Origin of the sequence: Pseudomonas sp. NFIX28, assembly GCF_900107395.1 — a bacterium.
Classification (GTDB): Bacteria; Pseudomonadota; Gammaproteobacteria; order Pseudomonadales; family Pseudomonadaceae; genus Aquipseudomonas.
On the sequence record NZ_FNPW01000018.1, the window covers coordinates 34,141 to 82,751 of the forward strand.

The 48,611-nt window shown below is 66.1% G+C and carries 39 protein-coding genes; 29 read left to right on the plus strand and 10 right to left on the minus strand.

Annotated features, from left to right (window positions below):
• The coding region (locus BLV20_RS26620; protein WP_139192750.1) for a retention module-containing protein at positions 1-1,124 on the minus strand (1,124 nt) is incomplete at its 3' end.
• 355 nt (positions 1,125-1,479) lie between these two features.
• Between BLV20_RS26620 and BLV20_RS26625 the strand changes: the two genes are divergently transcribed.
• The 11 genes from BLV20_RS26625 (at position 1,480) to BLV20_RS26675 (ending at position 16,439) form a co-directional block, all read left to right on the plus strand.
• Positions 1,480-2,829 carry a TolC family outer membrane protein gene (locus BLV20_RS26625; protein ID WP_092305392.1) on the plus strand — a complete coding sequence of 450 codons (1,350 nt, stop codon included), beginning with the start codon at positions 1,480-1,482 and terminating at the stop codon, positions 2,827-2,829.
• A 37-nt stretch (positions 2,830-2,866) separates the two neighbouring features.
• Positions 2,867-5,023: a type I secretion system permease/ATPase gene (locus BLV20_RS26630; RefSeq protein ID WP_092305393.1), complete on the plus strand. Its 2,157-nt coding sequence runs from the start codon at positions 2,867-2,869 to the stop codon at positions 5,021-5,023.
• Positions 5,013-6,380 carry an HlyD family type I secretion periplasmic adaptor subunit gene (locus tag BLV20_RS26635; RefSeq protein ID WP_092305394.1) on the plus strand — a complete coding sequence of 456 codons (1,368 nt, stop codon included), beginning with the start codon at positions 5,013-5,015 and terminating at the stop codon, positions 6,378-6,380. The genes BLV20_RS26630 and BLV20_RS26635 overlap by 11 nt, the downstream gene beginning before the upstream one ends.
• Positions 6,381-6,742: 362 nt before the next feature.
• Entirely contained in the window at positions 6,743-7,633 is an 891-nt protein-coding gene (locus BLV20_RS26640) for a TauD/TfdA dioxygenase family protein (RefSeq protein WP_092305395.1), read from the plus strand.
• Positions 7,634-7,660: 27 nt separating this feature from the next.
• The gene (locus tag BLV20_RS26645; protein ID WP_092305396.1) at positions 7,661-8,698 is read left to right on the plus strand and encodes an ABC transporter substrate-binding protein; all 1,038 of its coding nucleotides are present in this window, start codon (positions 7,661-7,663) and stop codon (positions 8,696-8,698) included.
• Between the two features lie 5 nt (positions 8,699-8,703).
• Positions 8,704-9,564 (plus strand): ABC transporter ATP-binding protein, encoded by an 861-nt coding sequence (locus BLV20_RS26650; RefSeq protein ID WP_092305397.1) that lies wholly within the window; start codon positions 8,704-8,706, stop codon positions 9,562-9,564.
• Positions 9,565-9,596: 32 nt separating this feature from the next.
• The gene (locus BLV20_RS26655; RefSeq protein WP_092305398.1) at positions 9,597-10,463 is read left to right on the plus strand and encodes an ABC transporter permease; all 867 of its coding nucleotides are present in this window, start codon (positions 9,597-9,599) and stop codon (positions 10,461-10,463) included.
• A gap of 746 nt (positions 10,464-11,209) precedes the next feature.
• The gene (locus BLV20_RS26660) at positions 11,210-12,127 is read left to right on the plus strand and encodes a LysR family transcriptional regulator (RefSeq protein ID WP_092305399.1); all 918 of its coding nucleotides are present in this window, start codon (positions 11,210-11,212) and stop codon (positions 12,125-12,127) included.
• 238 nt (positions 12,128-12,365) lie between these two features.
• Positions 12,366-13,910: an MFS transporter gene (locus BLV20_RS26665; protein WP_092305400.1), complete on the plus strand. Its 1,545-nt coding sequence runs from the start codon at positions 12,366-12,368 to the stop codon at positions 13,908-13,910.
• 25 nt (positions 13,911-13,935) lie between these two features.
• The gene (locus BLV20_RS26670) at positions 13,936-14,994 is read left to right on the plus strand and encodes an HlyD family secretion protein (protein WP_092305401.1); all 1,059 of its coding nucleotides are present in this window, start codon (positions 13,936-13,938) and stop codon (positions 14,992-14,994) included.
• On the plus strand, positions 14,991-16,439 hold the full coding sequence (locus tag BLV20_RS26675) for an efflux transporter outer membrane subunit (RefSeq protein ID WP_092305402.1): 1,449 nt from the start codon (positions 14,991-14,993) through the stop codon (positions 16,437-16,439). The genes BLV20_RS26670 and BLV20_RS26675 overlap by 4 nt, the downstream gene beginning before the upstream one ends.
• A gap of 6 nt (positions 16,440-16,445) precedes the next feature.
• Here the strand turns inward: BLV20_RS26675 and BLV20_RS26680 are convergent, their stop codons facing one another.
• The 3 genes from BLV20_RS26680 to BLV20_RS26690 all read right to left on the minus strand — a co-directional run bounded on the left by BLV20_RS26680 (position 16,446) and on the right by BLV20_RS26690 (position 19,881).
• A complete protein-coding gene (locus BLV20_RS26680) occupies positions 16,446-16,724 on the minus strand; it encodes a PIN domain-containing protein (RefSeq protein ID WP_092305403.1) in 279 nt (92 codons plus the stop codon).
• Positions 16,725-16,960: 236 nt separating this feature from the next.
• The gene (locus tag BLV20_RS26685; RefSeq protein WP_092305404.1) at positions 16,961-17,707 is read right to left on the minus strand and encodes a DUF3142 domain-containing protein; all 747 of its coding nucleotides are present in this window, start codon (positions 17,705-17,707) and stop codon (positions 16,961-16,963) included.
• Positions 17,708-17,709: 2 nt separating this feature from the next.
• Complete coding sequence (locus BLV20_RS26690) at positions 17,710-19,881, minus strand: PA5441 family protein (RefSeq protein WP_092305405.1); 2,172 nt, start codon at positions 19,879-19,881, stop codon at positions 17,710-17,712.
• A gap of 245 nt (positions 19,882-20,126) precedes the next feature.
• On the opposite strand from BLV20_RS26690, the gene BLV20_RS26695 reads away from it, so the two are divergent.
• Genes BLV20_RS26695 through BLV20_RS26710 form a run of 4 tightly spaced genes read left to right on the plus strand, consistent with a single transcriptional unit; the run spans position 20,127 to position 24,852 of the window.
• On the plus strand, positions 20,127-20,909 hold the full coding sequence (locus tag BLV20_RS26695) for an efflux RND transporter periplasmic adaptor subunit (protein WP_092305406.1): 783 nt from the start codon (positions 20,127-20,129) through the stop codon (positions 20,907-20,909).
• Entirely contained in the window at positions 20,906-22,225 is a 1,320-nt protein-coding gene (locus BLV20_RS26700) for an efflux RND transporter periplasmic adaptor subunit (protein ID WP_092305407.1), read from the plus strand. Before BLV20_RS26695 ends, BLV20_RS26700 begins: the two co-directional genes overlap by 4 nt.
• A complete protein-coding gene (locus BLV20_RS26705) occupies positions 22,225-24,321 on the plus strand; it encodes a site-2 protease family protein (RefSeq protein ID WP_092305408.1) in 2,097 nt (698 codons plus the stop codon). Before BLV20_RS26700 ends, BLV20_RS26705 begins: the two co-directional genes overlap by 1 nt.
• 27 nt (positions 24,322-24,348) lie before the next feature.
• Positions 24,349-24,852: a GNAT family N-acetyltransferase gene (locus BLV20_RS26710; RefSeq protein ID WP_092305409.1), complete on the plus strand. Its 504-nt coding sequence runs from the start codon at positions 24,349-24,351 to the stop codon at positions 24,850-24,852.
• 60 nt (positions 24,853-24,912) lie between these two features.
• Here BLV20_RS26710 and BLV20_RS26715 read toward each other — a convergent pair whose 3' ends face one another.
• Positions 24,913-25,224, minus strand: coding sequence for a DUF6916 family protein (locus BLV20_RS26715; protein WP_092305410.1), 312 nt, complete (start codon positions 25,222-25,224; stop codon positions 24,913-24,915).
• 54 nt (positions 25,225-25,278) lie between these two features.
• Positions 25,279-25,866, minus strand: coding sequence for a phage tail protein (locus BLV20_RS26720; RefSeq protein ID WP_092305411.1), 588 nt, complete (start codon positions 25,864-25,866; stop codon positions 25,279-25,281).
• A 479-nt stretch (positions 25,867-26,345) separates the two neighbouring features.
• On the opposite strand from BLV20_RS26720, the gene BLV20_RS26725 reads away from it, so the two are divergent.
• The 6 genes from BLV20_RS26725 to BLV20_RS26750 are packed head-to-tail and all read left to right on the plus strand — an operon-like array spanning position 26,346 to position 38,745.
• Positions 26,346-27,191 carry a sulfotransferase family protein gene (locus BLV20_RS26725; protein WP_092305412.1) on the plus strand — a complete coding sequence of 282 codons (846 nt, stop codon included), beginning with the start codon at positions 26,346-26,348 and terminating at the stop codon, positions 27,189-27,191.
• Between the two features lie 52 nt (positions 27,192-27,243).
• The gene (locus BLV20_RS26730) at positions 27,244-34,836 is read left to right on the plus strand and encodes an Ig-like domain-containing protein (RefSeq protein ID WP_092305474.1); all 7,593 of its coding nucleotides are present in this window, start codon (positions 27,244-27,246) and stop codon (positions 34,834-34,836) included.
• Positions 34,837-34,876: 40 nt separating this feature from the next.
• Positions 34,877-36,391: a TolC family protein gene (locus BLV20_RS26735; protein ID WP_092305413.1), complete on the plus strand. Its 1,515-nt coding sequence runs from the start codon at positions 34,877-34,879 to the stop codon at positions 36,389-36,391.
• The gene (cysC, locus tag BLV20_RS26740; protein ID WP_092305414.1) at positions 36,375-36,977 is read left to right on the plus strand and encodes an adenylyl-sulfate kinase; all 603 of its coding nucleotides are present in this window, start codon (positions 36,375-36,377) and stop codon (positions 36,975-36,977) included. Before BLV20_RS26735 ends, cysC begins: the two co-directional genes overlap by 17 nt.
• Positions 36,974-37,765, plus strand: a complete 792-nt coding sequence (locus BLV20_RS26745) for an aspartyl/asparaginyl beta-hydroxylase domain-containing protein (protein ID WP_092305415.1) — start codon at positions 36,974-36,976, stop codon at positions 37,763-37,765. Before cysC ends, BLV20_RS26745 begins: the two co-directional genes overlap by 4 nt.
• Positions 37,753-38,745 carry a sulfotransferase family protein gene (locus tag BLV20_RS26750; protein ID WP_092305416.1) on the plus strand — a complete coding sequence of 331 codons (993 nt, stop codon included), beginning with the start codon at positions 37,753-37,755 and terminating at the stop codon, positions 38,743-38,745. The genes BLV20_RS26745 and BLV20_RS26750 overlap by 13 nt, the downstream gene beginning before the upstream one ends.
• On the opposite strand, the gene BLV20_RS26755 is transcribed toward BLV20_RS26750, so the two are convergent.
• Positions 38,711-39,469, minus strand: a complete 759-nt coding sequence (locus tag BLV20_RS26755; RefSeq protein ID WP_092305417.1) for a slipin family protein — start codon at positions 39,467-39,469, stop codon at positions 38,711-38,713. The genes BLV20_RS26750 and BLV20_RS26755 overlap by 35 nt on opposite strands.
• 1 nt (position 39,470) lies before the next feature.
• Complete coding sequence (locus tag BLV20_RS26760) at positions 39,471-40,853, minus strand: NfeD family protein (RefSeq protein ID WP_092305418.1); 1,383 nt, start codon at positions 40,851-40,853, stop codon at positions 39,471-39,473.
• A gap of 221 nt (positions 40,854-41,074) precedes the next feature.
• Between BLV20_RS26760 and BLV20_RS26765 the strand changes: the two genes are divergently transcribed.
• Both BLV20_RS26765 and BLV20_RS26770 read left to right on the plus strand, forming a co-directional pair.
• On the plus strand, positions 41,075-41,536 hold the full coding sequence (locus BLV20_RS26765) for an aminoacyl-tRNA deacylase (protein ID WP_092305419.1): 462 nt from the start codon (positions 41,075-41,077) through the stop codon (positions 41,534-41,536).
• Between the two features lie 121 nt (positions 41,537-41,657).
• Positions 41,658-41,903: a DUF2789 domain-containing protein gene (locus BLV20_RS26770; RefSeq protein WP_092305420.1), complete on the plus strand. Its 246-nt coding sequence runs from the start codon at positions 41,658-41,660 to the stop codon at positions 41,901-41,903.
• Between the two features lie 4 nt (positions 41,904-41,907).
• On the opposite strand, the gene BLV20_RS26775 is transcribed toward BLV20_RS26770, so the two are convergent.
• Positions 41,908-42,192, minus strand: a complete 285-nt coding sequence (locus tag BLV20_RS26775; protein WP_092305421.1) for a type II toxin-antitoxin system RelE/ParE family toxin — start codon at positions 42,190-42,192, stop codon at positions 41,908-41,910.
• Entirely contained in the window at positions 42,189-42,467 is a 279-nt protein-coding gene (locus BLV20_RS26780; protein ID WP_092305422.1) for an antitoxin of toxin-antitoxin stability system, read from the minus strand. The genes BLV20_RS26775 and BLV20_RS26780 overlap by 4 nt, the downstream gene beginning before the upstream one ends.
• A gap of 196 nt (positions 42,468-42,663) precedes the next feature.
• Between BLV20_RS26780 and BLV20_RS26785 the strand changes: the two genes are divergently transcribed.
• From BLV20_RS26785 to BLV20_RS26810, 6 genes are all read left to right on the plus strand, one after another.
• A complete protein-coding gene (locus tag BLV20_RS26785; RefSeq protein WP_092305423.1) occupies positions 42,664-43,092 on the plus strand; it encodes a MarR family winged helix-turn-helix transcriptional regulator in 429 nt (142 codons plus the stop codon).
• Positions 43,089-45,173, plus strand: a complete 2,085-nt coding sequence (locus BLV20_RS26790; RefSeq protein ID WP_092305424.1) for an FUSC family protein — start codon at positions 43,089-43,091, stop codon at positions 45,171-45,173. Before BLV20_RS26785 ends, BLV20_RS26790 begins: the two co-directional genes overlap by 4 nt.
• Positions 45,170-45,379, plus strand: a complete 210-nt coding sequence (locus BLV20_RS26795; RefSeq protein WP_007932080.1) for a DUF1656 domain-containing protein — start codon at positions 45,170-45,172, stop codon at positions 45,377-45,379. The genes BLV20_RS26790 and BLV20_RS26795 overlap by 4 nt, the downstream gene beginning before the upstream one ends.
• Positions 45,376-46,272: an efflux RND transporter periplasmic adaptor subunit gene (locus BLV20_RS26800; RefSeq protein ID WP_092305425.1), complete on the plus strand. Its 897-nt coding sequence runs from the start codon at positions 45,376-45,378 to the stop codon at positions 46,270-46,272. Before BLV20_RS26795 ends, BLV20_RS26800 begins: the two co-directional genes overlap by 4 nt.
• The gene (locus BLV20_RS26805; RefSeq protein ID WP_092305426.1) at positions 46,269-47,717 is read left to right on the plus strand and encodes an efflux transporter outer membrane subunit; all 1,449 of its coding nucleotides are present in this window, start codon (positions 46,269-46,271) and stop codon (positions 47,715-47,717) included. The genes BLV20_RS26800 and BLV20_RS26805 overlap by 4 nt, the downstream gene beginning before the upstream one ends.
• A gap of 92 nt (positions 47,718-47,809) precedes the next feature.
• Positions 47,810-48,454, plus strand: a complete 645-nt coding sequence (locus BLV20_RS26810) for an NADH:ubiquinone oxidoreductase subunit N (protein WP_092305427.1) — start codon at positions 47,810-47,812, stop codon at positions 48,452-48,454.
• Positions 48,455-48,611: the final 157 nt, after the last annotated feature.

Below are 48,611 nucleotides of genomic sequence, written 5' to 3' on the forward strand. Positions count from 1 at the left end.
GGCGAGTCGGTAATGGTGGTCACCGCCGGCGTGGTGCTCGGCACCAGGTTCTCGAAATTGCCGCCCGTGGTGCTGGTAATGCTGGTGCTGACGGTGCTGCCGTTGTTGTAGACGTCATTGGCCGGGGTATCGACGATCACCGTGCCGGTGGTCTTGCCGGCCTCGATGACGATGGTCGAGCCGTTGGACAGGGTCACGGTAACCGGGGTCTGCGCCGGGTTGGTCAAGGTCGCCGTGTAGGTGATCTGGCCGCCCTCGGTCACGCTGGAGCCGGCGGTCAGGGTCACGGTGGTGGTGTCCACGGTGTCGGTGACCTGGGTAACGGCTGGCGTCGGGTCGACGGTCAGCACCAGGCCACCGCCGCCGGTGGTGCCGGTGACGCTCACGCTGACTTGGCCCGGGTCGTTGTAGACGGTGTCGTTCGGGGCCAGCGGCACGTTGACGGTGCCCGTCAATTGCCCGGCCGGAATCACGATCACCGAGCCGTTGGACAAGGTGATATTGAGGTCGGTGAGCGGCGCCTGGGTCAGCGTGGCGGTGTACACCAGCACGCCACCGGCCTCGGTGATGGTCGGGGTGGCGCCCAGGGTCAGGGTCGAACCGCGCAGCACCTCGGTGGTGGTGTTCGTGTTCCCGTCATTCGCCAGCGCGCCGAGGGTGTTTTGCGCGGCGTTGCCGGTCGTTCCGATGCCGGCTGTGGGGAAACCGATAGTCGGGTCCACCCGGCCCGCCGTGGCGTCGAGCATCACGAAGCTGTGGCCGCCGCCAGCGGCGCCGGTACCCGCAGCGCTCGGGCCGGCCGCGGTGGCTTCCAGGTCGGTGGTCGGGTCCGCGCCGGCGACGATTGCCTGCTGCAGTTCAGCGACCGACGGCGCGGCTTGCGCGGCGGCTTCGGCCAGGTCGGTGCTGGAGTCCGGGGCAGTGCCACTCCATTGCGTTTCGCGGCCCAAGTCCAGGGTCCGGCCATCGGCCAGCTCCAGGCTGACGGCACCCGCCAGGCCGGTATCGACCTGGTCGCCTAAATACAGGCGGTCACCCTCAACGAGTACGCGGCGAACCCCCTCGGGGGATACGACGAAAACTTGGCCAACAATGCTTTTGACGGTAGCAACAACACTGCTCATTGAGGATTCTCCGGGGGTACCGTTCAGTAGACTTCCATGTGCCTGACGGGCATAGCCGACGCAGTCTGGACGTTCTTCAGAGTGTATTAACACGTGATTTTGACGCGAGTAATTGTCAATATATTGGCTATATTTTTTTGCTATTAACCATATGCCAAACTATTGACCTTCTGAGTGCCATCCTAAACAATCGTCAAGGTAATGTCACATTGATATTCATGCGGCGACCTGTCTAAAAGTGTGTGACCCAGTTCATGGTTTGAACTTTCCGATATACGGTCATTCCGGTTGCCATCATCCGATGCAGCACCTCGTTTTGCTGTGATTTGGGACAAGAAGTCCTGGGAACCCCTCTATGCGTCCGCAGTTGTTCAAAGCCTTACCCTTCGCCCTCGTCGCCAGTTTTGCCCAAGCACAAACCTTGCCCGAAGCCATGCAGAAAGCCCTGGATGTGCATCCGGAAATCCAGGCCGCGGTAAACAGCCGCCTGGCGGCCGACTACCAGCTGAAAGCGGCCAAGGGCGGCTATTTGCCGCGGGTCGATTTGCTGGGCGGCTACGGCCGCGAAGGCACCGACAGCCCGACCTCCCGTGCAGGATCGAGCAATCACTGGGAAACCTTGAGCCGCAGTGAGTCAAGTTTACGTCTCCAGCAAATGGTTTTTGACGGTTTTGCCACCTCCAGCGAGGTGGGGCGTCAACAAGCCACCGTCAATTCGCGGGCGTACTCGCTGCTGGGCGCCTCCGAGCGCACTGCGCTGACCGTCGCCCAGGTGTACCTGGATGTGCTGACCCGCCGCGAGTTCGTGCGCCTGGCCGAAGACAACATGCGCAACCACGAGCGCATCTACGACCAGATCCAGCTGCGCACCCAGCGCGGCGTCGGCAGCCGCGCCGACCTTGACCAGGCCGAAGCGCGCATGGCCCAGGCGCGCAACAACCTGATCACCGAACAGACCAACCTGGCCGATGCCCAGACCAACTACCTCAGCGCCGTCGGCCAGATGCCGGACCAGCTGGAGCGTCCGGCCGGCTTCATGGCCCTGCTGCCGGCCAGCCTCGACGAAGCCCAGCGCCAGATGCTGGAAAACAGCCCGATCCTGCGTTCGGCCGAGTCCGACATCGTCGCCGCCGAAAAGCAGTACGAAGCCGCCAAGTCGACCTTCTACCCGCGTTTCGATGCCGAGCTGGGGCGTACCGCCGACAACAACCTGGACGGCATCAACGGCCATAACAATGAATGGCAGGCCATGCTGCGCATGCGTTTCAACCTGTTCGCCGGTGGCAGCAACAAAGCCGACCTGGAATCCAAGGCCTATCAGTCCAACCAGGCACTGGATATTCGTAACAACGCCCTGCGTGTTCTGAATGAAGAGCTAGGCTTGGCGTGGAACGCCTTGAATAACGCCAACGCGCAAGTGCCGATCGCCCAGCAATACGTCGATCGCAGCGCCAGCGTTCGAGAGGCGTATCAGAAGCAATTCAGTTTGGGCGAGCGCACCTTGCTCGACTTGCTCGATAGCGAGAATGAACTGTTCACCGCCTCGCGTCGGTTGGCGGAAATCAAGAACATTCAGTTATTTACTCAATATCGAATCAAGGCGACCATGGGCGAATTGCTCAAGAGCCAGGGAGTGGTCGCCCCCATGGCTTCCGTCGTACAGAACGATGTGAAGCCCAAGGTCCAACTGCCTGGGATGAATTGAGTACTTTTCATCCAACAGACAGTAAAGAGTGCCGAGCGTGGAATCAGAAGTCAGTCGAGTGCAACTCAGCCATGATCCACGCGGCATGCATGACGACCCGCTGCTGGACGCCCTGCTGACCCTTTGTTCCCTGCATCAGAAGCCGGCCAGCGCGGCGATGCTGACCACTGGCCTGCCGTTGCCGTCCCAGCGCCTGAACGCCGAGCTGCTGCCGCGCGCCGCCGCTCGCGCGGGCCTGCAGGGGCGTTTGCTGCGGCGCAAGCTGGAGCAGATTCCCGCCATCGCCATGCCGGCCATGCTGTTGCTCAAGGACGGCCGCAGCGCCGTTCTGCTCGGCTGGCAGGACGATGACCGGGCCCGCCTGCTGCTCAGTGAGAGCGACGGTGGCGAAGTCAGCGTCAGTCGCCAGTTGCTGGCCGACGATTACAGCGGGCAAGTGTTCTTCGCCCAGCCGCAACACAAATTCGACGTCAACCATGGCTCGCTGATTCCCCGCGCCCGCTCCTGGTTCCGCGACACCTTGAAGCGTTCGCGCTGGCTGTACGCCGACGCCATCGCCGCCAGCCTGCTGATCAACGTCATCGCCATGGCCGCGCCGTTGTTCGTGATGAACGTCTACGACCGCGTGGTGCCGAACCAGGCCGCCGCCACCCTGTGGGTGCTGGCCATCGGTATTACCGGCGCCTACCTGTTCGACCTGATCCTCAAGAGCCTGCGCAGCCTGTGCCTGGACCTGGCCGGCAAGAAGACCGACCTGATCATCTCGGCCACGTTGTTCGAGCGCATCGTCGGCATGGCCATGAAGTACCGGCCGGCGCGGGTCGGCAGCTTTGCCCAGAACATCCACGAGTTCCAGAGCCTGCGCGACTTCCTCGCCTCGCTGACCCTGACCAGCCTGATCGACCTGCCGTTCACCCTGCTGATTTTCCTGGTGATCGCCATTCTCGGCGGGCACCTGGTGTGGATTCCGGTCTTGGCCTTCCCGATTGCCCTGGGCATCGGCTACGTCCTGCAGAAGCCGCTGATCGCCACCATGGAAAAAACCATGGCCCTGGGCGCCGAGCGCCAGTCGAGCCTGATCGAGACCCTGGCCGGGCTGGACGCGGTGAAGGTCAACAACGCCGAAAGCGAACGCCAGTATCAGTGGGAGCAGACCATCGGCACCCTGGGCCGTCTCGAGCTGCGGGTGAAGATGCTTTCCAGCCTGGCGATGAACATCACCCTGCTGATCCAGCAGCTGGCCGGGGTGATCATGATCGTCTTCGGCGTGTACCAGATCATCGACGGCAACCTCAGCATGGGCGGGCTGATCGCCTGCTACATGCTCAGCGGCCGCGCCCTCAGCCCGCTGGCGTCGTTGTCCGGCCTGCTGACCCGCTACCAGCAGGCGCGGGTGACCATGACCTCGGTCGACCAGATGATGGAGCTGCCCCAGGAGCGCAATTTCGACGAGCGCCCCCTGAGCCGCAACGTGCTGCAGGGCGCCATCGAATGCCGGCAGCTGAACTTCACCTACCCGGGCCAGCAGAACCCGGCACTGAAGAACATCAACCTGGTGATCAAGCCGGGCGAGAAGATCGGCATCATCGGCCGCAGCGGTTCGGGCAAAAGCTCCCTGGCCAAGCTGCTGGTGGGCCTGTACACCCCGGATTCCGGCGCCTTGCTGGTGGATGGCGTGGACATCCGGCAGATCGACGTCAGCGAATTGCGCCACAACATCGGTTACGTCGCCCAGGACATCCAGCTGTTGGCCGGCACCCTGCGCGACAACCTGACTTCCGGCGCCCGTTATGTCGAAGACGAACTGGTGCTGCAGGCCTCGGAACTGGCCGGCGTTCACGAATTCGCCCGCTTGCACCCGCAGGGCTATGAACTGCAGGTCGGCGAGCGCGGGCAAAACCTCTCCGGCGGCCAGCGGCAGAACGTCGCCCTGGCCCGGGCGCTGCTGCTCAACCCGCCGATCCTGCTGCTCGACGAACCGACCAGCGCCATGGACAACACGGGTGAAGAACGCTTGAAACAACGCCTGCAAGCCGTGGTGGAATCCAAGACCGTGGTGCTCGTCACCCACCGTGCCTCGCTGCTGTCGCTGGTGGATCGCCTGTTGGTGATCGACCGCGGGCAGATCCTCGCCGACGGACCAAAAGCAGTCGTGATGGAAGCGTTGAAGAAGGGGCAGATCAGTGTTGCTTAAATCCGCTTTCAAAGACTCGATCCTGAGCTACTTCAAAGGCACCGAATCACTGCACGACCAACCCCTGCCCGAGGTCAACAAGGCGCTGATCGAGGATGCGCCGCGGGTTATCCGCCTGACCATCTGGGGCATCATCGGCTTCTTCCTGTTCCTGCTGCTGTGGGCCAACTTCGCGGTGATCGACGAAGTGACCAAGGGCGAGGGCAAGGCGATCCCGTCGTCCAAGGTGCAGAAGATCCAGAACCTGGAAGGCGGCATCGTCTCCGAACTGTTCGTCAAGGAAGGGCAGATCGTCGAGGCCGGCGCCCCGCTGATCCGCCTGGACGACACGCGCTTCAAGTCCAACGTCGGTGAGACCGAGGCCGACCGCCTGTCGATGCTGCTGCGGGTGGAGCGCCTGAGCGCGGAGATCGACAACCGCGAACTGAATTTCCCGGCCGATGCCATGGCCGCCGTGCCTGGCCAGGCCGCCAGCGAGAAGTCGCTGTATGAAAGCCGTCGCCAGCAGCTGCACGACGAAGTCGGCGGCCTGCAGGAACAATTGATCCAGAAGCAGCAGGAACTGCGCGAGTTCACCTCCAAGCAGGCGCAGTACCGCCAGCAACTGAGCCTGCAGCGCCAGGAAATCGCCATGTCCGAGCCGCTGGTGGCCCAGGGCGCGGTCTCGCCGGTGGAAGTGCTGCGGCTCAAGCGCGCCGAAGTCGAGACTCGCGGGCAACTGGACGCCACCACCCTGGCGATTCCCCGTGCGGAGTCGGCGATCAAGGAAGTCCAGCGCAAGGTCGACGAAACCCGCGGCAAGTTCCGCAGCGAAGCCCTGACCCAGCTCAACGAGGCGCGCACCGAGCTGAACAAGGCCAGCGCCACCGGCAAGGCCCTGGAAGACCGGGTCAGCCGGACCCTGGTCACCTCGCCGGTACGCGGTATCGTCAAGCAACTGATGGTCAACACCATCGGCGGGGTGATCCAGCCAGGCAACGACATGGTGGAAATCGTGCCGCTGGACGACACCTTGCTGGTGGAAGCCAAGATTCGTCCGCAGGACATCGCCTTCCTGCACCCGGGGCAGGAAGCGGTGGTCAAGTTCACCGCTTATGACTACACCATCTACGGCGGCCTGAAGGCCACGCTGGAACAGATCGGCGCCGACACCATCACCGATGAAGACAAGAAGACCACCTATTACGTGATCAAGCTGCGCACCGAGCGCAGCCACCTGGGCACCGATGAGAAGCCGTTGCTGATCATCCCCGGCATGGTCGCCTCGGTGGACATCATCACCGGCAAGAAAAGCGTCCTCAGCTACCTGCTCAAGCCGATCATCCGCGCCCGCGCCGAGGCGCTGCACGAGCGTTGAGGCGGTAGCTGCCGCCGCCTGCGTCTGATTATCCCGGGGATGGGCAGGAGATGCGCGGCGGCGATCTTCGAATCCATTCGCGAGCAAGCTTCGCTCCTACAGAAGCCACCGCGCGGCTTCTGTAGGAGCGAAGCTTGCTCGCGATGGCGCCTGTGGATTCACCATTGAATTCCCCCGCCTGAATCGCCATATCGTTATTCGCTAACGGTATTTAAAATTCAATTCTTATATCTATAAAGTCGACTCCCTGCGTACCTGCCGACCAATCGGCGCGCCGCACGAAATGAACCAGCACGGGGACCCTCCGTGAGTTTCTGATCGACGCGCGCGCCACCCGGGCGTGCTCTGCGTGGGAGTGATTTATGTCCGTAGCGTCTCCAAGTGCCGCGCCCATCGCCGCACAAGCCTTTGATATCCGCCCGTTCAGCGGCGCCGTCGGTGCCGAGATCGTCGGCCTGGACCTGGCCCTGCCGGTCAACGACCAGGACTTCGCGCGCATTCACCGCGCGCACCTGGATCATCACGTCGTGGTGTTTCGCGACCAGCGCATCAGCCCCGAACAACAGATCGCCTTCAGCCGCCGTTTCGGCGTGCTGCAAATCCATGTGCTCAAGCAATTCCTGCTGGCCGGGCACCCGGAAATCCTCATCGTTTCCAACATCATCGAGAACGGCCAATCCATCGGCCTGGGGGACGCCGGCAAGTTCTGGCATTCCGACCTCTCCTACAAGGAACTGCCGAGCCTGGGCTCGATGCTGCATGCCCAGGAGCTGCCGGCCGAGGGCGGCGACACCTTGTTCGCCGACATGCACAAAGCCTGGGACAGCCTGCCCGTGGCGTTGCGCAAGGCGGTCGATGGCCGTAGCGCCGCGCATTCCTACACCGCGCGCTACAGCGAGGCCAAGTTCGAAGGCAACTGGCGCCCGACCCTGACCCCGGAGCAACTGGCTCAGGTCCGCGAAGTGGTGCACCCGGTGGTCCGCACCCACCCGGAAAACGGCCGCAAGGCGCTGTTCGTCAGCGAAGGCTTCACCACCCGCATCGTCGGCCTGCCGGAAGACGAGAGCCGCCAGCTGCTCGCCGAGCTGTACGCCCACAGCGTGCTGCCGGAAAACATCTACCGCCACCAATGGCAGGCCCATGACCTGGTGTTCTGGGACAACCGCTCGCTGATCCACCTGGCCGCCGGTTGCCCCAGCCATCTGCGCCGCAAGCTGTACCGCACCACCATCCAGGGCGACGCCCCTTACTGATCGGCCATCCACGGCAGGAGAATCACCATGTCCCAACCCACTCAACGCTTTCCGCGCCTGGGCAAGCTGGCCGCCGCCATCGGCCTGGGCTTCAGCCTGCTGACCGCTGGCCTGGTGGCGCCGACCGCGGCCCACGCCGAAGGCGAAATCCGCATCGCCGAACAGTTCGGCATTGTCTACCTGCTGCTCAACGTGGTGCGCGACCAGAACCTGATCGAGAAACACGGCAAGCAAGAAGGCATCGACATCAAGGTCGACTGGACCCAGCTGTCCGGCGGCGCGGCGGTCAACGACGCCTTGCTCTCCGGTTCCATCGACATCGCCGGGGCCGGCGTCGGCCCGCTGCTGACCATCTGGGACCGCACCCACGGCAAGCAGAACGTCAAGGCCGTGGCGTCGCTGGGCAACTTCCCTTACTACCTGGTGAGCAATAATCCCAAGGTCAAGACCATCGCCGACTTCACCGAGAACGACCGCATCGCGGTGCCGGCGGTGGGGGTTTCCGTGCAGTCGCGGTTCCTGCAATACGCCGCGGCCAAGCAGTGGGGCGACAAGGAATTCAATCGCCTGGACAAGTACACCCTCGCTGTTCCGCACCCGGACGCCACGGCCGCGCTGATCGCCGGCGGCACCGAGCTGACCGGGCACTTCTCCAACCCGCCGTTCCAGGACCAGGCGCTGACCAACCCGAATGTGCACGTGGTGCTCAACACCTACGACCTGCTGGGCCCGAACTCGCCGACCGTGCTGTTCGCCACCGAGAAATTCCGCAGCGAGAACCCGAAAACCTACAAGGCTTTCGTCGAGGCGCTGGCCGAGGCCGCCGAGTTCGCCCAGAAGGACAAGGGCGCGGCGGCGGATACCTACATCCGCGTGACCAAGGCCAAGATCGACCGCGAGGCCTTGCTGAAAATCATCGACAACCCGCAGTTCGAATTCACCGTCACCCCGAAAAACACCTACCCGCTGGCGGAATTCCTCTACCGCGTGGGCGCGATCAAGAACAAGCCGCAATCGTGGAAGGACTACTTCTTCCAGGACGCCACGCCGCTGCAAGGGAGCTGATCGCCATGAACGCCCCCTGGCAAGGCCCTACGGCCAGCGACTCGACCACGGCGGCGCAGGCGCTGCTGGCGGTCGACCAGGTCAGCCTGGAATACCGCACCCCGCAGCGCGTGGTGCGGGCCACTCACCAGGTCAGTTTCGAAGTCGATCCCGCCGACCGTTTCGTCCTGCTCGGGCCTTCGGGCTGCGGCAAGTCGACCCTGCTCAAGGCGGTGGCCGGTTTTATCCCGCCCTGCGAGGGCGAGATCCGCCTGCAAGGGCGGCGGGTCAGCCAGCCGGGGCCGGACCGGATCGTGGTGTTCCAGGAGTTCGACCAGCTGCCGCCGTGGAAAACCGTGAAGCAGAACGTGATGTTCCCGCTGCTGGCGTCCAGGACCCTCAGCCGCCGCGAGGCCGAGGAACGCGCGCTGCATTACCTGGACAAGGTCGGCCTGGCGGCGTTCGCCGACGCCTATCCGCACACCCTGTCCGGCGGCATGAAGGCCCGCGTGGCGATCGCGCGGGCCCTGGCCATGCAGCCGAAGATCCTGCTGATGGACGAACCCTTCGCCGCCCTCGACGCCCTGACCCGGCGCAAGATGCAGGAGGAGTTGCTGCTGCTCTGGGAGGAGGTGCGCTTCACCCTGCTATTCGTCACCCACTCCATCGAAGAGGCGCTGGTGGTGGGCAATCGCATCCTGCTGCTGTCGCCGCACCCGGGGCGCGTGCGGGCGGAAATCCACAGCCATCAGTACGACCTGCAAAGCCTTGGCGGCGTGGCCTTCCAGCAGACGGCGCGGCGTATCCACCGGCTGTTGTTCGACGAAGGCCAGTCGCCGGAAACCGAGCGCGAGCTGGATTTCACCGATATCCGAATCGCTTATTGAGCCTCTAGGCCGACTTGTACGAGGAACACCCGATGAGCCATTCATCACCGGTTCGCCAGGAATACGAAATCACCCTCGAGCCGCTGCTGGCGGTGCCGCTGGAGCGTGAGCTGCCGCTGGGCCAGCGTCTTTGGCAGCAAGGCTGGTTGCGCAAGGGCCTGATCCTGATCGTGCTGGCGTTGCTCTGGGAGGCCGTGGCCCGCTACCAGGACAACGACCTGCTGCTGCCCAGCTTCCTGCAAACCGCCAGCGCGCTGTACGACGGCCTGCTCAGCGGCGAGCTGCTGGGCAAGGTCGGTATTTCCCTGATCGTGCTGCTCAAGGGCTACCTGATCGGCATCGTCCTGGCCTTTGCCCTGACCACCCTGGCGGTGTCGACCCAGGTGGGCCGCGACCTGCTCGGCACCCTGACCGCGATGTTCAACCCGCTGCCGGCGATTGCCCTGCTGCCGCTGGCCCTGCTGTGGTTCGGCCTGGGGGAGAACAGCCTGATCTTCGTGCTGGTGCATTCGGTGCTCTGGGCCCTGGCCCTGAACACCTACGCTGGCTTTCTCGGGGTTTCCGAAACCCTGCGCATGGCCGGGCGTAACTACGGCCTCAAGGGCATGCGCTTTGTGCTGTTTATCCTCATTCCGGCGGCGCTGCCGTCGATCCTCGCCGGCCTGAAAATCGGCTGGGCCTTCGCCTGGCGCACGCTGATCGCCGCCGAGCTGGTGTTCGGCGCCACCAGCGGCAAGGGCGGCCTGGGTTGGTACATCTTCCAGAACCGCAACGAGCTGTACACCGACAAAGTCTTCGCCGGCCTGGCGGTGGTGATCCTGATCGGCCTGCTGGTGGAAAACCTGGTGTTCGACACCCTGGAACGCCTCACCGTAAAACGCTGGGGCATGCAACGCTGAACCTCACCCGTAGCCGCTGCCGAGCCCGCGAGGCTGCGATCGACGGCGCAGCCGGCGCAAAACCTGACAGCGCGTTCTGTCTGGCACACCGCGTGCGCAGATCTGGCGAGGACTTCGCCCTCGATCGCAGCCTGCGGCAGCGGCTACACGGAGCGGTGTCCACGGTTGAACGGCCCTCCACGATCCCGTAGCCGCTGCCGAGCCCGCGAGGCTGCGATCGGCCGCGCAGCGGCCGCAAAACCTGACAGCACATTCTGTCTGGCACACCGCGTGCACAGGTCTGGCGAGGACTTCGTCCTCGATCGCAGCCTGCGGCAGCGGCTACACAGAGTGGTGTCCATGGTTGAACGGCCCTCCACGATCTCGTAGCCGCTGCCGAGCCCGCGAGGCTGCGATCGGCCGCGCAGCGGCCGCAAACTGACAGCGCGTTCTGCCTGGCACACCGCGTGCGCAGGTCTGGCGAGGACTTCGTCCTCGATCGCAGCCTGTGGCAGCGGCTACACGGAGCGGTGTCCATGGTTGAACGGCCCCTCACGATCCCGTAGCCGCTGCCGAGCCCGCGAGGCTGCGATCGGCCGAAGCGGCCGCAAAACCTGACAGCGCGTTCTGCCTGGCACACCGCGTGCGCAGGTCTGGCGAGGACTTCGTCCTCGATCGCAGCCTGCGGCAGCGGCTACAGGTGGCGGGTTGTTTGAACCTGCTAGCATTGCGCCTGACTCATTCCCGATCAGCCACGAGTGCTCAGCATGCAACTCCCGGACATGAACCTTCTGGTCGCCCTCGACGCCCTGCTCGACGAGGGCAGCGTGGTCGGCGCGGCACGCCGCATGAACCTCAGCCCGGCGGCCATGAGCCGGACCCTCACGCGTATCCGCGAGGCGCTGGGCGACCCGATCCTGGTGCGCGCCGGCCGGGGCCTGGTGCCCACGCCCAAGGCCCTGGAGCTGCGCAGCCAGGTGCGCGAACTGGTGGAACAGGCGGCGCTGGTGTTCCGCTCCGGCGATCAAGTCGACCTCGGCAACCTGCGCCGGCGCTTCAACGTGCGCGCCAACGACTTCTTCGTCGGCGTCTACGGCGGCCGCCTGATGGACACCCTGGAACGCCAGGCGCCTTATTGCGAGCTGCGTTTCGTGCCGGAAGGCGATGGCGACGACGAGGCCCTGCGCGAAGGGCGGATTGACCTGCGCATCAGCAACACCCGGCCGCTGACCCCGGAAGTGAAGGTGCAGAACCTGTTCTCCACCACCTTTGTCGGCCTGGTCCGCGAGCACCATCCGCTGCTCGACGAGGAAATCACCGCCGAGCGCTTTGCCGCCTTTCCGCACATCAGCATGTCGCGGCGCGGCATCGCCCGCGGGCCCATCGATACCGCGCTCGGCGACCTGGGCCTGGAGCGCCGGATACCGCTGATCGCGCCGAGCTTCCATGCCGCGATGTTCATGCTGCCGGATTCGGACCTGATCCTGCCGGTGCCCAAGGAAACCCTGCTCAGCGTGTCGCGCCTGGGCTTGCACCTGCGTTCGTTCGCCTTGCCGATTCCCTTGCCGACCCTGGTGCTGACCCAGGCCTGGCACCCGCGCTACGACAAGGACCCGGCGCACAAATGGTTCCGCGAAACCCTGCGCGCCTCCTGCAACGAAACCTGGCACGCCGCCCAGCCCTGAAAACCATGTCTGCGTAGGAGCGAGGCTTGCCCGCGATCCGCGAAGCGGCCATTTATCGCGGTGCTGGGCCTGGCCCTGGCCCTAGCCCTAGCCCTATCGCGAGCAAGCTTCGCTCCTACGGGTTTGGGGTGGGGCGATTGTTGCGTGTAGCGCACTTATAAGCTGTCGATAAGTCAGTTTTCGTCAGCTTTTCGGCTTTTTACACTGCTTCGGTATTTCTATCGGAGTCGTTCCCTTCATGAGTTCCCTCGCCGTGGCTACGCCGGTGCCCGCAGAAGTGGCCAGTAAACCGGCAGCCGCCAGCCCCGCGGTCTTTGGCCCACGAATCATCATCGGCCTGCTCGGCGTATTGCTGGCGGTGCTGGTGTCGGGCCTCAACGAGATGGTGACCAAGATCGCCCTGGCCGACATCCGTGGCGCCCTGGCCATCGGCTACGACGAAGGCACCTGGCTGGTCGCCAGCTACACCGCCACGTCGGTGGCGGCCATGGCCTTCGCGCCCTGGTGCTCGGTGACCTTCTCGTTGCGCCGCTTCACCCTTTGCGCCATTGCCCTGTTCATCCTGCTGGGCGTGCTCTGCCCGTTCGCCCCGAACTACCAAAGCCTGTTGCTGCTGCGCACCCTGCAAGGCCTGGCCGGCGGCGCGCTGCCGCCGATGCTGATGACCGTGGCCCTGCGGTTCCTGCCGGCCAACGTCAAGGTCTACGGCCTGGCCGGCTATGCCCTGACCGCCACCTTCGGCCCCAGCCTGGGCACGCCGCTGGCTGCCCTGTGGACCGAATACGTCGGCTGGCAATGGGCGTTCTGGCAGGTGGTGGCGCCCTGCTTGCTGGCGATGTTCGCGGTGGCCTACGGCCTGCCCCAGGACCCGCTGCGCCTGGAACGCCTCAAGGCGTTCAACTGGCGCGGCCTGCTGCTGGGGTTTCCGGCGATCTGCATGCTGGTGATCGGCATCCTCCAGGGCAACCGCCTGGACTGGTTCGGCTCGCCGCTGATCTGCCTGCTGCTGGGCGGCGGCGCCTTGTTGCTGGTGCTGTTCCTGATCAACGAATGGTCGCAGCCGATTCCGTTCTTCAAGTTGCAGATGCTCGGCATCCGCAACCTGTCGTTCGCCCTGCTGACCCTGGCCGGGGTGCTCGTGGTGCTGACCGCGGTGATCATCATTCCGTCCAGTTTCCTGGCCCAGGTCCAGGGTTACCGGCCGTTGCAGACCGCCCCGGTGATGCTGGTGATGGCCCTGCCGCAGCTACTCGCGTTGCCCCTGGTGGCGGCCCTGTGCAACCTGCGCCGGGTCGATTGCCGCTGGGTGCTGGGCATCGGCCTGGCGATGCTGGTGCTGTCGTGCCTGGGCGGCACGCGACTGACCGCGGCGTGGATCCGCGACGACTTCTACGTGCTGCAACTGCTGCAGATCTTCGGCCAGCCGATGGCGGTGCTGCCGCTGCTGATGCTCGCCACCGGCAGTATCCAGCCGATTGAGGGGCCGTTCGCCTCCGCCTGGTTCAACACCGTGAAGGGCCTGGCGGCGGTGATTGCCACCGGCGTGCTGGATGCCCTGACCACCCACCGCCTGCACTTTCACTCGACCATGCTGGTGGACAGCCTCGGCAACGCGCCGCTGAGCGCCCTCGACGCCGGCAACCTCGCCCAGCGCCTGCACCGGCAGGCCGTGGTGCTGACTTCCGCCGACCTCTACTACGTCATGGCCGGCGTGGCGGCGGCCCTGATCCTGCTGATTTTCTGGCTGCCGACGCGGATCTATCCGCCACGCGCGCCGACTTGAACGTTCACTGAGACAGAAGGTTTTTATGACGATCCCAAGCAAACACACAATCGCCGTCAGCGTGGCGGCAGTCGCGGTCCTCGGCGTGCTGGCGTACCTGGTCACCGGCAAGGCCACCGAGCAGACCACCAACGATGCCTTCGTCAGCGCCGACTACACCCTGGTGGCCCCGCGCGTGGCGGGTTTCATCAAGGAAGTGCTGGTGGAAGACAACCAACGGGTCAAGGCCGGCCAGCTGCTGGCGCTGATCGACGATCGCGACCTGCGCGCCGCGGCCCAGGCGGCGGACGCCGAAACCCTGGTGGCCAAGGCGCAGCTGCAGAACGCCCGCGCCACCCTCGACCGGCAAAGTTCGGTGATCGCCCAGGCCCAGGCCTCGGTGGTGGCCGCGCGGGCGGAAATGGCCTTCGCCGAACATGAGCTGAACCGCTACAACCACCTGGCCGGGGTCGGCGCCGGCACGGTGCAGAATGCCCAGCAGGCCCGGACCCGCATCGACCAGGCCAGCGCGCGGCTGGCCACGGCCACGGCGGCGCTGGCGGCGGAACGCAAGCAGGTGGAGATTCTCACCGCCCAGCGCGACGCCGCCGAGGGTGGGCTGAAACGCGCCCAGGCAGCCCTGGAAATGGCCAGCTACGAGCTGTCCTACACGCGCATCGTCGCGCCGGTGGACGGCATGGTCGGCGAACGCGCGGTGCGGGTCGGCGCCTATGTCACGCCGGGCAGCAAGATCCTCGCCGTGGTGCCGCTGGAGCAGGCCTACGTGGTGGCCAACTTCCAGGAAACCCAGCTGGCCCACATGCGTGCCGGGCAGCCGGTGCAGGTGCGGGTCGACAGCCTCGACGGCGAAACCCTGCGCGGCCGGGTCGAAAGCCTGGCGCCGGCCACCGGGGTGACCTTCGCCGCGGTCAGGCCGGACAACGCCACCGGCAACTTCACCAAGGTGGTGCAGCGCATTCCGGTGAAGATCCTGCTGGAGCCCGGCCAGCCCCTGGCCGAACGCCTGCGGGTCGGCATGTCGGTGGAGGCGAGCGTCGATACCCTGGGCAAGGCCAGCTCCGTGCGCGAGGTGGCGAAGCGATGAGTCGTCTGCGCCAGCCGGTATTCGCCCTGAGCCTGTTGTCCCTGGCCGCCTGCACTGTCGGCCCGGATTTCCAGCGCCCCGAAGGGCCGCGGGTCGAGGCCTGGGCCAGCCCGCAACAGGCCGCACCGAGCCAGGTGGTGAACAGCCCCCTGGACGAGCGCTGGTGGGAAGTCTTCAACGACCCGCAGTTGTCGGCCCTGAGCCGGCGCGTGCTGACCGACAACCTTGACCTGCAACTGGCCACCAGCCGCCTGCAACAGAGCCGCGCGGCGCGCCAGGTGGTCACCGCCGAGCGTTATCCGACCAGCAGCGCCAGCGGCGGTTACGCACGCAAACGCAACAGCGGCGAAGGCCTGAACGACCCGTCGGGGCATGCGGGCCAGTCCGCCTTCAACCTGTGGGACGCCGGCTTCTCGGCGTCCTGGGAGCTGGATTTCTGGGGCCGCGTGCGGCGCGAAACCGAGGCCGCCGACGCGACCCTGGAAGTCGCGGAAAACGACCGGCGCGGGGTGCTGCTGGCGGTGCTGGCCGAAACCGCCCAGGACTACATCCAGCTGCGCGGCGTGCAGAGCACCCGGGCGGTGACCGAGCAGAACCTCGACGTCGCCCGCCACAGCCTCAAGCTCTCGCAACTGCGCCTGGCCGACGGCGTGGCCACCGACCTGGACGTGGCCGAAGCCGCCGCGCAGGTGGCGACCATCGAGTCGCAACTGCCGGCCTTGCGGCAGCGCCAGGCGCAACTGATCAATGCCCTGAGCCTGCTGATGGGCGAGCCGCCCCAGGCCCTGCACGCCGAACTTGCGGCGGATGCGCCGGTGCCGCAAACCCCGCGCCAGGTCGCCATCGGCCTGCCGTCGCAACTGGCCGAACGCCGCCCGGACATCCGCCAGGCCGAAGCCCGCCTGCATGCCGCCACCGCCAGCATCGGCGTGGCCAAGGGCGATTTCTATCCGCGCATCACCCTGTCGGGCAACTTCGGCTCCCAGGCTATGCAGCTGTCGGACTTCGGCTCCTGGGGCTCGCGGCAGTTCGGCATTGGCCCGCAGTTCAGCCTGCCGCTGTTCGACGGCGGCCGCCTGCGCGGCATGTTGCACCTGCGCGAGGCCCAGCAGCAGGAAGCGGCCGTCGCCTACCAGCAGACCGTGCTGCGCGCCTGGCACGAAATCGACGACCAGCTGACGCGCTACAACAGCAGCCAGCTGCGCCGCGACAGCCTCGCCGAAGCCGTGCGGCAGAACCAGATCGCCCTGCGCACCGCGCAGCAGCAATACGTCGAGGGCGTGGTGGACTTCGTCAACGTCCTCACCGTGCAAGGCGCCCTGCTGACCACCCAGGAACAACTGGTGGAAAGCTCGACCGGCGTTTCACTGGCCATGGTTGGCCTGTACAAGGCGCTGGGTGGAGGCTGGGAGTCGGTGTATCCGTTGGCGGCTGCACAGCCGTGAGCCGCCTCACCAGTACCCCGGCTTGATGGCCGGCGCCTTGTGCGTTGGTACGCGCTCCGGGAACTGGTGCCGCTGTAATTCATCGACCGTGACGACCCGCCGCATCCAGTGGGCACAGGCTTTCAACGAGCCCGGCGCGGGACGTTTGGAAACCAGCTCGCTGGCCGGGTTCTCGACGTGGGCTATATGCGCGAGCAACTGCGGCAGATCCAGCCATTTGTACGGCGTACCGGCCAACAACCCGTAGAACAGGTTGTAGCCGTCAACGAAGAAGGCGGTGCGCACAATTCCAATCCCTGGAAACGAAAAAACCGGCCTGGGCCGGTTTTTTCACCCCAACGGCCAGCGAACTTAATCGCTGCGTACGGGGTTGAGTTGTGGGGCCGATCCTAAGTTCCAGTGGTCGACTTCGTCAACCGTGCTCCGACTTAAGGTATCGACCTGCAATAGGTTCCGAACCTGTGCCAGCTGTTTTGCCTGGGCGGACCCAGAGCGTCAAGGGTGCGGCGGGTACGGATCTGTTAGGGCGTGTTGCGCTTGCTGCTGTCCTGCAATGGATTCTGCAAGAACACCACATATCCCCTGAACCACGGGCTGTCTCGCAGATAATCCGGCTCCTGCCATTCGCCGCCCTGGATCAGGCCCACCTTGAACGGCAGGCCCATGCGGTCGAGGCGGGGCAGGTAGGCGGCGTAGTTGGGGATGCTGTGGCGGCCCTGGTAGGTCTGCACCACCACTTCGTCGACGACGCCCTTGAGGCCGGCGATGGCCTCGGGGTTGGCGTTGCTGCTCCAGTCCATCAGCCCGGTGATGCTCAGGCGGTATTGGGTGGGCAGGCGCTGGCGCAGGTCGCGCAGGAAGCTGGCGTACTCGTCGAGGTAGCGGGTGCGGGCGTCGAAATCGATCTGGATGCCGACCACCGGATTGCCGGCCTGCTGCCAGCGCTGTACCTGGCCGAGCAGTTGGCGGTACACCGGTTCCGGCCAGTGCAGGGTGTGGGCGCGATAGACCACCCAGACCTCGCCCTGGCGCAGCCGCGGGATGGCCATGCCCTGGGCGATGAAATGCACCTGGCCGCTGCGGTCGCGGCGCGAGGTGCTGATCTGCCCTTGCAGGATGTACAGGGTCTTGGCCTGGTTCAGCACCGGCTGCGGGGCGACGCCGCTCCACAGCCAGAAGGCATCGTGATCGCGGGCGTCGACCGCCGCCTGGGCACTGCCGGCCAGCAACAGCCAGACCGGCAGCAGGCATCGCCAGAAGCGGCCCATGCTTACCAGTAGTACTGCTGCGACTTGCCCCACTGGGTGTCGGCGAAGGTGCCTTTGAGCTGGCGGAACCAGGCCTTGCGCACCGCGGGCTCCACGTCTTTGCCGCCACAGCGGTTGTTGCCCGAGGAGGCAAAGCAATTGATCGCGCGGTACAGGGCGTAGGCGCGGTCGTCGCGTGGCGCCTTGCTGTTGCCGATCACCTGTTTGTAGCCCTCGAGGCGGGAGAACGGTTCGCCCTTGAAGGCCGACGGCGTGCCGCCCAGGGACTGCTTGTCGGGCTGGCTGTCGAGCGGCATGCCGTCCAGGCCGTTGCGCAGGATGAACTCACCGAGGCAGTTCAGGCCTTGCGGGCTTTTCCCATCCTTCTCCAATGCCGCCGCGGTTTCCGCGATGCTCGGGCAGACGTAGCCGGACCCGGCCTCTTTACCGTTCCACTGGAACAGCTGGAGCGACTGGCCGTTGCTGTAGACGTAACCCAGGCTGTAGCCAAGCTTGTCTTCAGGGGCATTGGCCGGCAGCGCCTTGAGGTCGCTGGCGAAGGCCGCGTACTGGCCGCGCAGCAGGTCCTTGTAGAGCAGCACGAACTGCGCGGTATTGCGTTCGACCGGGTCGGCGGCCTGGCCGATCTGCTGGCGCAGCAACTCGGCGTCGGCCACATGGCGCAGCAAGATGAAGCGCACCTGCGGGCTTTGGATCGGCGAGTCGGCGGCGAACACCTTGGCCAGCTGCTGGTTGCGCTCGTAGTGCATGGCCAGGGCCAGTTCCAGCTGTTCGCGTTGCAGCGGTTGCTTGGCCAGCGGCAGCAGTTGCAGCCACAGCGCCTGTGCGCCCGAGGCGTCGTTCTTCGCCTCCAGGGCCAGGCCGCGCAGGGTCTGCTGGCTGAAGGCGAGGTAGTCGAGATTGCCCGGCAGCTCGCTGGGCAGGTGTTTCAGCGCGGCGTCCGGGTCTTGGTCGACATACAGGGCGAAGGCCGCTTGCAGGTAGTCGTACAGCGCCGGTTGCTCGGCGAAGACCGCCTTCTGTTGCTGCAAGGCGTCACGGGTCAGCTGGCCTTCGCCTTGCTCGCGCATCCACATCAGGTCGTTGACCGCCAGCAGCAGCGGCGTGCCGACTGGGCTGCGGTTGACCATCAGCAGCTTGGTGTCGACTTCTTCCACCAGCTCGTCCAGCGACAGGTTGCGCTGCCCCTCCTTGGCCTGGGTCATTTGCCAGGCGTAGTCGGCGGCGAGTTTTTCGGGGTTGCCGTCCAGCCAGTGCACCCGGCGCAGCAGGCCCTTGGCCGACGCGGCGTAGGCGCCCTGTGGATAAGTTTGCAGATAGGCGTCGAAGGCGGTTTCGGCCTGTTGCAAGGTCGACTTATCCACATGCTCGAGCGCCGGCATGCCGTATTCGTCGAAGGCGTTCTGCTGGGCGCTGTTGAGGAGCGTGCGGGCGTTCAGGTACAGCGCGGTTTCTTTCAGCCAGGCATTGGGGCTGTCCTTGAGGGTGGCAAAAGCCGCGCCGGCCTCGCTGAAGCGTCCGCTGTAGAAATCACCGGCGGCCTGTAGATAAGTGGCGAAACCCTTGCCCAGCGGGGTTTGCAGGTCGGTTGGCAGGAGGCTGGTCAGTTGCGCGCTGTCCCAGCCGCAGGCGGCGAGCAGCTTGACCCGGCTCTGCGCCAGCGCCTGGCGCTCGCTGGCCGGCAGGTCGGCGGCGATCAGCTGGTCGACGAAGGCCTGGGCGCTGGCATCCGAGTTGCTGCGGCAGCGGCTGCCTTCGCCGGACAGGAAGGCATCGCCGGCTGCTTGCGGGGTTTCGCGCACCACCTGCAAGGACTCCAGGCGGCCGTTGAGGTCAGTGTCTTGCGGGGTTTGCGAGGTACTCGCGTCCTCTGGGCCGGACGCGGGTTGCAGGCGAAATACTGGAAACGGCACCGCCCCATAACCCTCGTCCAGGTTATCGGCGTCCAGCGCTTTCGGCGTCAGGGGCAAGGCGCCGCTGTCGGCGAGCAGCAGGCGCAGGTTCACCCGGCTGTCGTTGCCCGGGTTGAGGAAGGGCAGGCTGCTGCAGCTGTCGAGGTTTTTCTTGAGCAGGGTCCAGTGCGGGTAACAGGAATCGTCGGAACTGGCCTGGGCCTGGTTGCAGAGGAGGGCGCCGAGCGCCAGTGTCAGAGACGACAGAAGACCGATACGCATGAATTGTCCTTAATCCGAAACGATGGGAGCCGAAGGTTCAAGTGTGGTGCAAATCATACAGAAGGCATTCGCTGGCATCTAAAATACCCACACGACACGACACGATACATGCCGCGCCGGACAAGGCATCTATGCTGTCAGGCGGGCGCTCGATGCCGTTGTCGGGATCGATAAAGATAGTGGCCATTTGCTTGACGCTTGCGCTTGCTGTCTTAGACTCCGCCCATCCGTCAGGGAGATCGGCTATGCGGCGTTTTCATGGATTGGGATTCGGATTGACCTGCCTGGCGTGCCTGGCCCAGGCGCAAACACCTGCACCAGACGATCCGCTGTTCAATGACAACACCGCCAGCGCCGCCGTGGCCAACGGCAGCGAGGCGCGCGGCGTGCTGCGGGCCAGGGACCAGGCGGTACTGGCCGGCGAATTGTCCGGGCGCATCGTCGAGCTGCCCTACAGCGAAGGCGAGTCCTTCAAGAAGGGCGACGTGCTGGCCCGCTTCGACTGCTCGGCCTACCAGGCCCAGCTCAACGCCGCGCAGGCCGCCAGCCGTGGCGCCAACGAAGAACTGGCGCACAACCGCCAACTGGCCTCGCTCAACTCGGTCGGCCGTTTCGAAGTGGCGCGAGCCGCGGCCAAGGTCTCCGAGACCCAGGCGCAATCCCAGGTTTATCAGGTGCAGGTCAAGCGCTGCAGCGTGATCGCGCCGTTCGACGGGCAGGTGGTGGAACGCAAGGTACAGCGCTACGAAAGCGTGACGGCCGGCTCGCCCTTGCTGGAGATCGTCGACAACCGCTCCCTGGAAATCCACCTGCTGGTGCCGTCGAGCTGGATGGGCAAGCTCAAGGCCGGGCAGACCTTCAGTTTCGTTCCCGATGAAACCGGCAAGCCGCTGGCCGCCACGGTCAAGCGCCTTGGCGCGCGCATCGACGAAGGCAGCCAGACGCTGCTGCTGGTGGCGGCGCTGCCCGATGCCGAGGGCCTGTTGGCGGGCATGAGCGGCACGGCGCGGTTCGCGGAGCTTAAATGAACGCGCCGGCAGCGGGTGCCGCCGAGCAAGTCTTCGCCCGGTTCCTCGAACTGGAGCGCCAGACCCGCGCTGCGCGCACGGTCGAGCAACTGGCCTTCAGCCTGGTCAACGACAGCCAGGCGCTGTTCGGTTTTCGCCACGCGGCCCTGGTGATCGCCGGCAAGGTCCGCGCGGTGACCGGCGTCAGCGCGCTCGACCCGAATGCGCCATTCGTGGCCTTCGTCGAGCAGGCGGTGGCGCAGTTGTTCAAGCTCGAACAGGTGCAGCAGCCCCGGGCGATCGCCGCCGAGCAACTGAGCGCGCCGGTGCGGGCCGATTGGCAGAGCCTGTCGGCGGCGCAGGTGTTCTGGCTGCCGCTGATCGACCGCCAGGGCGCGGTCTTCGGCGGCCTGTGGCTGGCCCGCGACACCCCGTGGAACCCTTCCGAACAAGTATTGCTGGCGCAACTGGGCGACACCTACAGCCATGCCTGGCTGGCGCTGCAACCGCGCAAGCCGTGGCGCCTGCGCTGGACGCGCAAGCGCCGCCTGGCGCTGCTGGCGGTCGTGCTGCTGGGCTTGCTGATTCCGGTGCGGCAGTCGGTGCTGGCGCCGGCCGAAGTGGTGCCGCTGGGCGGCCGCGTGGTGGCGGCGCCGCTGGACGGGGTGATCGCCGAATTCCTGGTCAAGCCCAACCAGGCGGTGAAGGCCGGCGACCTGCTGCTGCGATTCGAAAACACCACCCTCAATGCCCAGGCCGACGTCGCCGCCCGCGCCTTGGGCGTGGCCGAGGCGGAATTGAAGGCCAATTCCCAGCGGGCCTTTGCCGATGCCGAATCCAGCTCGAAGATCGACCTGCTGGCGGCGCGGGTCGAGCAGAAGCGCGCCGAACGCGATTACGCCCGCCAATTGCTCAAGCGCAGCGAGGTCCGCGCCGAACGCGACGGCATCGCGGTGTTCGCCGACGCCGAGCGCTGGACCGGCAAGCCAGTGCAGACCGGCGAGCGGCTGATGGAAATCGCCGACCCGGGCCAGGCCGAGTTGCGCATCGAGCTGGCGGTGGGCGACGCCATTGCCCTGGAGCCCGGCGCGCAGGTGGCGCTGTTTCTCGACAGCGACCCGTTGCAGCGCCACCTGGCCAGCCTTGAACGGGCGGCCTACGAGGCGCAGCCGACCCCCGGCGGGCAACTGGCCTACCGCCTCGATGCGCGTTTTCGCGATGCGCCGCCACGGATCGGCCTGCGCGGCACGGCCAAGCTCTTCGGTGAGCGCGCGCCGCTGGCCCTGTACCTGCTGCGCCGGCCGCTGGCCGGGCTGCGGCAGAGCGTGGGCCTGTAATGAGCCTGCCGGCGCTGCGCGCGGACTTGCAGCTGTCGCCAGCGGCGCCGGCGCTGGACGGCTCGCCGCGCTGGACCCTGGCCGACCCGGTGCGCGGGCGCTATTTCAAGCTGGGCGCGGCGGCGATGCGCTTGCTCAGGCACTGGTCGCTGGGCGACGCCGCGCAGGTGCTGCGCGCCGCCAACCGCGAGCCGGGGTTGCCCCTGGGCGGCGCGGAACTGGAAGAACTGCTGGGCTTTTTGCGCAGCCACGACCTGATCAGCGCCCTCGACCCGCAACAGCGCGCCAGCTACGACCTCAAGGCGACCGCGCAGCAACAGAGCCTGTGGCAGGTGTTGCTGCACCAATACCTGTTTTTCCGCATCCCGCTGTGGCGCCCGGACGCCTTTCTCAATCGCGCCTGGCCGTGGCTGGCGCGGTTCGGGCCGGGGCTGCTGCGCTACGGTTTGCCGCTGACCCTGGGGCTGGGCGTGTTCCTGGTATCGCGGGACTGGCAGCGCTTCCTGGCGACCTTCCCGCATCTGTTCAGCCTCGGCGGGGCCCTGGCGTTTGCCGTGGCGCTGCTCTTCGCCAAGCTGTGCCATGAGTTCGGCCACGCGTTCATGGCCAAGCGCGCCGGTTGCCGGGTGCAGAGCATGGGAATGGCGTTCATGGTGCTGTTGCCGATGTTCTACACCGACGTCAGCGACGCCTGGCGGATCAACGACCGCCGCGCGCGCTTGCTGATCGGTGCCGGCGGCGTGCTCGCCGAGCTGCTGCTGGCGAGCATCGCCCTGCTGGCCTGGTCGCTGCTGCCGGACGGGCCGGCACGCACGGCGGCCTTCATGCTCGCCAGCGCCACCTGGATCACCACGCTGGTGATCAACCTGAACCCCTTCATGCGCTTCGACGGTTACTTTTTGCTCAGCGACTTCTGGGAAGTCGACAACCTGCAAGGGCGGGCCTTCGCGCTGTGTCGCTGGCGCCTGCGCGAGGCCCTGTTCGGCTACCGGCAGCCGGCGCCGGAGCCCTGGTCGCCGGCCATGCAGCGGCGCCTGCTGTGGTGGGGCTACGGTTCGTGGCTGTGGCGCGCGGTGCTGTTTTTCGGGATCGCGCTGGCGGTGTATCACCTGTTCTTCAAGCTGCTGGGCATCTTCCTGATGCTGGTGGAACTGGCGTGGTTCATCTTCCTGCCCATCGTGCGGGAATGGCGCGAATGGTGGACGCGTCGCGAGCAGGCGCAGGCGTCGCGGGTGTTGCTCAGCAGCCTCGGGCTGGTGGCGGTGCTGCTGTTGGTGGCGGTGCCCTGGCGCAGTTCGGTGCAGGTGCCGGCGATGCTCGAGGCCGGGCGGGCCAGCGCCTTGCATGCGCCGGTGGCGGCGCGGGTGCTTCAGGTGAATGTCAGCGACGGCCAGGCGGTGAGCAAGGGCCAGGTGCTGATCGAGCTGGAGTCCCCGGACCTGGCGTCGCGCCAGGCCATCGCCCGTCGTGAAATCGACATCCAGCAATTGCAGATGCGCCGCCGGGCCGGGCGCAGCGAGACGGCGGCCGACGCCGGGATCGTCGAGCAACAACTGGCCGAGGCGGTGGCCGAGTATCGCGGCCTGTCGGCGCAACGCGAGCGCCTGCTGCTGCGCGCGCCAGAAACCGGCCAGCTGCGCGATGTGCTGCCGCAGCTGCAAGTGGGCCGCTGGGTATCGCCCAAGGACCCTTTGGCGCGGGTGGTCGAGCCGGGCGCGCGGGTGCGCGGCTTCCTCGCCGAGGCCGACCTGTGGCGGGTCGCGCCGGGCGCCACGGGCCGTTTTATCGCCGACGACCCGATGCACCCGGCGCTGGAGGTGCAATTGACCGAAGTCGATACCAACGGCGTGGCCGCTATCGACCAGGAGGCGCTGACCTCCGATCACCATGGGCCGATTGCCGTGCGCCGCGATGAAAACCACCGCGCCGAACCGGTCCAGGCGCAATACGGCGCGCGGCTCAAGGTGCTCGACGCCGGCGCCAGCCCAAGCCAGCCGCTGCGCGGCGTGGTGGTGTTGCAGGGGCGCGGCGAGTCGCTGCTCGGTACGGCCTGGCGTCGCCTGGCGGCGCTGGGCGTGAGGGAAAGCGGGTTCTGAGACAGGGCATTTTCAAGGAGAACGCACATGCTGCAAAAGGATTCGGCCATGTCCGATGGCCTGGTGGTCCGTCCGTCGCGACCCACCGACGGGCCATTTCTGCAAAGCCTGTACCGCTCGGCGCGCAGCGATCTGCAATGGATCGACGGCGAACAGGAGCAGATCGAGCAGGTAATCGCCCAGCAGTTCCAGGTGCAGGAGCAGGGGGCGGGGGAGAACTTCCCCGGCGCCATGCATTACGTGATCGAAAAGCTTGGCAGCGCCATCGGCGCCCTGACCACCGATTTCGGCGCCAATGAAATCCGCGTGCTGTACCTGGCGTTCATTCCCGCCGCCCGCGGGCGCGGCTATGGGCGCACGGTGCTGCAAGGCGTGCAGAAGGCCGCCGCGCAGGTGCGCTGCCCGGTGGCCACGGTGGTCTGGGCCAGCAACCCGCATGCGCGCCGGCATTACCTGGCGCTGGGGTTCCAGGTCGAGGAAGCCAACCCGGCGGCCGAGCGGCTGGTGTGGTACCCCGGCCCGCGCGCATGAGCCGCGCGGCCCGGCGGGGCTGGGCCAGTGCCTGGAGCGGTGGCGCCAGGCACGCGTATTTCAGTTGAAGGCGATGAAGAAGTAACCCAGCGTCGGGTCGCGGCCCAGGGCCGGCACCCTTGAGACGAAGATGTCCTGCAACTGGCCGACGCCGGGCAGGTCAAGCTCGCACAAGCCATCGACGAACGCCGTCGGCTGCAGGCTGTTGAGCTCGACGCAGAACGGCATGCGCGCGCTGTTCGGCATACGGGCCTGGGGAGTGTCCTTGATCGACTCGATATGCACCGACAAGACGCTGCCGTCCGGTAGTAACAGGTTGCAGGTTTGCCCCAGCAAGGGCTGGAAATGCTCACTTTGCAGCAGATGCAGCATGGCGCCACTCCTGGCCGGAAAAAGGGCCGGGGGGCTGGCCCCCCGGCGTGAACGTCAATTGCGCGACGGGAACAGGCCGTTCAGGGCCACGCTGAAGTTGATCACCAGGAACGGGTTCATGACTTCCAGCGGCAGGCCGTTGCCGGCGGGCGAGATGGTGCCGGAAATCGTGGTGCTGACCCCCTGCAGGGGCACCGGCGTGGCACCCAGCCCGTCGGAATAGATGGTCGCGGTGCCCGGCCCGCCGCCGGAGGTGCCGATGAACGAGTTGGTGGCCGTCGGCGCGCTGACCGGGCTGCTGGCGGGGTTGGCCAATTGCAGCGTGGTGGCGGCGCTCACGCTGGCGAGGGTGTGGGTGTGGGACGGCAGGTTGTTGAGGGTCGGGGTGACGTTTTCGGTACCGGAAACTTCGCCGATCACCCGTGGCGTCAGGCCCAGCCCGTTACCCTGGCCGATCGGCAGCCGCCCTTGCAGGTTCGGCAGTTGGAAGTTGGTGGTGCCGTTGCCGCCGTAATAGGTGCCCAGCAGCGAAAACAGCGCCTGGTACTGCGAAATCCCCAAGGTCTGGCCATAACAGGAGGCCCAGCCGCTGGGGGGGAAGTTAAAGGAAAAAGCTTGAATGGTGCCCATGAACACTTCCATAGTTTTTTATCCTTCAGGTTAATCAGTGGTACTCCCTGAGCCGGTCCTGGCGTCTGGCCTGATAGCTTGCCCAATCGGGGCCGCGCCTCAGGCTGGCTCGTCGACAGCACTGGTTAGCGTAGACGCTGTTGCACCAGTCGCCCGGGATGACGCAATGCCCGATGCCCGACCGGACGAACAGCGCTGCCGCGTAGGAAAAACGCCGAGGCGCGGGGCCTGCGCGCCGTTGTGCAGCGCGCCACGGGCCCGGCCGGGCGGTGCCATTGGCCATGGATAGCCGGCAGTTGTCGAAGGCGGGGAATAAAAAATCGTCGCAGGTCGTTCACAGGCTTAATCGGTACACGTTCAGTAATAGAGCGCCGGGTGTTTTTAAAGCACACACTCTCTATGGTTTTTGCTCCGAATTGATATCAGAAGACCACTAGTCGGTTTTCTGACCCTGCACTACGCTTTGCCCTACAAATGGACTTATCGCTAGGGTGAAGGGATTGCCGCAGTTCCACTTTGTCTCCGGTTTACCGCGCTCAGGGTCGACCCTGCTGTCGGCTATTCTGCTGCAAAACCCGCGGTTTCACGCCGGCATGACCAGCCCGGTGGGTGCGCTGTTCAGCGGCATCCTCGAACAATGCAGCGCCGGCAGCGAATACGGCGCTGTACTCGATATCGACATGCGCCGGCGCCTGCTGCGCGGGCTGTTCGACTCCTATTACGCCGACAAGGCCGACAAACCCGTCATCTTCGACACCAATCGCCAGTGGTGCGCGCGCCTGCCGGCCTTGAAGGACCTGTTTCCCAAGGCCCGGACCATCGCTTGCGTGCGCAATGTGGCCTGGGTCATGGACAGCCTCGAGCGCCTGTACCGGGCCAATCCCTTCGAAAACACCAAGCTGTTTGGCGATGCGGCCGAGCGCAATTCGGTGTACAGCCGCTGCGAAACCCTGGCCCAGCACAACCGGCTGGTGGGGTATGCCTGGACCGCCCTGAAAGAAGCCTATTACGGCGAAAACGCCGACTCGCTGCTGATCGTCGACTACGACCTGCTGAGCCAGGCGCCGGAGCGGGTGATGCGGCTGGTCTACGACTTTATCGGCGAACCCTGGTTCGACCACGATTTCAACAGCCTGGCCTACGACGCGCCCGAGTTCGACCAGGCGCTGGGCCTCTCGGGCCTGCACAAGGTCAAGGCGCGGGTGGCGCTTGAGTCGCGCCGTACCATCCTGCCGCCGGACCTGTTCGAAAAGTATGCGGAGCTGTCCTTCTGGAAAGACGGGGCCGCCAGCGCCGCCAATGTCATTCGTATGAAATCCGACGCCGCGATCCATTGATCGCGGTTTTCATTCCTGCACCTTTCAGCACGTTCGAGTCCGGGTGAGCATCATGTGGTGGAGCAAAGGCAAGTCGCGGGTCAGTCAACGGGCCGCCGGGCGGGCGAGTGCCCTGGCCTCACCGATGATCATGCCCCTGGAGCCGCGCATGCTGTTCGACGGCGCGGTGGCGGCGACGGTGGCCGATGCCGCCCAGCCGGACAACCCGGTCGCCACGGACGTGGCCAAGACCCCGACCGCCGCCGATCAGCCGAGTGTCAGCCAGGACACCCATGGCCAGGCCGATGCGCCAGCGGCCGCGACCCCGCCGGCGATACCGGGTTTGACGGTGGTGTTCGTCGACTCGCGGGTCAAGGACGCCGACAGCCTGCTCCAGGGCATGGCCCCCGGCACCCAGGTGGTGCAACTGGGGGCGAACCAGGATGGCCTGCAACAGATCGCCGATTACCTGGACCAGCATCAGGGCGTCAGTTCGGTGCAGATCATCGCCCACGGCAATGCCGGCGACCTGTGGCTGGGCAACAGCTATCTGTCGGCGGACAACGTCCAGACGCGCGACACCGTGCTGGCGGACATCGGCCAGGACATGAACGCCGGCGGCGATATCCTGATCTACGGCTGCTACACCGCCGAGGGCGAGCGCGGCCTGGGCTTCATCGACTCGCTGGCGCAACTGACCGGCCGCGATGTGGCCGCTTCCAGCGACCGCACCGGCCTGGGCGGCGACTGGGAACTGGAGATCGCCACCGGCACCATCGAAAGCGCCAACGTGCTGTCTGCCCAGGCCATGCAGGATTATCAGTGGGGGCTGGCGACCTGGACCGCCACCAACAACGCCAACTCCGGCGTGGGTTCGTTGCGGGCGGCACTGGCGTCGGCGCAGAACGGCGACATCGTCACCTTCAGCAGCGGCATGACGGTGCAGCTGACCTCCGAACTGCTGGTCAACAAGAACGTGCTCATCGACGGCGACCTGAACAACGACGGTGCGGCGGACGTGATCCTCGACGGCCAGTACCGCACCCGCGTCATCGAAGTGACCGCGGGCAGTACCGTGACCCTCGATGGCCTGGTGATCACCCGGGGCCTGGTCTCCGGTAACGGCGGCAACGGCGGGTATGGCGCGACCGGCGCCATGGCCGGGGGGATTTTCAACGCCGGCAACCTGACCCTCAACAACGTCACCGTGACTTCCAACGCGGCCTCGGGGGGCGGCGGTGGCGGCGGTGTCACCGGTGCGTTCTACGGCGGTGGCGGTGGTGGCGGCGGTGGCCTGGGTGGCCAGGGTGGCGGCCACGGCGGTTCCGCCGGCCCCGGCACCGGCACATTGGGCGGCCAGGCGGGCGGCGGTGGCGTGGGCGGTTATGGCGGTGGCTACGACGCCATCCACATGGGCGGTCGCGGCGGTAGCAGCACCGGCGGCGCGGGCGGCGTGGGCGTGTCCTACTACAGCAACGGCGGCAACGGCGCCTCGGCCACCAACGGCACGATTTCCATCGGCGGCGGTGGCGGCGGCGCGGGTTGGGACAAGGTCGGCGGCGCGGGCGGCAATGCCGCCGGCGGGATCTACAACGCCTCCAGCGGCACCATCACGGTGATCGGCACCTCGACCATCAGCAACAACATCGGCGCGGGCGGCGGCGGTGGCGGGGGTGGCGGCCAAGGCAGCAACGCCAGCAATGGCGGGATTGGCGGCCGCGGCGTCGGCGCGGTCTGGAACAAGGGCACCTTCCTGATCACCGCTGCCAACTTCTCCGCCCTGAGCGGCAACGCGGCGGCCAGTGGCGCCGGTGGCGTAGCGCTGGGCGGTGGCAGCAACGGTACTTCGCCGACGTCGGTGGCGACCATCTACAACGACGGCGGCATCCTCAATACCGCCTATGCACCACCGCCCACCGCGACCATAGTGGTGGCGGACACCGCGCTGAAAATCGGCGAGACCTCGCTGGTGACCATTACCTTCAGCGAGGCGGTGACCGGCTTCAGCAACGCCGACCTGACCATCGCCAACGGCACGCTGACCGCGGTGAGCAGCAGCGACGGCGGCATTACCTGGACCGCCACCTTCACCCCAACGGCCAGCATCACCGATACCAGCAACGTCATCACCCTGGATAACACCGGGGTCATCAATGGCCTGGGCACCGCCGGGGTCGGCACCACCAACTCCAACAACTATGCGATCGATACCGCACTGCCGACCGCGACCATAGTGGTCGCGGACAACGCCTTGAGGGTCGGTGAAACCTCGCTGGTGACCATCACCTTCAGCGAAGCGGTCAGCGGTTTCACCAACGCCGACCTGAGCATCGCCAACGGCACGCTGAGCGCGGTGAGCAGCAGCGATGGCGGCATCACCTGGACCGCGACCTTCACCCCGAGCGCCAGCATCACCGATGCCAGCAACCTGATCACCCTGGACAATACCGGCATCGCCGACCTGGCCGGCAACGCCGGCAGCGGTACCAGCGATTCCAACAACTATGCGATCGACACCGTGCGCCCGACCGCGACCATTGTGGTCGCCGACAGCACCCTCACGGCGGGCGAAACTTCCCTGGTGACCATCACCTTCAGCGAAGCGGTGAGCGGCTTCACCAACGCCGACCTGAGCATCGCCAACGGCACGCTGAGCGCGGTGAGCAGCAGCGATGGCGGCATTACCTGGACCGCCACCTTTACCCCGACCGATGGCATCAGCGACACCAGCAACCTGATTACCCTGAACAACACCGGCATCGCCGACCTGGCCGGCAACACCGGTAGCGGCACCACGGACTCGGGCAACTACGTGATCAACACCGCGCACCCGACGGCGACCATAGTGGTGGCCGACAATGCCCTGAGGATCGGTGAGACCTCGCTGGTGACCATCACCTTCTCCGAGGCGGTGACCGGCTTCAGCAACGCCGACCTGAGCGTCGCCAACGGTACGTTGAGCGCGGTGAGCAGCAGCGATGGCGGCATCACCTGGACCGCCACCTTCACCCCGAGCACCAGCATCACCGATGCCACCAACCTGATCAGCCTGGACAACACCGGCGTCCAGAACAGCGTGGGCAACCTGGGCCAGGGCAGCACCAACTCCAACAACTACGCCATCGACACGGTGCGGCCGACCGCGACCATCGTAGTTGCCGATACCGCACTGAGGATCGGCGAAACCTCGCTGGTGACCATCACTTTCAGCGAAGCGGTGAGCGGCTTCAGCAACGCCGACCTGAGCATTGCCAATGGCACCCTGAGCGCGGTGAGCAGCAGCGATGGCGGCATCACCTGGACCGCGACCTTCACCCCGAGCGCCAGCATCAGCGACACCAGCAACCTGATCACCCTGGACAATACCGGCATCGCCGACCTGGCCGGCAACGCTGGCAGCGGCACCACCGATTCCAATAATTACGCCATCGATACGCTGCGCCCGACCGCGACCATCGTGGTCGCCGACAGCGCCCTCAGCGCCGGTGAAACCTCGCTGGTGACCATCACCTTCAGCGAAGCGGTGAGCGGCTTCAGCAACGCCGACCTGAGCATCGCCAACGGTACGTTGAGCGCGGTGAGCAGCAGCGATGGCGGCATCACCTGGACCGCCACCTTCACCCCGACCGTTGGTATCAACGATGCCAGCAACCTGATCACCCTGAACAACACCGGTATCGCCGACCTGGCCGGCAACAGCGGTAGCGGTACCACCAACTCTGGCAACTACAGCATCGACACCGTCCTGCCGACCGCGACCATCGTGGTCGCCGACAGCGCCTTGAGGATCGGAGAAACCTCGCTGGTGACCATCACTTTCAGCGAGGCGGTGACCGGCTTCAGCAACGCCGACCTGACCATCGCCAACGGTACGTTGAGCGCGGTGAGCAGCAGCGATGGCGGCATCACCTGGACCGCGACCTTTACCCCAACGGCCAGCATCAGCGACCCCAGCAACGTCATCACCCTGGACAACAGCGGCGTGAGCAACGCCTCGGGCAACGCCGGCAGCGGAACCACCGACTCGAACAATTACGCGATCGATATGGTGCGCCCGACCGCGACCATCGTGGTCGCCGACAGTGCCCTGAGGATCGGCGAGACCTCGCTGGTGACCATCACCTTCAGCGAGGCCGTGGGCGGTTTCAGCAATGCCGACCTGAGCATCGCCAATGGCACCCTGAGCGCGGTGAGCAGCGGCGATGGCGGCATCACCTGGACCGCGACCTTCACCCCGAGCGCCAGCATCAACGACACCAGCAACGTCATCACCCTGGATAACACTGGCATTGCCGACCTGGCCGGTAACACCGGCAGCGGCACCAGCGATTCCAACAACTATGCGATCGATACGCTGCGGCCGACCGCGACCATTGTGGTCGCCGACAGCACACTCACTGCCGGCGAGACCTCGCTGGTGACCATCACTTTCAGCGAGGCGGTCAGCGGCTTCAGCAACGCTGACCTGAGCATTGCCAACGGCACCCTGAGCGCGGTCAGCAGCAGCGATGGCGGCATCACCTGGACCGCCACCTTTACCCCGACGGTCGGCATCGCCGATGCCAGCAACGTCATCACCCTGAACAACACCGGGGTCAGCGACCTCGCGGGCAACAGCGGTAGCGGCACCACCAACTCCGGCAACTACAGCATCGACACCGTCCTGCCGACCGCGACCATCGTGGTGGTGGATGACAACCTGAAGATCGGTGAAACTTCACTGGTGACCATTACCTTCAGCGAAGCGGTCAGCGGTTTCAGCAATGCCGACCTGACCGTGGCCAATGGCACGCTGAGCGCGGTGAGCAGCAGCGATGGCGGCATCACCTGGACCGCCACCTTCACCCCGACGGCCAGCATCAGCGATACCAGCAACGTCATCACCCTGGACAACAGCGGCGTGAGCAACGCCTCGGGCAACGCCGGCAGCGGCACCACCGATTCCAATAACTATGCGATCGACACCGCGCGCCCGACCGCGACCATCGTGGTCGCCGACAGTGCCCTGGGGGTGGGCCAGACGTCCGTGGTCACCATCACCTTCAGCGAGGCGGTGACCGGCTTTACGCTGGCCGACCTGACCGTGGCCAACGGTACGCTGAGCGGCCTGAGCACCAGCGACAACATCACCTACACCGCGACCCTCACGCCGACTGCCGCTGTCACCGACACCTCCAACCTGATTACCCTGGACAACACCGGTGTCACGGATGGGGCGGGCAATGCCGGCAGCGGCACCACCGATTCCAACAACTACGCGGTCGATAGCCAGCGGCCGGTCGCCACCGTCGTCCTCGCCGATACCGGCCTCAAGGCCGGCGAAACCACGTTGGTGACCATCACCTTCAGCGAAGCAGTGAGCGGCTTCGACAACAGCGACCTGAGCATCGCCAACGGCACCCTGAGCGCGGTCAGCAGCAGCGACGGCGGCATCACCTGGACCGCCACCTTCACCCCGACGGCGGGCATCACCGACCTGAGCAACCTCATCACCCTGAACAACACCGGTATCACCGACCTGGCCGGCAATAGCGGCACCGGGACCACCAACTCCGCCAACTACAGCATCGAAACCGTGGTGCCGACGGCCACCATCGTGATTGCCGACACGGCGTTGAAGGCCGGCGAAACCTCGCTGGTGACCATCACCTTCAGCGAGGCGGTGAGCGGTTTCGACAACAGCGACCTGACGCTGGCCAATGGCACCTTGAGCGCGCTGAGCAGCAGCGATGGCGGGGTCACCTGGACCGCGACTTTCACCCCGAACGCCAACGTCAGCGCTGCCAGCAACCTCATCACCCTGAACAACGGTGGCGTGACCAACGTCTCGGGCAATACCGGCAGCGGCACCACCGACTCCAACCACTACAGCATCGACACGGCCCGTCCGACGGCGACCATCGTGGTGGCCAACCCGATGCTGCCGATCGGCGAAACCAGCCTGGTGACCATCACTTTCAGCGAGGCGGTGAGCGGCTTCGACAACAGCGACCTGACGGTGGCCAACGGCACCCTGAGCGCGGTGAGCAGTAGCGATGGCGGCATCACCTGGACCGCGACCTTCACCCCGAACGCCAACGTCAGCGATGCCAGCAACCTGATCACGCTGAACAACAGCGGGGTCAGCGACCTGGCCGGCAACGCCGGCAGCGGCAGCAGCGACTCGAACAACTTCATCATCGACACCGGGCGCCCGACCGTCAGCATCGTGCTCGCCGACAGCACCCTGAAGGCGGGTGAAACCACCACGGTCACCATCACCTTCAGCGAGGCGATCAGCGGCCTCACCAACGCCGACCTGACAGTGGCCAACGGCACCCTGGGGGCGCTGAGCAGCAGCGACGGCGGCATCACCTGGACCGCCACCTTCACCCCGGCCAGCAACATCAGCGACAGCAGCAACCAGATCACCTTGAACAATGCCGGGGTGATGGACGCGCTCGGCAACACCGGCAGCGGCACCACCGATTCGGCCAATTACGTGATCGACAGCACCCGGCCCACCGCGACCATAGTGGTGGCCAACCCGATGCTGGCCGTGGGCGAAACCTCGCTGGTGACCATCACTTTCAGCGAGGCGGTGAGCGGCTTCGACAACAGCGACCTGACGGTGGCCAACGGCACCCTGGGCGCGCTGAGCAGCAGCGACGGTGGCGTCACCTGGACCGCGACCTTCACGCCCGGCAGCAACCTCAGCGATACCACCAACCTGATCACCCTCAACAACAGCGGGGTCAGCGACGCCTCGGGCAATACCGGGCTGGGCAGCACGGATTCGAACAATTACCTGATCGACACCCAGCGGCCGACCGCGACCATCGTGGTCGCCAACAGCAGCCTCGGCGTGGGCCAGACCAGCAGCGTGACCATCACCTTCAGCGAGGCGATCAGCGGTTTCACCAACTCGGACCTGACGGTGGCCAACGGCACCCTGAGCGCCCTGAGCAGCAGCGACGGCGGCCGGACCTGGACCGCGACCCTGACGCCCACCGCCAACATCAGCGATACCAGCAACGTCATCACCCTGAACAACGGCGGGGTCAGCGACTCGTTCGGCAATACCGGCACCGGCAGTACCGATTCCAACAATTACGCGATCAACAGCGTGCCGGCGACCAACCCCCCCACGCAGTTGCCGGTGGGCGATCCGGAGTTCCGTTCGAGCGACCCGGTGGTTCCGCCGTTGCCGCCGTATGTGCCGCTGCAACCGGCGGTCAGCGCTCCGCCGGTGGGCAACCTGGGCTCGCCACTGACCTTCGCGCCGCTGTTCGAGCAGCGGGTGCTGGGCGACGGGATCCGGCCGCTGGGGGATATTTTCATCAACAACGGGGCCCTGGCGCCGAGCTTTATTGCCCAGGTATTCGGCAGCAGCGATGCCGGCGGCGACGGCAACGGCCATGGTTTCCTGGGGTTTGGTGGCGGCGACGGCGGGGTGTTCGGCCAAAGCACGCTGTCGGTGCTGTTCAGCCAGGACTCCGCCGAGGACGAAGGTTCGCGCAGTTCCCTTGGCGACAGGGCCGGCGACCTTTCCCAGGGTGGGCGCGGGGTGTTTGGGGCGCCGTCGCTGACCCAGCAATTGCAATTGATGCAAGACGCCGAGCAACGGCAGATCCGCGATCTGGCCATGGCGTTCGAACAGGCCGGCATCAGCGCAATGCCGGCCTGAACACACCTAATACGATGCGGCATCCAGGGGCGAGACAAGGATGAATAAAAGTCAGAAGTTGTTCGGGGTCAGCTTGTTGGCGCTGATGGTCAGCGGTTGTGCCGTCAGCAGTAAACCGATCGAACGCAGCGCCAGCGAGCAGCGCGCCAGGAGCGACCTGCAAAGCATGTACAAGGACCAGGAGCCGCTGAGCGGCCCGCTGACCCTGCACCAGGCCATGGCCCGGGCGGTGAAGTACAACCTCGAGGGCCGCTTGAAGATCATGGAGGAGGCCCTGGCCAAGCGGCAGCTGGACCTTGCCAGTTTCGACATGCTGCCGCGCATGGCGCTGTCCGCCGGCTACGTGGGGCGCAACAACGTCAGCGCCTCCAGCAGCCAGAGCGTGGAGACCGGCACCCAGTCCCTGGAACCCTCGACCTCCCAGGACCGCGACCGCAACGTGGCCGACCTGACCATGGTGTGGAACGTGCTGGACTTCGGCGTCAGCTACATCAATGCCAAGCAGCAGGGCGACCAGCGGCTGATCGTCCAGGAGCGCCGGCGCAAGGTGATCAACACCATCGTCCAGGACGTGCGCTCGGCCTATTGGCGGGCGGTGGCGGCCGAACGCCTGCTCAAGCAGATCGACAGCCTCATGGGCCGGGTCGAGCAGGCCCGCAGCAACAGCCAGAGCATGAGCCAGCAACGCATCGGCGACCCGGTGCAGGCCCTGGCCTACCAGCGCTCGCTGATCGAGGCCACGCGCCAGCTCGAGGAGCAGCGCCGGGCGTTGTCCCTGGCCAAGACCGAGCTGGCGACCCTGATCAACCTGCCGATGACCACCCACCTGACCCTGGCGACCAGCGACGATTACCCGGTGCCGGAACTCAAGGTCGATATGGCCCGCCTCGAGCACGAGGCCCTGACCAGCCGCCCGGAACTGCGCGAGCAGGATTATCAGAGCCGCATCAGCGCCGCGGAAACCCGCAAGGCCATGCTGCGCCTGCTGCCGGGCCTGGAGTTCTCCGCCGGCGGGCATTACGACAGCAACTCGTTTTTGGTCAACGACAAATGGGCCGACTACGGGGTGAAGGTCACCTGGAACCTGTTCAACGTGCTTTCCGCACCGGCCGCCATCGACACCGCCAAGGCCGGTGAAGACGTCGCCGCGGCGCGTCGGCAGGCCATGTCGATCGCCGTGCTGGCCCAGGTCTACGTGGCCAACGCCAACTACCGCGATGCCTTGCGCCAGTTCAAGACCAGCCAGGAGCTGGCGGACATCGACGGGCAGATCGTCGGCCAGCTGCGCAACCGCTACCAGGCCAATGGCATCGGCGAGCTGGACCTGATCCAGGGCGAGCTGAACACCTTGCAGGCGGACCTGCAGCGCGACCTGGCCTATGCCGACCTGCGCAACGCCTACGGGCAGATCTTCGCCAGCGCCGGGCTCGACCCGCTGCCCGACGAGGTGCAATCGACCCAGGTGCAGTCCATCGCCACGGCGCTGGCTAGCCGCGAGGCCGACTGGGCGGCGGGCAACCTCGGCACGCCGGTGGCCCATGCCCAGGGACAATGACCTGCGGGCCCCAGAGGCCAGCGTCAGCCGGGCCCGGCGCGAGGCCCGCAACGGCCATCGCGGCGCGGCGCTCCTGCTGACCGGCCTGCCGGCGGCGGGCAAGTCGACCCTGGCCCAGGCGCTGCAGGCCAGATTGTTCGAGCAGGGGCGGCAAAGCCTGGTGCTGGACGGCGATGCCTTGCGCGGTGGCCTGAACCGCGACCTGGGGTTCGCCGCAGCCGACCGCCGGGAAAATATCCGCCGCGCCAGCGAGCTGGCGGCCTTGCTGGTGGACAACGGGCAGATCGTGATCCTGGCGATGATCGCGCCGCTGATCGAGCAGCGCGAACTGTTCGCCCGGCGCCTGGGCGAGGACTACCTGGAAGTCTGGTGTAGCGCCTCGCTGGCGGTCTGCGAGCAGCGCGACCCCAAGGGCCATTACGCCCGCGCGCGTCGCGGCGATCTGCCCGGGTTCACCGGTATCTCGGCGCCCTACGAACCGCCACGGGCGGCGCTGGAGCTGGACACCGGCGCCCAATCGATCGACGACTGCCTGGGGCAATTGCTCGGCTGGCTGGTCGCGCGCCAGGTGCTGCCGGCCTCATGAGTCGCCCGGCGTTCGCCCGCTTGCCGGTCGCGGTGGATCTGCCGCGGCTGCTGCGCGCCTTGGCGCGAATCGGCGCGGATGCCTGGCAGGGCCATTTCAATGGCCAGTATTACGACGGCGACTGGAGCGGCGTGGCCTTGATCTCGGCGGCCGATGCACCGTCCGAGCTAGCGCCGGGCAAGGGCCTGCCGGTGCAGCGCGAGCCCTGGCGGCAGGACCCGGACTGGCACCTGGCGTTGCGGCATTTGCCCTTGCGGATCGTCTCGGCGCGCCTGCTGCGGCTGGGGCCGGGCGCGCGCATCCATGAGCACCGCGACTACGACCTGGGCGGCCCGGACGCCGACCTGCGCCTGCATATCCCCTTGCTCAGCCCGCCACGGGTGGACTTTTTGCTCGACGGCCAGCGCATGCCGATGCAGGCGGGGGAGTGCTGGTTTCTCGACCTGTCGCGCCCGCACCGGGTCGACAATTACGACCGCCAGGCGCGCGTTCACCTGGTACTCGACTGCCGCCCCGACCCTTGGCTGGCGCAGAAGATCGCCGAGGGCGTGGCGACCACTCCGGCACCCGGCGTGGGCCGCGCCGCCGAGGATTTCGCGCGGTTTTGCCGCATGCTCGAAGAGGACGCCGCGCTCTGCCAGGCCTTGCAGGCGCTGACCGACAGCGAAGCTTTTATCGAGCGCAGCCTGGCCCTGGCGGCCGCGCGCGGCCTGGCGTTCACCCGCGAAGACCTGCGCTCGGCCATGCGCCAGGGGCGGCGTATGTGGAACGAACAATGGATGGCCTGAACCTGCACGGCTGGTTGCCGATTCGCATCTGGCAGTTGCGCGGCGAATGGACGGTCGACTGGTGCTGGTTCGGCGACCGGCCGCTGGTGCAGCCATTTTTCCGCGAGTCGGTCGAGGAGGCCCTGCGCCTGCCGTTCAACCAGGCGTTCCGGCGCCAGACGCCTTTGTCGGCCCTGACGCAATGGCGCCAACGTAGCCCGGGCCTGGCCCCCGGTGCCTTTATCTTCCACGCCTCGCGCTGCGGCTCGACTTTGGTCAGCCAGATGCTGGCCAGCCTGGACGAGCACATTGTGATGTGCGAACCGCCGCCGCTGGATGCCTTGTTGCGCAGTTCGCTGGCCCCGCAGGAACGGGCTGCGGCGCTGATCGGCTTGCTGTCGGCCTACGGCCAGGTGCGTCGTGGCACCGAGCAGCGGCTGGTGATCAAGCTCGATGCCTGGAACATCGGCGAACTGCCGCTGCTGCGCGAATGCTTCGCCGATACGCCTTGGCTGTTTGTGTACCGCGACCCGCTGGAAATCGCCGTGTCGCATCTGCGCCGCGCCGGCATGCACATGACGCCGGGCCTGATCGGGCCTTGCGCGCTGGACGACGGCGAACCCTTGCCGGACCGCGAAAGCTGGATCGCCCGGCGGCTGGGGCGGCTCTTGCAACTGGGGCTGGAGCATTGCCGCCAATACCAGGGCCTGGCGCTGAACTACAGCGAACTGCCCGCCGCCATGGACGGCCACCTGGGCGATTTTTTCGGTTTGGATGTCGAGCAGCGCAGGGCGACTTTCGCTTGTGTCGGGCAGCATGCCAAGCAACCGGCGCAGGCCTTTGTCGACGATCGCCAGGGCAAGCGCGAGCAGGCGTCGGCCCGGCTCCGCGAACAGTTGGAGCAATGGGCGCAGGCGCCTTATGCGGCGCTGGAACAATGGCGCAGCCGTGCAGCGGCGCCCCGCCTCAGCTCTTGGGCGACGAGTCCGCCATGCCCTTGAGCAATTCGATGGGCAGCGGGAAAACGATGGTCGAGCTTTTATCGCCGGCAATCGAACCCAGGGTCTGCATGTAGCGCAACTGCATGGCGCCGGGCTGGCGGCCGAGCATTTCGGCGGCCTGCATGAGTTTTTCCGAGGCCTGCAATTCGCCTTCGGCGTGGATCACCTTGGCCCGGCGTTCGCGCTCGGCCTCGGCCTGTTTGGCGATGGCGCGGATCATCGATTCGTTGAGGTCGACATGCTTGATCTCGACGTTCGCCACCTTGATGCCCCAGGCGTCGGTCTGGGCGTCCAGCACTTGCTGGATATCGGCGTTCAGGCGTTCGCGCTCGGCCAGCAGTTCGTCCAGCTCATGCTTGCCCAACACCGCGCGCAGGGTGGTCTGGGCCAGTTGGCTGGTGGCCACGAGGAAGTCCTCGACCTGGATGATCGCCCTCTGCGAGTCCAGCACGCGGAAATACAGCACCGCGTTGACCTTGACCGAGACGTTGTCGCGGGTGATCACGTCCTGCGGCGGCACGTCGAGCACCACGGTGCGCAGGTCGACGCGGACCATCTGCTGGACGACCGGAATCAGCAGGACCAGCCCCGGCCCCTTGACCCGCCAGAAACGCCCGAGCTGGAACACCACCCCGCGCTCGTATTCGCGCAGGATGCGAAACGTCGAGACCGCCAGCGCCAACAGCAGCGCCAGCAGCGCGCCAAAACCCAATTCCAGACCCATTTCATCCTCCTCGCGGCGCGGCCTCGGCCGTCGTCACTTCCAGAAGCAGCCCCTTGCGCGCCACCACCCGTACCTGCTGCCCGGTTTGCAGCGGCGTTGCGCTCAGGACCTGCCAGTGTTCGCCCTGCAACAGCACCCAGCCGTTGCAGGGGTTGTCCGCTTGCACCGCGGTAATTGCCGTGACGCTGCCCACCAGACCCGCGTCGCCGGCCACCAACTGGCGCTGTCGCGCGCGCACCGCCATGCTCATCAGCGTGACCAGAAATAGCGCACTGATCACCGCCAGGCTGACGATCAGCGGCAGGGGAATGCCGTAGCCGGGGACGTCGGTGTCCATCAGGATCACGGCGCCGACGACGAAGGAGACGATGCCGCCGAAGCCGATGACGCCGAAGGTCGGCAAGAAGGCTTCGGCGACCATGAAGGCGATGCCCAGCAGGATCAGGGCCACGCCCGCGTAGTTCACCGGCAGCAGTTGCAAGGCATACAAACCCAGCAGCAGGCAGATGCCGCCGAGCACGCCGGGCACCGCGGTGCCCGGGTTGACGAACTCGAAGAACAGCCCGTAGATGCCGATCATCATCAGGATCAGCGCCACGCTGGGATGGGTGATGACCGACAGCAGCTGCGTGCGCCAGTCCGGGTCGTGATGGATCAGCGCCGCCCCCAGGGTATGCAGCTGCACCTCGCGGCCCGCGGCGTTGAGGGTCTTGCCGTCGAGTTGCTTGAGCAGGCTGTCCAGGTCCTGCGCCACGTAGTCGACCACCTTGAGTTTCAGCGCTTCCTGGGCCGGCAGGCTGACGGCCTCGCGCACCGCCTGTTCCGCCCATTCGACGTTGCGTCCGCGCAATTGCGCCAGGCCGCGAATGTAGGCCGCGGCGTCATTGATCTGCTTGTGGCTGAGGGTGTCGCTGTCCGGCTCCGGTTTTTTGTCCGAGCGCGGCGCGTCGGGCGGGTTGCCCGGGTCGGGCTGCCCCGGCATGCCGACCCGCACCGGAGTGGCGGCCCCCAGGTTGGTGCCCGGGGCCATGGCGGCAACGTGGCTGGCATACAGGATATAGGTGCCGGCGCTGGCGGCGCGGGCGCCGCTGGGGGCGACGAAACTGGCCACCGGCACCGGGCTGGCGAGGATCGCCTTGATGATCGAGCGCATCGAGGTGTCGAGGCCGCCCGGGGTGTCGATGCCCAGCACCACCAGCTGCGCGTGCTGGTCGGCGGCCTTGCCCAGGCCGCGCACTACATAGTCGGCGCTGGCGGGGCTGATCACATCGCTGACCGTGAGCACCACCACCGGGTCCACGGCCTGGGCGTGCCCGGTCGGCAAGCCGATCAGCAAACCCAGCAGCAGCCCCTTCAGTGTCGCTCGCCACCCACGCCCGTTCATCCGACCCTCCTGGAGAGTCATGCGCCTCGGCTTCCGCCGTTCGTTGGCCCTGTCCTTGAGTCTAGTAGAGCGTGGGGTTGGACGAATTTCGGGCAGTTTTCCCTGTGCCTGCCGTTCGGAAGTTAGTCGGTGGAGCCAAGCGGCGCGGCCTAGACTTGGTGAAGGGAGTGACGTCGTTAACCCATCGTCCTGCAAGACCCTTCAGGACATCGAGGTGCATCATGCGTATGGCAAGAACCGTGCAGCGTAGCCTGGAGGAGGCGCGTTGCGATTTTGACGTGGTGGCTCACCCACATTCGTCGAGCAGCCTGGAGACCGCTCGGGTCGCGGGGGTTCCCGCCGAGCGCGTGGCCAAGTCGGTGATCCTCGATGATAACCACGGCCACTATCTGATGGCCGTGCTGCCGGCCAGCCGGCACCTGGACCTGAGCAAGGTGCGCGGCAGCAACGAATGGCAGATCACCCGGGAAAGCACCCTGGCCCATCTGTTCAACGATTGCGAGCGCGGCGCGGTTCCGGCCCTGGGCGAATCCTATGGCCTGGACGTGGTGATCGACCCCATGCTGACCCGGCAGAAAGACATCTACCTGGAAGCCGGCAATCACAACAATCTGGTGCATCTGAGCATGGACCAGTACCTGAAAATGGTGCCTCACGCCGAGGTGTGCGAGGTCAGTTACTAGCGTTGGCGGGTGTCTGTTGCAGCGGTTTCGCGGGCAAGCCTCGCTCCTACGGGAAGCGCTTGCCCGCGAGCGACTGCGCGTCTGCCGCCCGAGATGCCACCCATCCCGCCCTGGAGTTGCCATGGAATCCCCATCCCACAGCCTGTCCGCCCTGTTCAAACAGCTGGGCCTGCCCGACGACCCCGTCGGCATCGACCGTTTCATCGCCACCCATTCACCGCTCAAGCCGGAACTGCACCTTGCGGATGCCTTCTTCTGGACCAGCAGCCAGGCGGATTTCCTGCGCAACGAGATCCTCGACGACGCCGACTGGGCGGAAGTGGTGGATCAGCTGGATGTATTGTTGAGGAAAGGGCGAGGGGGGTAAGGCGTCAGGCTTCGAGGGGAGGCCATTGGCGCGCGGTGTGCACCAGCGCCAGGATCCACACCGCGTCCTGATGGAGTTGGTAAACCAGGCGGTAGCTTTGATGAGGAATCAGCTCGCGTGTGCCGGCGATCAGTCCGGGGCGCCCGGCTTGAGGATGCAGCGTCAACTGCTTGGCCGACTGGCTGAAGCGGGTGTCCATGTCCAGCGCTGCCTGTGGGTTGAGGTCATGCAGGTAATCCCAAATGTCTGCACGATCCTGTGCGGCTTGCGGCGTCCAGAATAGCTTCATTGTCGAGGCGCTACCTGTGCCCTGCGGGCTGCGAAGCTGGCTTCCAGCTCATCGTTGGCAATGCCTTCCCCCGCCGTCATGGAGCCGCGGGCGATATTGACCTTCTGTTGCAGAAAAGCCTCGTATTCACGGGCTTGCCGTTGTTCCTGCACGAATTGGCGCATCATTTCCCGGACGATTTGCGAGGCGGGGCGATGGCTGGCCTCAGCCTCGGCCATAAATTGATCGCGCAAATCGGCTTCGAGCTTCATCGTGAAAACGGCATGTTTAGGCATGAGACAGTTCCTGGAAAACGTATATACCAAGTATATACACCTTCAGTACCTGCGCAGGTCCAGGTTTCTGCAATGACGACCGCTGGCTAAATTGTTTCAAAACTTGACTGGATTTAACCCCCTCATGCACCATTGATAGTTAGCAAACTAACAGTGTGCGAATCTTCTTTTGCCCGACTCTCTCGAATCGCTCCAGATGAATATCAGCAGTGGCATGGTGGTCGCCGCCCGGCATTGGCGGCGGATCTGCCAGAGCACGCTGGTCAACTATGGAATCTCCGAAGCCTGCGCCGTGCCCCTGTTGATGATCGGGCGCCTGGGCGAGGGTGTGCGCCAGGTGACGGTGGCGCAGGCGGCGGGCATGGAAAGTCCGTCCCTGGTGCGGCTGCTGGACCAGTTGTGCAGCGCCGGCTACGCCTGCCGCAGCGAAGACCCTCACGACCGCCGGGCCAAATGCCTGAGCCTGACCGACACCGGCCGCGAGCTGGTGCGGTCGGTGGAAGCCGAGCTGGTGCGCCTGCGCCGCGAGGTGCTGGACGGCATCACCCCGCAGGACCTGGCGGCGGCGCTGAAGGTGATTCGTGCCTTCGAGGCGGCCGCCCAGCCGCCGGCGGTGGCTTCTTGAGCGGATTCTTTACCGGCGTGCCGCCGGCGCGCGACTGGTTCTACGGCGTGCGCACCTTTGCCGCGTCGATGATCGCCCTGTACATCGCCATGCTCATGCAAATGCCGCGTCCTTACTGGGCGATGGCCACGGTGTATATCGTCTCCAGCCCGTTTGTCGGGCCCACCAGTTCCAAGGCGCTGTACCGCGCGGTGGGGACCTTTCTTGGCGCCACGGCGGCGGTGCTGTTCGTGCCGATGTTCGTGCAGAGCCCTTATTTGCTGGTGCTGGTCATTGCCCTGTGGACCGGCATCCTGCTGTTCCTGTCGCTGCACCTGCGCACGGCCAACAGCTATGCGCTGATGCTGGCCGGCTACACCTTGCCGCTGATTGCCCTGCCGGTGGTGGATAACCCGCTGGCGGTGTGGGACGTGGCGGAGGCGCGCACCGAGGAAATCTTCCTCGGCATCGTCTGCGCCGCGGTGATCGGCAGTATGTTCTGGCCACGGCGGCTGGCGCCGGTGTTCGTCGATTCGGCGGGCAAATGGTTCGCCGATGCCGCCACCTACAGCCAGCGCTTTCTCAGCCGTAACGTGCAGCCCGAAGAAGTCAGCGCCCTGCGTGCGTCCATGGTCGCCACCTTCAACAGCCTGGAGCTGATGATCGGCCAACTGCCCCACGAGGGCGCGCGCCCGCAGACCGTGCGCAATACCAAGGAGCTGCGCGGGCGGATGATCCACCTGCTGCCGGTGGTGGACGCCCTCGACGACGCGCTGTACGCCCTGGAGCGGCGTACCCCGGAGCTGGTTGAGCAGTTCGCGCCACTGCTGGCCCAGGCCGGGCAATGGCTGGAAAGCACCGCCCAGGGCGCGTCGGTCGAGCGCTGGCAGGCCCTGCGCGGCCAGCTCGAAGCACTGCAACCCGACGCAGAAGCCCTCGACGACCGGCGCCAACTGCTGTTTTCCAACGCCCTGTACCGCCTGGGCGAGTGGATCGACTTGTGGCAGGACTGCCGCAGCCTGCAACACGCCATTCAGTGCGAAAGCCAGGCGATCTGGCGCGCGGTCTATCGCCACTGGCGCCTGGGCCGGCTGACGCCGTTCCTCGACCGCGGGCTGATGCTGTATTCGGCGGCCTCCACCGTCCTGGCGATCATCGTCGCCTCGGTGCTGTGGATCCTCCTGGGCTGGACCGACGGCGGCAGCGCGGTGATTCTCGCGGCGGTGGCCTGCAGCTTCTTCGCCTCGATGGACGACCCGGCGCCGCAGATCTACCGGTTCTTCTTCTGGACTGCGATGTCGGTGCTGTTCGCCAGCCTCTACCTGTTCCTGATCCTGCCCAACCTGCATGACTTCCCGATGCTGGTGCTGGCCTTCGCCGTGCCGTTCATCTGCGTCGGCACCCTGACGGTGCAGCCGCGTTTCTACCTGGGCATGCTGCTGACCATCGTCAACACCTCGTCCTTTATCAGCATCCAGGGCGCCTACGACGCCGACTTCCTGAGCTTCGCCAACTCCAACCTGGCCGGGCCCATGGGCCTGCTATTCGCCTTCGTCTGGACCCTGGTCGCCCGGCCGTTCGGCTCGGAGCTGGCGGCCAAGCGCCTGACCCGCTTCAGTTGGCAGGACATCGTCGGCATGACCGAGCCGGCCAACCTGGCCGAGCACCGGCACCTGGGCGTGCAGATGCTCGACCGCCTGATGCAGCACCTGCCGCGCCTGGCCATGACCGGCCAGGACAGCGGCGCCGCCCTGCGCGAAGTGCGCGTGGGCCTGAACCTGCTCGACCTGCTGGCCTATGCCCCGCGGGCCCAGGGCAACGCGCAGGCGCTGTTGCGCCAGGTGGTGGCCGAGGTCGGCGCCTACTTCAAGGCCTGCCTCAAGGCCGGCGAACGCCTGCCGGCGCCGAGCGGCCTGCTGATGACCCTGGACCGCGCCCGCCGCGCGCTGGATGCCCGAAGCCAGGACGAGCGCGAAACCCGCTTGCACCTGCTGCACGCCCTCAGCGGCCTGCGCCTGGCGCTGCTGCCCGGCGTCGAGTTCGTCGGTGGCGGCGAGCTTGAAGAACCGCTGCCCCATGGCATCGATGGAGCGCCTTTATGATCGGTGACCTGGATATCAGCGGGGTGTTCCTGCCCACGCTGCTGGTGCTGATGGGCCTTACCTACGGCTTGTACCTGGTGGTCCACGGGCTGCTGACGCGCCTGCATTTTTATCGCCTGGTCTGGCACCGGGCGTTGTTCAACGTGGGTCTGTACGCTTTGCTGCTCGGCGCCGTGGACTCACTCAGTCGATACCTGATGACATGAAAAAACCTTTATTGACCATTGGCCGTGTGGTCCTGACGTTGCTGGTGGTGACCTTCGCGGTCGTGGTGGTCTGGCGCATGGTGATGTACTACATGTTCGCGCCCTGGACCCGGGACGGGCATATCCGCGCCGACATCGTGCAGATCGCCCCGGACGTCTCCGGGCTGATCCAGCAGGTGCAGGTGCGCGACAACCAGCCGGTCAAGCGTGGCCAGGTGCTGTTCAGCATCGACCAGGACCGTTTCAGCCTGGCCCTGCGCCAGGCCAAGGCGTCCCTGGCCGACCGCCAGGAAACCCTGGCCCAGGCCCAGCGCGAGGCCCGGCGCAACCTCGGCCTGGGCAACCTGGTACCGCGCGAGCAGTTGGAAGAAAGCCAGTCCCGCGTGGCCCGCGCCCAGTCGGCGCTGGCCGAAGCCCAGGTGGCGGTGGACAGCGCCCAGCTGAACCTCGACCGCTCGGTGATCCGCAGCCCGGTGGACGGCTACGTCAACGATCGCGCGCCGCGCCCCCAGGAATTCGTCACCGCCGGGCGCCCGGTGCTGTCGGTGGTGGACAGCAATTCCTTCCACATCGACGGTTATTTCGAAGAAACCAAACTCGACGGCATTCATATCGGCCAGAGCGTCGACATCCGGGTGGTCGGCGATCGCGCGCGGCTGCGCGGGCATGTCGAAAGCATCGTCGCCGGCATCGAGGACCGCGACCGCAGCAGCGGCTCCAACCTGCTGCCCAACGTCAACCCGGCCTTCAGCTGGGTGCGCCTGGCCCAGCGGATTCCGGTGCGCATTGCCTTCGACGAGGTGCCGGAAGACTTCCGCATGATCGCCGGGCGCACCGCCACCGTGTCGATCATCGACGATCAGGCGCCAATCCGGTCGGAGCCGGCGCAATGAACAGCGCCCTGCGTTTGGCCGCGGCCGGGCTCGGTTTGCTGCTGTCGGCTTGCCAGGCGGTCGGTCCGGACTACCAGCTGCCGGACGACGCGGCGCTGCATCGCGGCGATTTGCAGGGCGACCTGGCCGGTTCGAGCGACAGCGTGGTCTCGGCACCGGTCCCGGCGGATTGGTGGCGCTTGTACCAGGACCCGCGCCTGGACCAGCTGGTGCAGCAGGCCATGGCCTCCAACACCGACCTGCGGGTGGCGGCGGCCAACCTGGCGCGGGCCCGTGCCCAGGTCGACGAGGCCCAGGCGGCCGGCGGCTGGAGCGGCGGGGCCAAGGCCGGGGTCGAGCGCCTGCAGGAGTCCGGCGAAGCCTTCCTGCTGCCGGAGAAAGTGCCGGTGGCCAACGTCGGCAACCTGTCCGTCAGCACCTCTTATCAGTTCGACCTGTTCGGCACCCTGCAACGCGGCATCGAGGCCGCCCAGGCCAATGCCGACGCGACCCAGGCCGCGGCCGACATCGCGCGCATCACCCTGGTGGCGGATGTGGTGCGGGCCTACACCCAAGTCTGCGCGGCCAACGAAGAGCGCGAGATCGCCGAGCATTCGCTGAGCCTGCAGGCCCAGAGCACCGAACTCACCCAACGCCTGCGCGATGCCGGGCGCGGCGACGAAACCCAGGTCACCCGTTCGCAAACCCAGTTCAAATCCCTGCGGGCTGAACTGCCGCGCTACGAGGCGGCGCGCCAGTCGGCGCTGTTCCGCCTGTCGATGCTGCTGGCCAGGCCGGTGGCGCAACTGCCCGCCGGCACCGGCAGTTGCGCCGAGTTGCCCCATATTGCCCAGCTGCTGCCGGTGGGCGACGGCGCGGCGCTGCTCAAGCGCCGCCCGGATGTGCGCCAGGCCGAGCGCCGGCTGGCCGCGGCTACCGCGCAAATCGGCGTGGCCACGGGGGCCCTGTACCCGGACATCAGCATCGGCGCGACGATTGGCACCGTGGGCATCGTCGACAACCTCGGCAAACCCTCCACCAACCGCTGGGGCTTCGGCCCGCTGATCAGCTGGACGGTGCCGGCCAACGGCGCCCGCCAACGCATCCATCAGGCCGAAGCCGCCAGCCAGGGCGCCCTGGCGCATTTCGACGGGGTGGTGCTCAACGCCATCCGCGAAACCCAGACCGGCCTGGCCCAATACAGCGCCCAGCTGCAACGCCGCGATGCCCTGGCCGATGCCGAGCAGTCGGCGCGACAGGCCGCCGAGCAGACGCACCGCTTCTTCCAGGCCGGCCGCGAGTCATTCCTCGCCGACCTGCAGGCAACCCGCACCTATACCGACGTACGGGCGCAACTGGCGGCGGCCAACAGCCAGGTGGCGATGAGCCAGATCGACCTGTTCCTGGCCCTCGGCGGCGGCTGGGAAAGCGGACGAACGCAAGCCTTGAACCCCGGCAAACCCTGAGGCCGTTGCTATGCTTTGAACAGTTGGGTGAGCACCTTGCGTCCAGTGCTCGGCCAGCGGTCAGGCACGTGATGGTCATGGGGATTCCAATAATGAAAAACCCTTATGCTCTCGGCTTCTGGTGCGCCATCGTTGCACTGGTGCTGCTTTCTGCGACTTATTTCTACGGCATCATGCTGGCGCATCAGATCGACAAGGCCATGATCTTTCTCGACAGCGCCAGCGCGCTGATTGCGGTGAGCGCCATCGTCTTCGTGGCCTGGACGTCGTTCCAGACCCAGAAAATCAAGAAAAGGCAGCTGGAGCAGGGCAAGACCCTGGTGGCGATCTGGGACACCAAAGTGGCCCTGCGCCGGGTCGAAACGGTGTTTGACCGTTATTTCTGGGGCAGTTACTGGCAGCCGGGGCGGACTTTCCAGGAAGTCATGGGCGAGTTGACCGGCACCCCGCTGGAAAAAAGCCTCGAAGCCCTGAAAAAACAGTGTGTATTACTGGATAAACAAGCCGCCGACGGTCGCCACTGGCTGAACAATGCCCGCGAACTGTCCGATGTCGCCGCCGCCATGGCCCGCGAACGCTATCAACTGGATTTCTGCGACCCGCGTTCGGAAACCCCGGGCGGCGCGGTGATCAACCGCGATTTCGAAGTGCTGGTCTACACCTGGACCGCGCGCCTGAAAAGCTTCGATCACCAGCTCGACGCGCTGGAGGTCGAATACTCCGAACACACCACGTAGCCATGTAGCCGCTGCCGAGCCCGCGGGGCTGCGATCGGTTGCGCAGCAACCGCAAACCCTGAATCCGCGATCTGCTGAAGAAACGCCCCGTCTGGCCCAGCGACGGCTGCGCCGCCGATCGCAGGCTGCGCCAGCGGCTACAGGATCGCGGCGTCTA

Excerpts from the sequence above, each read along its gene's own strand:
- BLV20_RS26760 (WP_092305418.1), bottom strand. The coding sequence starts at position 40,853 with ATGAACGGGCGTGGGTGGCGAGCGACACTGAAGGGGCTGCTGCTGGGT.
- BLV20_RS26690 (WP_092305405.1), bottom strand. The coding sequence starts at position 19,881 with ATGCGTATCGGTCTTCTGTCGTCTCTGACACTGGCGCTCGGCGCCCTC.
- BLV20_RS26625 (WP_092305392.1), top strand. The coding sequence starts at position 1,480 with ATGCGTCCGCAGTTGTTCAAAGCCTTACCCTTCGCCCTCGTCGCCAGT.
- BLV20_RS26750 (WP_092305416.1), top strand. The coding sequence starts at position 37,753 with ATGGATGGCCTGAACCTGCACGGCTGGTTGCCGATTCGCATCTGGCAG.
- BLV20_RS26780 (WP_092305422.1), bottom strand. The coding sequence starts at position 42,467 with ATGCCTAAACATGCCGTTTTCACGATGAAGCTCGAAGCCGATTTGCGC.
- BLV20_RS26685 (WP_092305404.1), bottom strand. The coding sequence starts at position 17,707 with ATGGGCCGCTTCTGGCGATGCCTGCTGCCGGTCTGGCTGTTGCTGGCC.
- BLV20_RS26695 (WP_092305406.1), top strand. The coding sequence starts at position 20,127 with ATGCGGCGTTTTCATGGATTGGGATTCGGATTGACCTGCCTGGCGTGC.
- BLV20_RS26730 (WP_092305474.1), top strand. The coding sequence starts at position 27,244 with ATGTGGTGGAGCAAAGGCAAGTCGCGGGTCAGTCAACGGGCCGCCGGG.
- BLV20_RS26715 (WP_092305410.1), bottom strand. The coding sequence starts at position 25,224 with ATGCTGCATCTGCTGCAAAGTGAGCATTTCCAGCCCTTGCTGGGGCAA.
- BLV20_RS26650 (WP_092305397.1), top strand. The coding sequence starts at position 8,704 with ATGAACGCCCCCTGGCAAGGCCCTACGGCCAGCGACTCGACCACGGCG.
- BLV20_RS26655 (WP_092305398.1), top strand. The coding sequence starts at position 9,597 with ATGAGCCATTCATCACCGGTTCGCCAGGAATACGAAATCACCCTCGAG.
- BLV20_RS26700 (WP_092305407.1), top strand. The coding sequence starts at position 20,906 with ATGAACGCGCCGGCAGCGGGTGCCGCCGAGCAAGTCTTCGCCCGGTTC.
- BLV20_RS26755 (WP_092305417.1), bottom strand. The coding sequence starts at position 39,469 with ATGGGTCTGGAATTGGGTTTTGGCGCGCTGCTGGCGCTGCTGTTGGCG.
- BLV20_RS26670 (WP_092305401.1), top strand. The coding sequence starts at position 13,936 with ATGACGATCCCAAGCAAACACACAATCGCCGTCAGCGTGGCGGCAGTC.
- BLV20_RS26795 (WP_007932080.1), top strand. The coding sequence starts at position 45,170 with ATGATCGGTGACCTGGATATCAGCGGGGTGTTCCTGCCCACGCTGCTG.
- BLV20_RS26785 (WP_092305423.1), top strand. The coding sequence starts at position 42,664 with ATGAATATCAGCAGTGGCATGGTGGTCGCCGCCCGGCATTGGCGGCGG.
- BLV20_RS26745 (WP_092305415.1), top strand. The coding sequence starts at position 36,974 with ATGAGTCGCCCGGCGTTCGCCCGCTTGCCGGTCGCGGTGGATCTGCCG.
- BLV20_RS26640 (WP_092305395.1), top strand. The coding sequence starts at position 6,743 with ATGTCCGTAGCGTCTCCAAGTGCCGCGCCCATCGCCGCACAAGCCTTT.
- BLV20_RS26770 (WP_092305420.1), top strand. The coding sequence starts at position 41,658 with ATGGAATCCCCATCCCACAGCCTGTCCGCCCTGTTCAAACAGCTGGGC.
- BLV20_RS26810 (WP_092305427.1), top strand. The coding sequence starts at position 47,810 with ATGAAAAACCCTTATGCTCTCGGCTTCTGGTGCGCCATCGTTGCACTG.
- cysC (WP_092305414.1), top strand. The coding sequence starts at position 36,375 with ATGCCCAGGGACAATGACCTGCGGGCCCCAGAGGCCAGCGTCAGCCGG.
- BLV20_RS26800 (WP_092305425.1), top strand. The coding sequence starts at position 45,376 with ATGAAAAAACCTTTATTGACCATTGGCCGTGTGGTCCTGACGTTGCTG.
- BLV20_RS26645 (WP_092305396.1), top strand. The coding sequence starts at position 7,661 with ATGTCCCAACCCACTCAACGCTTTCCGCGCCTGGGCAAGCTGGCCGCC.
- BLV20_RS26720 (WP_092305411.1), bottom strand. The coding sequence starts at position 25,866 with ATGGAAGTGTTCATGGGCACCATTCAAGCTTTTTCCTTTAACTTCCCC.
- BLV20_RS26765 (WP_092305419.1), top strand. The coding sequence starts at position 41,075 with ATGCGTATGGCAAGAACCGTGCAGCGTAGCCTGGAGGAGGCGCGTTGC.
- BLV20_RS26675 (WP_092305402.1), top strand. The coding sequence starts at position 14,991 with ATGAGTCGTCTGCGCCAGCCGGTATTCGCCCTGAGCCTGTTGTCCCTG.
- BLV20_RS26660 (WP_092305399.1), top strand. The coding sequence starts at position 11,210 with ATGCAACTCCCGGACATGAACCTTCTGGTCGCCCTCGACGCCCTGCTC.
- BLV20_RS26665 (WP_092305400.1), top strand. The coding sequence starts at position 12,366 with ATGAGTTCCCTCGCCGTGGCTACGCCGGTGCCCGCAGAAGTGGCCAGT.
- BLV20_RS26775 (WP_092305421.1), bottom strand. The coding sequence starts at position 42,192 with ATGAAGCTATTCTGGACGCCGCAAGCCGCACAGGATCGTGCAGACATT.
- BLV20_RS26735 (WP_092305413.1), top strand. The coding sequence starts at position 34,877 with ATGAATAAAAGTCAGAAGTTGTTCGGGGTCAGCTTGTTGGCGCTGATG.
- BLV20_RS26805 (WP_092305426.1), top strand. The coding sequence starts at position 46,269 with ATGAACAGCGCCCTGCGTTTGGCCGCGGCCGGGCTCGGTTTGCTGCTG.
- BLV20_RS26705 (WP_092305408.1), top strand. The coding sequence starts at position 22,225 with ATGAGCCTGCCGGCGCTGCGCGCGGACTTGCAGCTGTCGCCAGCGGCG.
- BLV20_RS26710 (WP_092305409.1), top strand. The coding sequence starts at position 24,349 with ATGCTGCAAAAGGATTCGGCCATGTCCGATGGCCTGGTGGTCCGTCCG.